This is a genomic window from Paenibacillus sp. FSL L8-0470, assembly GCF_038008625.1.
In the GTDB taxonomy this organism is placed as follows: domain Bacteria; phylum Bacillota; class Bacilli; order Paenibacillales; family Paenibacillaceae; genus Paenibacillus_AQ.
Genome location: NZ_JBBOZM010000001.1, coordinates 2,521,983 through 2,579,653, shown reverse-complemented (window position 1 = coordinate 2,579,653; position 57,671 = coordinate 2,521,983). Strand labels below are relative to the sequence as shown.

General features: G+C 49.1%; 47 protein-coding genes and 1 pseudogene (2 of these 48 cut by a window edge). 10 read left to right on the top strand and 38 right to left on the bottom strand.

The annotated features are described in order from the left end of the window. From NST99_RS11555 to NST99_RS11540, 4 genes are all read right to left on the bottom strand, one after another. Nucleotides 1-39, bottom strand: the 5' portion of a protein-coding gene (locus NST99_RS11555; protein WP_341091734.1) for a nucleoside hydrolase. The gene continues 912 nt to the left of window position 1, outside the view; 39 of the gene's 951 nt are visible here — the first part of the coding sequence; its start codon is at nucleotides 37-39; its stop codon lies beyond the left edge, outside the window. A 266-nt stretch (nucleotides 40-305) separates the two neighbouring features. Next, nucleotides 306-1,484: a MalY/PatB family protein gene (locus NST99_RS11550; RefSeq protein ID WP_341091732.1), complete on the bottom strand. Its 1,179-nt coding sequence runs from the start codon at nucleotides 1,482-1,484 to the stop codon at nucleotides 306-308. A gap of 223 nt (nucleotides 1,485-1,707) precedes the next feature. Further along, a complete protein-coding gene (locus NST99_RS11545; protein WP_038589434.1) occupies nucleotides 1,708-2,361 on the bottom strand; it encodes a deoxynucleoside kinase in 654 nt (217 codons plus the stop codon). Then, nucleotides 2,358-2,981 carry a deoxynucleoside kinase gene (locus NST99_RS11540; RefSeq protein ID WP_341091730.1) on the bottom strand — a complete coding sequence of 208 codons (624 nt, stop codon included), beginning with the start codon at nucleotides 2,979-2,981 and terminating at the stop codon, nucleotides 2,358-2,360. Before NST99_RS11540 ends, NST99_RS11545 begins: the two co-directional genes overlap by 4 nt. A 329-nt stretch (nucleotides 2,982-3,310) precedes the next feature. Here NST99_RS11540 and NST99_RS11535 point away from each other — a divergent pair, with 329 nt between their 5' ends. Further along, complete coding sequence (locus tag NST99_RS11535) at nucleotides 3,311-4,927, top strand: stalk domain-containing protein (RefSeq protein ID WP_341091728.1); 1,617 nt, start codon at nucleotides 3,311-3,313, stop codon at nucleotides 4,925-4,927. 611 nt (nucleotides 4,928-5,538) lie between these two features. Here NST99_RS11535 and NST99_RS11530 read toward each other — a convergent pair. The 11 genes from NST99_RS11530 to NST99_RS11480 form a co-directional block, all read right to left on the bottom strand. After that, on the bottom strand, nucleotides 5,539-6,522 hold the full coding sequence (locus NST99_RS11530) for a phosphotransferase enzyme family protein (RefSeq protein ID WP_341091727.1): 984 nt from the start codon (nucleotides 6,520-6,522) through the stop codon (nucleotides 5,539-5,541). Nucleotides 6,523-6,807: 285 nt separating this feature from the next. Continuing rightward, nucleotides 6,808-7,944: a carboxynorspermidine decarboxylase gene (gene nspC / locus NST99_RS11525; protein ID WP_445745027.1), complete on the bottom strand. Its 1,137-nt coding sequence runs from the start codon at nucleotides 7,942-7,944 to the stop codon at nucleotides 6,808-6,810. A gap of 20 nt (nucleotides 7,945-7,964) precedes the next feature. Continuing rightward, on the bottom strand, nucleotides 7,965-9,164 hold the full coding sequence (locus NST99_RS11520) for a saccharopine dehydrogenase family protein (RefSeq protein WP_341091724.1): 1,200 nt from the start codon (nucleotides 9,162-9,164) through the stop codon (nucleotides 7,965-7,967). A 373-nt stretch (nucleotides 9,165-9,537) separates the two neighbouring features. Continuing rightward, on the bottom strand, nucleotides 9,538-10,041 hold the full coding sequence (locus NST99_RS11515; RefSeq protein WP_341091723.1) for a DUF5808 domain-containing protein: 504 nt from the start codon (nucleotides 10,039-10,041) through the stop codon (nucleotides 9,538-9,540). A gap of 221 nt (nucleotides 10,042-10,262) precedes the next feature. Beyond that, entirely contained in the window at nucleotides 10,263-11,024 is a 762-nt protein-coding gene (locus tag NST99_RS11510; protein ID WP_341091722.1) for an alpha/beta hydrolase, read from the bottom strand. A 24-nt stretch (nucleotides 11,025-11,048) separates the two neighbouring features. Continuing rightward, the gene (locus NST99_RS11505) at nucleotides 11,049-12,029 is read right to left on the bottom strand and encodes a FecCD family ABC transporter permease (RefSeq protein WP_341097621.1); all 981 of its coding nucleotides are present in this window, start codon (nucleotides 12,027-12,029) and stop codon (nucleotides 11,049-11,051) included. Between the two features lie 59 nt (nucleotides 12,030-12,088). Then, a complete protein-coding gene (locus tag NST99_RS11500) occupies nucleotides 12,089-13,096 on the bottom strand; it encodes a FecCD family ABC transporter permease (protein WP_341091720.1) in 1,008 nt (335 codons plus the stop codon). A 29-nt stretch (nucleotides 13,097-13,125) separates the two neighbouring features. Beyond that, nucleotides 13,126-14,151, bottom strand: a complete 1,026-nt coding sequence (locus NST99_RS11495; RefSeq protein ID WP_341091718.1) for an ABC transporter substrate-binding protein — start codon at nucleotides 14,149-14,151, stop codon at nucleotides 13,126-13,128. 123 nt (nucleotides 14,152-14,274) lie between these two features. Beyond that, nucleotides 14,275-15,927 (bottom strand): AraC family transcriptional regulator, encoded by a 1,653-nt coding sequence (locus tag NST99_RS11490; RefSeq protein ID WP_341091717.1) that lies wholly within the window; start codon nucleotides 15,925-15,927, stop codon nucleotides 14,275-14,277. Between the two features lie 195 nt (nucleotides 15,928-16,122). Further along, the gene (locus NST99_RS11485; protein WP_341091715.1) at nucleotides 16,123-16,329 is read right to left on the bottom strand and encodes a hypothetical protein; all 207 of its coding nucleotides are present in this window, start codon (nucleotides 16,327-16,329) and stop codon (nucleotides 16,123-16,125) included. Nucleotides 16,330-16,348: 19 nt separating this feature from the next. Further along, nucleotides 16,349-16,930, bottom strand: coding sequence for an ATP-dependent Clp protease proteolytic subunit (locus tag NST99_RS11480; protein ID WP_038589409.1), 582 nt, complete (start codon nucleotides 16,928-16,930; stop codon nucleotides 16,349-16,351). Nucleotides 16,931-17,115: 185 nt separating this feature from the next. Here NST99_RS11480 and NST99_RS11475 point away from each other — a divergent pair, with 185 nt between their 5' ends. Continuing rightward, complete coding sequence (locus NST99_RS11475; RefSeq protein ID WP_341097620.1) at nucleotides 17,116-17,853, top strand: sigma-70 family RNA polymerase sigma factor; 738 nt, start codon at nucleotides 17,116-17,118, stop codon at nucleotides 17,851-17,853. Nucleotides 17,854-17,902: 49 nt separating this feature from the next. Continuing rightward, nucleotides 17,903-18,796 (top strand): NAD-dependent epimerase/dehydratase family protein, encoded by an 894-nt coding sequence (locus NST99_RS11470; protein ID WP_341091713.1) that lies wholly within the window; start codon nucleotides 17,903-17,905, stop codon nucleotides 18,794-18,796. On the opposite strand, the gene NST99_RS11465 is transcribed toward NST99_RS11470, so the two are convergent. Further along, entirely contained in the window at nucleotides 18,776-20,566 is a 1,791-nt protein-coding gene (locus tag NST99_RS11465) for a methyl-accepting chemotaxis protein (RefSeq protein WP_341091712.1), read from the bottom strand. The two genes, NST99_RS11470 and NST99_RS11465, sit on opposite strands and share 21 nt — an antisense overlap. Nucleotides 20,567-21,073: 507 nt before the next feature. Further along, nucleotides 21,074-21,481: a VOC family protein gene (locus tag NST99_RS11460; protein WP_341091710.1), complete on the bottom strand. Its 408-nt coding sequence runs from the start codon at nucleotides 21,479-21,481 to the stop codon at nucleotides 21,074-21,076. Nucleotides 21,482-21,769: 288 nt separating this feature from the next. Here NST99_RS11460 and NST99_RS11455 point away from each other — a divergent pair, with 288 nt between their 5' ends. Then, entirely contained in the window at nucleotides 21,770-22,750 is a 981-nt protein-coding gene (locus NST99_RS11455) for a zinc dependent phospholipase C family protein (RefSeq protein WP_341091709.1), read from the top strand. Nucleotides 22,751-22,912: 162 nt separating this feature from the next. Here the strand turns inward: NST99_RS11455 and NST99_RS11450 are convergent, their stop codons facing one another. Continuing rightward, entirely contained in the window at nucleotides 22,913-27,028 is a 4,116-nt protein-coding gene (locus NST99_RS11450; RefSeq protein ID WP_341091708.1) for a choice-of-anchor I family protein, read from the bottom strand. 201 nt (nucleotides 27,029-27,229) lie between these two features. Between NST99_RS11450 and NST99_RS11445 the strand changes: the two genes are divergently transcribed. Beyond that, nucleotides 27,230-28,387 (top strand): glycosyltransferase family 4 protein, encoded by a 1,158-nt coding sequence (locus NST99_RS11445; RefSeq protein ID WP_341091706.1) that lies wholly within the window; start codon nucleotides 27,230-27,232, stop codon nucleotides 28,385-28,387. A 235-nt stretch (nucleotides 28,388-28,622) separates the two neighbouring features. On the opposite strand, the gene NST99_RS11440 is transcribed toward NST99_RS11445, so the two are convergent. Then, the gene (locus NST99_RS11440) at nucleotides 28,623-29,561 is read right to left on the bottom strand and encodes a helix-turn-helix transcriptional regulator (protein ID WP_341091705.1); all 939 of its coding nucleotides are present in this window, start codon (nucleotides 29,559-29,561) and stop codon (nucleotides 28,623-28,625) included. 487 nt (nucleotides 29,562-30,048) lie between these two features. On the opposite strand from NST99_RS11440, the gene NST99_RS11435 reads away from it, so the two are divergent. Beyond that, nucleotides 30,049-30,693 carry a phosphotransferase enzyme family protein gene (locus tag NST99_RS11435; protein WP_341091704.1) on the top strand — a complete coding sequence of 215 codons (645 nt, stop codon included), beginning with the start codon at nucleotides 30,049-30,051 and terminating at the stop codon, nucleotides 30,691-30,693. A gap of 178 nt (nucleotides 30,694-30,871) precedes the next feature. Here NST99_RS11435 and NST99_RS11430 read toward each other — a convergent pair whose 3' ends face one another. The 6 genes and pseudogenes from NST99_RS11430 to NST99_RS11410 form a co-directional block, all read right to left on the bottom strand. Beyond that, the gene (locus tag NST99_RS11430; protein ID WP_341091703.1) at nucleotides 30,872-32,254 is read right to left on the bottom strand and encodes an ABC transporter substrate-binding protein; all 1,383 of its coding nucleotides are present in this window, start codon (nucleotides 32,252-32,254) and stop codon (nucleotides 30,872-30,874) included. A 110-nt stretch (nucleotides 32,255-32,364) separates the two neighbouring features. After that, on the bottom strand, nucleotides 32,365-33,189 hold the full coding sequence (locus tag NST99_RS11425) for a carbohydrate ABC transporter permease (RefSeq protein WP_341091701.1): 825 nt from the start codon (nucleotides 33,187-33,189) through the stop codon (nucleotides 32,365-32,367). Continuing rightward, nucleotides 33,186-34,043, bottom strand: a complete 858-nt coding sequence (locus tag NST99_RS11420; protein ID WP_445745026.1) for a carbohydrate ABC transporter permease — start codon at nucleotides 34,041-34,043, stop codon at nucleotides 33,186-33,188. Before NST99_RS11420 ends, NST99_RS11425 begins: the two co-directional genes overlap by 4 nt. Before the next feature lie 307 nt (nucleotides 34,044-34,350). Further along, the gene (locus NST99_RS11415; protein ID WP_341091698.1) at nucleotides 34,351-34,923 is read right to left on the bottom strand and encodes a GNAT family N-acetyltransferase; all 573 of its coding nucleotides are present in this window, start codon (nucleotides 34,921-34,923) and stop codon (nucleotides 34,351-34,353) included. 315 nt (nucleotides 34,924-35,238) lie between these two features. Next, nucleotides 35,239-35,379, bottom strand: coding sequence for a hypothetical protein (locus NST99_RS33705; protein WP_445745025.1), 141 nt, complete (start codon nucleotides 35,377-35,379; stop codon nucleotides 35,239-35,241). Between the two features lie 8 nt (nucleotides 35,380-35,387). After that, a pseudogene (locus tag NST99_RS11410) lies at nucleotides 35,388-35,731 on the bottom strand (transposase). A 322-nt stretch (nucleotides 35,732-36,053) separates the two neighbouring features. Between NST99_RS11410 and NST99_RS11405 the strand changes: the two are divergent. After that, nucleotides 36,054-37,325, top strand: coding sequence for an ABC transporter substrate-binding protein (locus NST99_RS11405; RefSeq protein WP_341091696.1), 1,272 nt, complete (start codon nucleotides 36,054-36,056; stop codon nucleotides 37,323-37,325). A 30-nt stretch (nucleotides 37,326-37,355) separates the two neighbouring features. Next, nucleotides 37,356-39,059: a methyl-accepting chemotaxis protein gene (locus NST99_RS11400; protein ID WP_341091695.1), complete on the top strand. Its 1,704-nt coding sequence runs from the start codon at nucleotides 37,356-37,358 to the stop codon at nucleotides 39,057-39,059. A 327-nt stretch (nucleotides 39,060-39,386) separates the two neighbouring features. Here the strand turns inward: NST99_RS11400 and NST99_RS11395 are convergent, their stop codons facing one another. From NST99_RS11395 to NST99_RS11335, 13 genes are all read right to left on the bottom strand, one after another. Continuing rightward, nucleotides 39,387-39,509: a hypothetical protein gene (locus NST99_RS11395; protein ID WP_269322513.1), complete on the bottom strand. Its 123-nt coding sequence runs from the start codon at nucleotides 39,507-39,509 to the stop codon at nucleotides 39,387-39,389. A gap of 202 nt (nucleotides 39,510-39,711) precedes the next feature. Continuing rightward, nucleotides 39,712-41,142, bottom strand: a complete 1,431-nt coding sequence (locus tag NST99_RS11390) for a helix-turn-helix transcriptional regulator (RefSeq protein ID WP_341091693.1) — start codon at nucleotides 41,140-41,142, stop codon at nucleotides 39,712-39,714. Nucleotides 41,143-41,323: 181 nt separating this feature from the next. Then, nucleotides 41,324-42,685, bottom strand: coding sequence for an MATE family efflux transporter (locus tag NST99_RS11385; protein ID WP_341091691.1), 1,362 nt, complete (start codon nucleotides 42,683-42,685; stop codon nucleotides 41,324-41,326). Between the two features lie 21 nt (nucleotides 42,686-42,706). Continuing rightward, nucleotides 42,707-43,366 carry a RibD family protein gene (locus tag NST99_RS11380; RefSeq protein ID WP_341091690.1) on the bottom strand — a complete coding sequence of 220 codons (660 nt, stop codon included), beginning with the start codon at nucleotides 43,364-43,366 and terminating at the stop codon, nucleotides 42,707-42,709. A gap of 15 nt (nucleotides 43,367-43,381) precedes the next feature. Further along, complete coding sequence (locus NST99_RS11375; protein ID WP_341091689.1) at nucleotides 43,382-44,533, bottom strand: sugar ABC transporter substrate-binding protein; 1,152 nt, start codon at nucleotides 44,531-44,533, stop codon at nucleotides 43,382-43,384. A 19-nt stretch (nucleotides 44,534-44,552) separates the two neighbouring features. Beyond that, nucleotides 44,553-46,490: an alpha-amylase gene (locus tag NST99_RS11370; RefSeq protein ID WP_341091688.1), complete on the bottom strand. Its 1,938-nt coding sequence runs from the start codon at nucleotides 46,488-46,490 to the stop codon at nucleotides 44,553-44,555. 28 nt (nucleotides 46,491-46,518) lie between these two features. Continuing rightward, the gene (locus NST99_RS11365; RefSeq protein WP_341091687.1) at nucleotides 46,519-47,595 is read right to left on the bottom strand and encodes a zinc-dependent alcohol dehydrogenase; all 1,077 of its coding nucleotides are present in this window, start codon (nucleotides 47,593-47,595) and stop codon (nucleotides 46,519-46,521) included. A 685-nt stretch (nucleotides 47,596-48,280) separates the two neighbouring features. Continuing rightward, entirely contained in the window at nucleotides 48,281-50,116 is a 1,836-nt protein-coding gene (locus NST99_RS11360) for a UbiD family decarboxylase (protein WP_341091686.1), read from the bottom strand. Between the two features lie 82 nt (nucleotides 50,117-50,198). Next, a complete protein-coding gene (locus NST99_RS11355; protein WP_341091685.1) occupies nucleotides 50,199-51,605 on the bottom strand; it encodes an NAD(P)/FAD-dependent oxidoreductase in 1,407 nt (468 codons plus the stop codon). 251 nt (nucleotides 51,606-51,856) lie between these two features. Then, entirely contained in the window at nucleotides 51,857-52,594 is a 738-nt protein-coding gene (gene pyrH / locus NST99_RS11350; RefSeq protein WP_341091684.1) for a UMP kinase, read from the bottom strand. Nucleotides 52,595-52,797: 203 nt separating this feature from the next. Continuing rightward, the gene (locus tag NST99_RS11345) at nucleotides 52,798-53,379 is read right to left on the bottom strand and encodes a TetR/AcrR family transcriptional regulator (RefSeq protein ID WP_341091683.1); all 582 of its coding nucleotides are present in this window, start codon (nucleotides 53,377-53,379) and stop codon (nucleotides 52,798-52,800) included. A gap of 508 nt (nucleotides 53,380-53,887) precedes the next feature. Then, the gene (locus NST99_RS11340; protein WP_341091682.1) at nucleotides 53,888-54,910 is read right to left on the bottom strand and encodes a hypothetical protein; all 1,023 of its coding nucleotides are present in this window, start codon (nucleotides 54,908-54,910) and stop codon (nucleotides 53,888-53,890) included. A 134-nt stretch (nucleotides 54,911-55,044) separates the two neighbouring features. Continuing rightward, the gene (locus tag NST99_RS11335) at nucleotides 55,045-55,416 is read right to left on the bottom strand and encodes a hypothetical protein (protein ID WP_341091681.1); all 372 of its coding nucleotides are present in this window, start codon (nucleotides 55,414-55,416) and stop codon (nucleotides 55,045-55,047) included. Nucleotides 55,417-55,582: 166 nt separating this feature from the next. Between NST99_RS11335 and NST99_RS11330 the strand changes: the two genes are divergently transcribed. Both NST99_RS11330 and NST99_RS11325 read left to right on the top strand, forming a co-directional pair. Continuing rightward, nucleotides 55,583-56,848, top strand: a complete 1,266-nt coding sequence (locus NST99_RS11330) for a S8 family peptidase (RefSeq protein WP_341091680.1) — start codon at nucleotides 55,583-55,585, stop codon at nucleotides 56,846-56,848. A gap of 112 nt (nucleotides 56,849-56,960) precedes the next feature. Further along, nucleotides 56,961-57,671, top strand: partial view of a hypothetical protein gene (locus tag NST99_RS11325; RefSeq protein ID WP_341091679.1) — the 5' portion only. Its footprint extends 513 nt past the window's final position; the window shows 711 of its 1,224 coding nt (coding positions 1-711); its start codon is at nucleotides 56,961-56,963; its stop codon lies beyond the right edge, outside the window.

Here is a 57,671-nt window from a genome sequence, read left to right as displayed (position 1 = left end):
GCCGGTATCACAATCAATAATTATGCGGGTTGTACTCATCTCTATTTTTTCCACTCCCATTATGTATCCATATCATAGATTTCATCTTAACACGGGTATCCCAAGGGCTCAATGCCAGGACTGGTCAATAGGATACTGCCTCAGGCTTTAAATTCCTCCATTGGCTGTCTGTTGTGAGCAGGCAAGGAAAGAACGTTGCGCAAAATGAAAGCGTATCAGCAGGCGCAAAAAAGCCCGCCGTATCCTCTGAACATGGCAGTGTTCAAAAGAGATACGGCGGGCTTATCGCTAACGCGTAAATTCCCTTATTTTACATAAGGTGCTGCAGCCTGACTGAAACGCTCCAGTGCTTCGGCCAGAATAGAATGCGGGCAAGCCAGATTAATCCGCAGATGCCCTTGCCCCTCCGTGCCAAAGACTGATCCTTCATTAAATGCCACTTTGGCTTCGCGGTACATCAGATTCTTCAGACCCTCAGTGTCCAGTCCAAGTGCGCGGCAATCGATCCACAGCAGGTAAGTAGCCTCTGGCGTCATTGGTTTCACCTGTGGCAGGTGCTCCGCGAGGTAGCCGATGGCATATTCCGCATTGCCGCTGATATGCTGTATAAGTTCATCCAGCCATTCTCCACCTTCATTGTATGCCGCTTCCACAGCCTCTGGTGTGAAAAAAGCCGACATGTGCAGGCTGAGCGTCTTAAGCTTGTACTCAAATTTCCGCTGCAATTCCGGATTGGAGGTTACGATGTAAGAGGTCTGCAGGCCCGGCAAATTAAACGTCTTGGTAGCGGCCAGCGTGGTCAGTGTAATATTCGACAGCTCCTCCGACAAGGAAGCGAACGGAATATGCTTGTGGCCCGGCATAGCCATATCACAATGGATTTCATCCGAGATCACCGTTACCCCATACTGCAGGCACAGTTCTCCAAGACGCAGCAGTTCTTCCCGCTCCCACACCCGGCCTCCCGGATTATGCGGGCTGCACAGCAGCAGCAGCTTGGCGCCACCGGCCATCAGCTCTTCCAGTTGGACATAATCCATAACATAATGGCCGTCTTCGAGTTTCAGCGGATTAATGGCCACCTTGCGGTCATTCATCCGGATCACATCATAAAAAGGATAGTAGACGGGCGACTGCAGAATCACCTGATCTCCCGGCTTGCTGAACAGCTCTACCGACAGGCTGAGCGAGGTAACGATTCCGGGGGAATCCGTAATCCAGTCCTTTTGAATCTCCCAGTCATGGCGTCTGCGGTACCAGCCGGCAATCGCCTCTTTATAGGAATCTCTCGTCACGCTATAGCCGTATATTCCCTCCTGAACGCGCCGAAGAATCGCTTCTTTCACGGCAGGCGGGCTCTCAAAGTCCATATCCGCTACCCAGAGCGGAAGAATCTCCTTGTCTCCGAACAGCTTCTCGGACTGATCCCATTTGTAGGAGCGGGTATTGCGGCGGTTAACTACTTTGTCAAAGTTATACTTCAAGTGAGGTTCCTCCATCCATTACGGCTTTTCAGATTATTGTATCACAGGGGACATCTTCAGGCACCTCTCGCATTAACTCCTATCCATCAAGTGGAAACGGCTCGCCGTCTTCAAAAGGACGGTATCCGTTCAGCGAGAAATAGAAGGATAATTTATAGCGTGAAGCATATACATTCTATATTTCAAAAAAGGCCAACCGGATTCCTCCGATTGACCTTCAACTTCACTTCTCCACCGGAACCCGCTGGATTGACTTCCCTACCTGCTTCAGAATCTCCGCCATCGAAGCCGCATCATTCACATCATAATCGTCAATATTCAGGCGCAGCACCGGGCAGGCGCTGAACTCGCCAATCCACTGCGAATAACGCCCGTGCATATGCTCCCAGTAGGAGACATCGGTCTGAATTTCCATCTCGCGGCCACGTTCATTGATGCGGGTCAGGATCGACGGCAGGCTGCCTTCAATATAGATCAGCACGTCAGGATGCGGGAAATAGGGCGTCATCACCATAGCCTCGTACAGGCTGGTGTATGTTTCGTAGTCCGTTTTGGACATCGTGCCCTGATCGGCATGCATTTTAGCGAAAATTCCGGTGTCCTCATAAATGGAACGGTCCTGCACAAACCCGCCGCCCAGCTCGAACATTTTCTTCTGCTCCTTGAAGCGTTCGGCCAGGAAGTAGATTTGCAGATGAAAGCTCCATCGTTCAAAATCATGGTAGAACTTCTCCAGATACGGATTGTGGTCTACCTGTTCCAGCGAAGTCTGAAAATTGAGACGTTTCGCCAAAGCTCCGGTCAGTGTGGACTTTCCGACACCTACCGTACCGGCTACTGTAATAATTGCGTTATCAGGGATGTTGTATGGGTTCATTTCATAAGCTCCTTTAGGTGGTCGGCGATTGCGGCAAAGTCTTCTTGGTTTCCCACAAAATCTACCTTAGTTCCGTCGATAGTCACAATAACGGTTGACGGTTCGCTGACGGCCAGAGAAGCCATCGCATCGTCGTAATCCTCTATTAATTGCTGCAGATATGCAGGAGCAATCTCCTCTTCGAACGGGCGGCCGCGCTTGGCGATTCTGGTAAGCAGCGTATCAAGATCCGCTCTGATATAAAGAATGATATCCGGTTTCGGCAGATCATCAGTCAGCACATGATAGATTTCGCGGTATTTGTCACGTTTGGTGCCTTTCAGCGTCCGCTCGCCAAAAATCAGGTTCTTATAAATATGATAATCCGAAATAACCGGCTTGTTCTTAGCGATGTACTCGTTCACGGTATCTTCAAGCTGCTTATACCGGTTGCAGAGAAAGAACATTTCAAGCTGGAAGCTCCAGTCGTCCATGTTTTGATAGAACTTGTCCAGGAACGGATTCTCCTCCACAATTTCTTTGATGACCGGAAGCTGCAATTCACCGGCCAGCATCGTGGCAAGTGTTGTTTTACCGGCTCCGATCGGGCCTTCCACTGCTATAAAGGGTGCATGTTTCATTAACGCTGATTTCCTCCTCAGGTACGGACAATGCCGGGTAAAGCATGCTGTGATTATTCCATTAAAAAACAGACTAAACTATTGTATCACAGGAGGGCTTTCTGTGAACGGATGAATTCGTGATTTTTTTGCAGGCGCGCTCCAGAAAAGGCCGTATCCGCTTCAGACTAAGCGATACGGCCTTTTGATTGATATTGCTCTACTCTTCCCGAACAATCATGAGGTATTAGATCGGTTAGGAAACTTTTTAACCAGTCCTTGCGTCTAACCTTACAGATTGTTTTATTTCCTATATAAGTCAATTACGCAAATTACCGAGGAGGATTTCCGTGAAGAAATGGACGATGACTTTATGCTTGTTGCTGAGCTTAACCGCTTCAATGGCTTCAATACATGCATCTGCTGCCGGGACTGCCGGGACTGCCGAAACTACTGCCACAACAGCCGCAACAACAGTGCAGGCAACTGCCGGCATTAAGTCCTATGGACCAGAATACCTGATTAAAAATGACGGAAGCCTTTGGATATGGGGTGGCACTAAATCGGTGCCTACTCTGCTTCCGGGGCTGAAGGATGTACAAGCCGCCTATGGGTTTGGCCTACAGGCCGGAGGGCTGGCTGTAACAAAGGATAATGCCGTGTGGCGGTGGCAGACCAACCCTAAGACTCTGGCGGTGGAAGTCACTCCTGTGCAGGAACTGACCAGTCTAACAGAACTTTCTACGCTTTGGAACCGCTACATAGCTATAGATGGAAATGGCGCGGTATTCAGCTCTCCCCGAGTATCAGACGAAGACAAATCTCCCCGCTTTACAGCTGTTCCCGGCATAGACAATGTCGCTGCAGTAAATGGTTATAGTGAATGGGATGGAAACAAAAGCTGGGAACGTATCAACTTCCTGAAAAAAGATGGCACTGTATGGACCTCCCGCGATGGGCTGTCCACCTTTGAGCCTATCCAGAATTTGACCGATATCCTCCAGCTGACGCAGCAATATGCGCTTAAAAAAGACGGTACACTCTGGACCTGGCCTATACAGTCCTATGACTCCCCTAATTCCGGAAAGCCGTTTCCGTCTGTTCTATCCGCTTCTCGGATGACAGGATTGACAGATATCCGCTCGATTCATGGCAACTCGCGGACCATGCTCGCCATCGATGGTCAATCACGCCTGTGGTTCTGGGGCTCCACCGTAACGGGCTGGTCCGACGGAACCAATTATCATGAGCAGAAAGTTCCCGTGTGCTTTACAGGCATCAAGAACGTGACCGGTGCCTACTTCATGGAACGCTCAATCGTCGCCCTGACTTCGGATGGCAATGCTTACTCTGCCTCCCTTGAAGGCGACTCCATGCCAGCGGCTGCGAAGTTCACCCTCCTGGCCTCTGATATCACATCTATTCAGGAAGGTGAGCGTCATCTAATTTTGCAAAAAAAAGACGGGTCCCTCTTTGGCTGGGGCGTCAACAAAGACGGACAGCTGGGGTATGGTGAGTATGAGTTCAGCTATAAAATACCCGTTCCCGTGCAGAAGCCGATTGCAGTATCCTTGAACGGCGAACGGGTTGCTCTAACGAACGGTGTAATTACCCGGGGCGGGGAGAATTTTATCCCACTCCGTTCATTGTTTGACAAGATGGGGGCCAATGTCTCTTACAAAGAAGATACGAAGAGTGTCCCTTCAGGCAAAGCAGGAGGAACAACAACCACTGTGGATAAAAAAGTGACGATTACCCGCGCCGCTGGTGATAAACCCGCCATCTCCATCACCATCAATTCTGTTACAGGGGTTACGACCGTGAACAACAAAACGGTAACTCTTGCAAACCCGCCGTTTGTCGTATACGGGACGATTTACCTGCCGCTGCGCTTTATCAGCGAACAGCTTGGCGCAACAGTCAATTGGATGCCGCAGGAAGAGGAGATTGCAATCACCTACAAATAGATCTCCACGGTCTCAACCTTATCTTTTAGCCGATCTAAAGCCAGTCCAAAAGCAGAAAGCGGGCCTCCGCTCCACTTTTCGTGGAAGCAAGGTCCGCTTTTTCCTGGGGTTTATCAATTCAGGATTTCCTCTACTGTAAGCTTCTGTTAAGCTCACCAGTCAGTCTTAGCAACAATAACGGGCAAAGCTCCCGGTATTGTTGTATCCCATCCCTCTGTAAGACCATTGCGGGAATTTCTCCCGCTAATTTGAGCCGTTTCACTGCATCGGGCCATTTGGTTAAATAAGGCGGGAGAAATTCCCGTTAGTTACTCAGATTCCGCTAGTTTCATCTATTTAGCGGGCGCAATTCCCGTTACGAATTTCTGGGTTGTCCGGCGGGACAGCAACAAGTTACTTACCGCTAAATCGGTAGTAGCATTCAGTAGAATTCAGTAGAATTTAATAGAATTCAGTAGCATTCAGTAGCATTCAGTAGCATTCAGTAGCATTCAGTAGCATTCAGTAGCATTTAGTAGCATTCAGTAACATTCATTAGCATCCATCAACATCCGTCATCATCCCTCAATATTCGTCAACATACGTCACACTGCTCACATTGCGCTGCCACCCTAGGTTAACCGCTCTCCAAACCGTGCAGATCTGGTCACCAGGGAATGGTGCAGCCGGCCTCTCAGTCCCGTGAGCCATTCCGGCTCATGCTCCCATTGTTCAGCGGTGGACCTCAAAACTCTGGCATACCCGTACAAATCGGCGAACCGTCTGCACGCCGCCATAGAGGGACCGTCATCGGGAAGACTAAACTGGCTGCGGTACCCTTCCATAAAGCGCTCTTTCTTTAGTCCAAACTCTTCAGGATCAATCTCCCCTACCAGGCTGTCCAGAGACTGCTCGATATCCACAGCATACCAGTGATACATGCAGTCATCAAAATCTATCGCGCTGATGGTATCACTAGCTTCATCATAAAACACATTGTCCAGTTCAAAGTCATAATGGATCAGCCCGTAATTAGCTGTTGTAACCGGGAGCTTGCTGAAATACTCGGCAAGCAGCCGAGCTTCCGCCACAGCCGCCGTTTCCTGCGGAAATACCTTTAACACATCCACGATCCAGTCCAGCACATCGCGGTATGACCCTCTCTTGGTTTGTACAGGGCTATAAGTGCTGGACAGCTGATGCAGCTTGCCCAAGGCCTCGCCATACTTGAACATGACATGATCGCTTAAGCCGGCATACTGCAGCTGAACTCCGGGTACACGTTCGAAGACAGAAGCATAATACTCTCCCCAGGGAGTCTCCGCTTCTGCCAGCTCCTTTCCTTCCAAGGAGGGAACGGCCTCCAGCACGCCATATCCGCAGTCCTTCAAGTAGGAGATGAACTCCAGCTCCGCCCGCAAGTTCTCCATTAGCTTCTCCGACCGCGGGGCAAACCGCAGGAATTGCCCGTTCCCGGCACTTCTGAACGGATATATCGCATTGGAGGAGATTCGATAGTACTGGAACAAATGCAGCGACTCCGGATCATATGTCCAGTTCCCCAGCAGCATCTCCGCCAAACTTTCATTCGAGAATAAATATTTTAACTTCAGCATGCGTTGCAGCAGCTCCTTTTCAGTTCACAATTGGATTAAGTAATCAATTCCTCTTCACCGTCAATGGAATAGTATGGATTAGCCCGGCGTTTCATGCCGATCACTCCTTTCACGTTCAAGCTGGCTGGCTTCATTCCTCGATGTTACGCGAGTACTATGCTTAAGAACAATGGAAAAAACAGCTTTAACCATTCCGTGCTGCCGCTTCCCCGTTAACTGCAACCAAAAAAAGGCGCCCCATCACCCATGAACACATGGTGGCGGAACGCCTCGGTATTATAATTATTAAGACAATCTGTTGCTGAAGTCGCTATATTCAAACTCTCTGATCACCTTAAGGCCCTCTTCTTCGTTATACGAAGCAATGGCCGGCAGGTTCACACCGTTGAACATATGATTCTTCACCATGGAATAATGCGCCATGTCGAGGAAGACAAGCTTGTCGCCGTATTTGAGCGGCTCCGGGAATGAATAGTCCCCGATCACATCTCCTGCCAGGCAGGTCATGCCTCCGAGTCTGTACGTATAGGCATGTTCGCCCGGCTCTCCGGCGCCGATAATGTTCGGACGGTACGGCATCGCCAGCACATCCGGCATATGGCATTCGGCCGAAGTATCCAGAATGGCAATATCCATTCCGTTATGCATCGTGTCCAGAACGGTAGCCACCAGGTATCCGGTATTGAGGGCAACCGCCTCACCGGGCTCCAGATAGATCTCGACATTATAGGTTTCCTTCATATGAAGGATGCAGCTGATCAGCTTCTCCAGATCATAATCGGGACGGGTAATATGATGGCCGCCGCCGAAATTCAGCCATTTCATGCCATGCAGGTACTGTCCGAATTTCTCTTCCACGACCTTAAGCGTACGCTCCAGCGTATCGGAGTTCTGCTCGCACATCGTATGGAAATGCAGGCCATCAATACCCTCAAGCTCATCGGGCCGGAAGTTCGGCAAAGTTACGCCCATCCGGGAAAAGCTGTAGCACGGATCATAGAGCGGCACTTCAATCTCGGAATATTCCGGATTAACACGGATGCCGCAGCTGATTCTCTTCGGAGCATTCTGCACCCGATCCTTGAACCGGCTCCACTGATCAAATGAGTTGAACACAATGTGGTCGGTATAGCCGAGCAGCTCATCGAACTCGCGGTCCATATAAGCAGGCGCGTAGACATGCACCTCTTTGCCCATTTCCTCGAAGCCCAGCCGGGCTTCGAACAAGGAGCTGGAGGTCACGCCATGCAGGTACTGTCCGACAAGCGGGTACAGGGCATGCATGGAGAAGCCTTTTTGCGCGAGCAGAATTTTCGCACCACTACGCTCTTGCACATAGTTCAGAGTCTCGAGGTTCTTCTTCAGCAGCCGTTCATCCACAAGATAAGCAGGTGACGGCAGTGAGCTGATATCGATATCTATATCCTTCATTACGTTACGTCCTAATCCAGCAGCGTTGGCGAGAAATCTTCTTGCCAAGGCAGCCCGTGTTTGTTCAGTGCATCCATGAATGGATCCGGATCGAATTCTTCTACGTTGTAGACGCCCGGTTTCTTCCAGATGCCTTTTATAATCAGCATAGCCCCGATCATTGCTGGAACGCCGGTGGTGTAGGAAATGGCTTGGGAGCCAACCTCTCTGTAGCATTCCTCATGATCGCAGACATTGTACACATAGTAAGTTTTTGGCTGGCCGTCTTTAGTGCCTTGAATGATGCAGCCAATGTTGGTTTTGCCTTTGGTTCTTGGTCCCAGGGATGCCGGGTCAGGCAGAATCGCCTTCAGGAACTGCAAAGGAATAATTTCTTTGCCTTCATAAAGGATCGGCTCAATGGAAGTCATGCCCACATTCTCAAGCACCTTCAGGTGAGTGAGATAGTTCTGCGAGAAGGTCATCCAGAAACGGATTTTCTTCACGCCCTTGATGTTGGCAGCCAGGGATTCCAGTTCTTCATGATACAGCAGGTAAATATCCTTCGGACCGATCTCCGGGAGATCGTAGACTTTTTTCTCGGACAGCGGTGCAGTTTCAATCCACTCGCCATTCTCAAAGTAACGCCCGTTGGCTGTAATTTCGCGGATATTGATTTCAGGATTGAAGTTGGTGGCAAACGGATAACCATGGTCGCCCGCGTTGGCATCAACAATATCAATCGTATGGATTTCGTCAAAATAATGCTTCTGCGCATAAGCCGTGAACACACCGGTTACACCAGGGTCAAAGCCACTGCCGAGCAGCGCGGTAATTCCGGCTTTCTCGAATCTTTCTTTGTAAGCCCACTGCCAGGAATACTCGAATTTAGCAGTATCCTGTGGTTCATAGTTGGCAGTATCCACATAATGCACTCCCGTTGCCAGACAAGCATCCATAATGGTCAGGTCCTGATATGGGAGAGCGACATTAATAACGACATCCGGCTGGAAGCTCTTGATCAATTGGATGACCTCGTCCGTGTTATCTGCATCGAGCTGAGCAGTAGAAATCTTCGTCTGGCCTCCGGCCAATTTATCTTTCAGAGCATCACATTTCGCAAGGGTTCTGCTCGCGATACAGATCTCTTCAAATACATCCGGGTTCTGACAGCATTTATGCACAACAACACTTGCTACGCCGCCAGCGCCAATAATTAACGCTTTTCCCAAAATTAACAACCTCCCAAAAAAAGTTTTGTCAGCGTTGCTTCAGAAGAATAGCTTTATACAAAACTTGCTTCAGAAGCATGGGCTATTCCATATGAAAAATCAACAAGGCTGATTATACAGAATACATTTGAATAAATCAATAAAAAACGACAAAAACTGATGCCTTTTCTGTAAAATCTACGGGTTTCCTTATTAATACTCTGTAATTCATAGCAATACATGAGAATGCTCTGTTTTTCTCGGCTTCTTCTGTTCATTGCACTAAAGAAGCAGAAGCTATATTGAACGGATCGCCGTATACAAGGCCAACCGGACTATTGTATCACAGCAGGGGTCTGCTTCATACGATTTATTTTAAAATCAATGAATTTCCTCACCTCCCTTGCAGCTCCGCAAAAATCTGCCGGGTCTCGGATGCCTCCTTATGGTTATACACCACATAGAGGTCAGGCAATCTGATTACAATGTACGGAGGAGATTGTTTATAGAGGTATAGCTTGCTTTTGCCAAATTGATCCAGCTTAAAGTTTCCTATAACCACTTTGTCCGTTCCAATGCCGTTAGTCCTTCTGCCGCCTTCCGGCAATTGATCCACCAGCTTCAGTTCAAGAACATCCTCTAGTGCAAAGCTGTAATTGTACATCGGAAATTGAATCTTAACAGTTCCGCTGTCGCCGATCTTCATTACAGGTGTAGAGAACTCTGCCTGGACACTGATCCATCCGGTCCCGATGATTACTTCCGCCACAAACACAAAAAGGCCGTAATAAATATATTTACCCGTTTTTGTCCCTATATTAATCGTAGTGCCAATTCCAATCCGCTTCGGTACCATAATGGAACGGTCATTAGGGTTATTATAGGTTGTCCCGTTCATCCAATACTCATCATCATCCGTGTATAAAATCTCCTGTTCCCCCGCAAGCGCCACCGCCTCAAGTTTCTTTAACCTATTATGTACATTTACAATGCCCAGTATCGGTACAATTTCATCCTCTCTTCAGATCCTCGTAAAAAAAGAGTCTTCTTCTAGCCGCCACGCGGTTTTCAGAAGACTCCCTTATATGATTGCCCGCCATTGATTCACTCACCACAGGATCAGACTCTGCTGCCCCCGGCATGCTCTGCTCCAAACAGCCAGTGCAGGGCATGCGGAAGCTGCTGGCTGAAAAACACACTGTCATGTGTTCCTATGGGGTTGGTCTCAAAGCGCAATGCCTCCTCGCTGAAGCCCTGCTCCAGCAGCAGCTTATGCGCGAGGCGCGACTGTGGGACCATTTGCTTTTGCAAGTTTGTCTTGTACAGTCCCTCCAGCTCTCCAACATACATGTAGATCCGCTGTTCCGGCATCGTCCTGCTCTGTCCCTGTATGTAATTCACGATACCTTCATACCAGAATGATGCGGAAATCAGCCCGATCCTGCCAAACACATCGGGATAAAGGTAAGATCCATAAAGCGAGATCAGTCCGCCGAAGGAGCAGCCAAGCAGCCCCGTATGCTCTGGTCCTGGCAAAGTATGATAGCTGTTGTCTACATACGGCTTGATCCTCCCGACAAGTTCCTCCAAATACTCTCCACCGCCACCGCCAAAATCCGGTCTGCCCGGCATCAGGGCCGGTGACGGCCATGGTGTATATTCATGATTCCGGTCACGCGGGGTAATACCGACAAAAATCAGTTCCGGCAGTTCTTTGGTTATAAACAAATGCTCCAGGTAATTCAGCGAATGCTCCATCACTTCGCCATTATCCTGCAGATAGACAACCGGAAACCGTCTGCCCTCTTCCCCATAGGACATCGGAGTATAGAGGGTCAGCCTGCGGCCGCCAATCTCTTCCTGTCTATAGGTTCCTTCCATGATATTAACCTCCTACAAGCGCACCTATTTCGTGCGTGTCTTGAACAAAAGAAAAATGAAATACGGCACACCGATGATAGAGATGACAATACCTACCGGCAGCTGAGCCGGAGCGAACACCGTTTTGCCGATAAAATCGCCAATAACCACCATCAGCATCCCAATCATGCCGCATAACGGGACGATGTACTTATAGCTGTTGCCGATCAGTCTTCTGGCGATATGCGGTGCGATCAGGCCAACAAACCCAATGCTGCCGGACACGGAGACACAGGCGCTGACCAGACCGACACAGCAGAGCAGCAGGATCTGCCGTTCTCTGCCTACAGCGACACCTAATCCCTTTACACTCACTTCATGCAGCTGCATTAAATCAAGAACAGCTGCGCGTCTCCAGATCACTGGAATTAATATGACCAGCCAGGGCAGGGTCGAAAGCACCTGTCTCCAATTCGCGCTGTACACACTGCCAGCCAGCCAGACGGCGGCCATCTCAAAGTTTTGCGGGTCCATTTTGAGTGAGACAAACAGGGTAATTGCCCCAAAGCCGGATGCAAGCGCGATGCCCACAAGAATCAGCTGCTGCGGATTAAACTCACCGTTCTGCCTGGCGAAGATATAGAGCAGAACGACGGCAACCAGCCCGCCCACAAAGCCGAACATCGGCATGGACAGGACCGCAAACCAGTCCGGGGTCTTCATCGTCCCTGCCGCAAAGAACATGTACAATACGACAAAAGCTCCTGCAGCAGCATGAATGCCGAGAATTCCGGGATCCGCAAGAGAGTTGCGGGTAATGCCCTGCAGTACGGCCCCGGCGATTCCCAGCCCGAATCCGACAAGTGCGCCAAGCACAATGCGCGGCAGACGAAAATCAAAGATAACGAGGTCATGATCTTTGGCGGGATTAATCCGCAGTAAAGTACGGAACACATCCTTCGCTGAAAGGTCGAAGGTCCCGTTGGTTAGGCTGATGTACATGAAGCACAACGTGAGTGCACACATGATCAGAAACAACGACCAGAAAGCACGCCGCTTTGGTTTCGGTGAAAGAGAGGACTTGCTCAAGTCTGGCCGCCCCCTCTCGTCTTGATTAAATAGAGGAAAAAGGGAACCCCGAACAAAGCGGTGACTACACCGATCGGCGTTTCAAACGGAAAATTCACGAACCTGCTGATAAGATCGCATACAGCCAGGAACAGCGCGCCCAAAAAAGCGGAAAAAGGAATGATCTTGCGGTAGTCCTGACCGATCAGATAACGCGTGATATGCGGGATTATGAGGCCGACAAAGGCTATTTTCCCGGCAATGGCTACTGAGATCCCCGTCAAAATGACGACACTCAGCATCGTCAAGCCTTTTACCACTGTGACCTTAAGGCCGAGGCCTGCAGCGGTCTCATCCCCAAGCGAGAGCATTGTCACGGAGCGGGCCATCATCAGACCCAGAGCCAAGCCGGCCACGGCAAACGGAATTGCCAGCTTGATTAACGCCGGGTCCATCATATGCAGCCGGGCGTTGTACCAGAAGCTGATATTTTGCGAAATTTGAAAATAGGTAGCGAGCGCCTGCGACACCCCTCCAAGAAAGGTACCGATAATAGTACCCAGGACGGCCAGTGACAAGGGCGAGGCCCCGCCGGGCAGCAGCTTGGCTGTACCGAAGACCAAAGCCGCTCCCAGCATCGAGCCTGCCAGTGAATAGAGAATCATCGTCATGGATGAAGCCCCGGGCAGGAACACCATACACAGCGTAATGGCAAATACAGATCCGTCGCTAATCCCCATTATTGAAGGGGAGGCCAGATAATTCCGCGTCATCCCCTGCATTAAGGCCCCGGATACGGCCAGGAACGCGCCGATCAGCAGCGCCCCGGCCACCCGCGGAATCCGCGAGGTACGGATAATCAGATGATCGATATTGTCCACGTCCAGATGAAACAGCGCATTCCATACCGTGCCATAGCTGATGGATTTAGTACCATAGAGCACCGACAAGACACCGACGAGTATAATGAGGACGACCCCCAGCACCAGCAGGGAGGTCGTCTTTAGTCCGGCAGATAATTTCATATCATCCCACTCTTTTGTACAATCTCAGATTACTTGTTCAGCTGCTCCACTGCAGCCTCCAGGAAGTGTATGCGGCTCCATGCCGGTCCGCCTTCGGACAACGGATCAATTACATTGACGAAGGTCTTGTTATTTTTCATCGCATTGATTTTTTGGATAATCGGATTGCTCTGCAGGTCTTCCAGCGCTGTTGCAGTCTCGGCATTCTCATCGGCAGCAAATTGGATAAACAGGATATCCGGATTCATTGACGCCAGCTGCTCGACCGAAATGCCTTCCTGTGCTTTCGCCGCTGCTACCTCAGCCGGAACACTCAGGCCAAGATCGTTATACAGGATAGGGTTAACAAATACCGCCGCAGGGAAAATAAACATTTGTCCCGCACGGATACGTACAGCCACTATCTTCTGATCCTTCAGCTTCTCACCAAGCTCTGCTTTTGCACTTTCCAGCGCTGCCTGATATTTGGCGATTTCCGCTGCAGCCTGCTCCTGCTTGCCGGTCAGCTCTGCCATCAGATTCAGGTTGGCTTCCCAGTTGCTGGCGATATGCGAGACTTGAATGAGCGGAGCGATTTTCTTCAATTGCTCTACTACTTCAGGCTTGAACTTCGTAGTCCCGAGGATCACATCCGGCTTCAGCTTCAGGATGGTCTCGAAGTTCGGCTCGGTTTTCTCCCCGATCGATTCAGCCTTGTCCGTAATGGCAGCGAAGCGTTCCGGAAATTCACCGCTGAACGTAATCGCGCCGACTGGATGCACATCCAGCACCAGCGCATCCTCCATGGCTTCCATAGCTCCGGTAATAACAATCCGTTCTGCTGATGCGGGTACCGTATATTCCTCCCCTAAATATTCAATCGTGCGCGTGCCTGCTTCAGCTGCTGCCGGTGAGGCTGCTGCTGTTGCCTCTGCCGTTGCAGCCGGAGCTGTTGTTGCGGTTTCCGCAGCATTTGCGGCCCCATTTGCCGGCGTATTGTTGCCGTTGCCTCCGCACGCTGTAAGTACGAGTACAAATAATGCTATTAGTCCTGCTATCCCAAATGATCTTTTCATCTTTCTATAAATCCCCTTCCACTCTGTAAAATGTCCAATCTATATCACAACAAGTGATAATGATTATCATTTTCGATTATAACGAAGGGTTCACTGCCGTACCATGGACAAAAGGCGGAATATTTATGGACGATTGGATGCAAGCAGCTGCAGCGTCTGCCGGAGCATCCGCAGCTGCGCATAAGCGGAATGCTCACGCCAGGGATCGGAGCTCATATGATGCACCCGGTGTCTCTGAACCGCAGAAAGCTTTAACCACAACGGATGATTCTGCAACTTCTGCCACTCGCCTAGTGTATCGTTCTCTCTGCGGATCAGCATGAACAAATGATCTGCCGGCAGAGCCGCAAGCTCTTCCAATGTAATTGGCACGTTATAAATATCCTCGCCGGACTTATAGGCCGGCTTTAATTCCAGCTCCCGGTAGAGCATATCCAGCATGCCGTAATTGCAGTGCAAATACAGCTTGCTGCCAAGCATCCGGATCACAGCAACAGATTCATCGCCCATCGCTTTGTGCAGAAGTTCTTTGGCGTTGCGCACCTCACGGTCATACGCTGACAGCCACTGCTCTCCTTGCCAGCTCTCGCCCAGAACCTGCGCCAGTTGCTGAAACTGTCCACGCCAATCACTGCTGCCGCCATGACTATAATAGACTGGAGCTATCTTCTCCAGCGCGGTTTTCTCCTGCTCCTTCAGCTCATCCCGGGCGATGATCAGGTCAGCCGGATGCTGGCTCAGCAGGTCAATGTTAGCCTGCCATTCCTGGTTGTTACGGTATGCGCTGATATGCACGGGAATATCCCCGCGGTAATTCAGATAATAATATTCCGTCCATTTCGGATGCAGCGCCGCCGCGTAGGGTGTAAGGTTCAGCGGCAGCAATTGTCCCAGCACGGCCGGAGAATAAGCAACCAGCTTCCGGTGACGGCTTTTCATATAGACTGCAGGCGGCACGCCGATCATCTTTTTAAATTTCCTGCTAAAATAGAACTCATCGGCATACCCCACCCGGTGGGCGATATCCCTCAGCTTCAGTCCACTCTCCGCCATCAGTCGTTTCGCCTGCTGCAGCCGCAGTTCGGCGGCGTATTCCACTGCACTTTTGCCGTATTTCCGCTTAAACAGGTCCACAAAATACTTGGGGCTGAGCCCGGCGGCTTGCGCCAGCTCCTGGGTCGTCAGCGGCCCCGTAAAGTGATGCTCTATGTATTGCTTGGCCTGCTCCAATGCCCTTCCCGTATCTCTGGGTTTCTGCCGGCAGCTTATACGAATCACATATAGCAGCTCCTGAAAATCTATCTGCGCGCGAAAGCTAATGTTCTGTTGTCCTGACCCGGATAACCGGAAAACTTCACTATAGACCGAAGAGATATGCTTAGCTGGAAAGTGCTGCAGTACGATATCCGGCGGAAACAGAAGTGCGTCATGGATTGCATGGCCACGAACGTTCTCCGGCTTGCCGTAATGATAGACTTCAAAATAAAAAATATACATATCCAGGCTGGCGGCCGGTTTGGCCGTTCCGACCGTTTGCTCCGGCAGGCATAGACAGACTGAACCTGCTGACAGCTCCACCTGGCGGTGATCCACATGAATCCGGACTGCTCCGCCTGTCACCAGAATCAGCGCATAACAGAAATTCAGCTGCTGGGGCAGCCGGACCTCCCCGTCTCCCCTCAGTGCCTGAACCGACAACAGTCTGAAGGACAGCTGATCCCAGTCCGGCAGAGTCTCAGCATCCTTTTCAGCGGGAGAAGTTACTTCTGGTTCCATTACTTTTAGGTCCATTGTTACAGAACACCACCATTACAGAACATTTTATATTCCTCTATTACAAACAAGTATAATTGATAATCGTTCTCAATGCCAATGACGAGAATACTTTATTAGATGCAAAAGATACAAAAAAATCCCCGAACCCCTTGTTAGGGGCTTGGGGGATTCCAGTTACAGCGGAACATTCCGGTCTTACTGCCCGAATCCGACGCGGGGACGCTCCCGCTCCTTCGTTTCCACGGCTACGGCACGGATAGAGCTGATCGGAATGTACAGTACCTGATATTCCGTACGGTATTTCACGAACCTCTCGTCGATCTCTTCCAGAACACCGCCTCTGACAGTGGAACCATCCAGAAAATTAACCGTGACCTCTTGCCCTTGCAATGCTACCAGCATACCCATCCGCTCCATTCGCTTAAAGTTTGGTAATGATTTTGTCAATAATCCCGTATTCCAGCGCCTCTTCGGACGACAGGAAATAATCCCGGTCCATATCCTTTTCTACCTTCTCCACCGGTTGTCCGGTGCGCTCCGCAGTGATCCGCACAACCTTCTCCCGGATCTGCAGAATACGCTTGGCACTGATTGCGATATCACTAGCCTGCCCTTGTGCGCCGCCATGCGGCTGGTGGATCATAATCTCGCTGTTCGGCAGGGCGAACCGTTTGCCTGTAGCCCCGGAGAGCAGCAGCAGCGAAGCGAAAGAAGCTGCAAAACCGGTACAAATCGTATTTATCTGCGGTTTGATTACCTGCATCGTATCATAAATTCCGAACCCTGCAGTAGTTGAGCCGCCCGGGCTGTTAATAAACATCTGAATATCCTTATCCGGCTCATCCGCCGCCAGAAACAGCAGCTGGGCAATGATGCTGTTAGCCAGCTGGTCGTCAATGGCCGCACCCACGAATACAATCCGGTCTTTCAGCAGCCGGGAATAAATGTCGTAAGATCGCTCGCCCCTGCTCGTTTGTTCAATTACATAGGGAATAATACTCATTCTTATATACCTCCTGTAATGTGCCTTAACTTTATACCCTGTAAACGGATCATGACGGGCAAAGGATACGGGACATACAGAATTTTAAATTTACGGAAGATGCGTATCTTTTATGATGAGCTATTCGTTTATATAATAGAGGGAACAAATTAAATGGGATAGCCAGAAGGAGATGCGTAAGCGTGATGACCCTTGAAGAGTACAATACCGTTAACCATACCGGTGAGAAAAGTCTGCAGTCGCTTGGAGCAGTCCTGAACCGCTATTGCCTGACACTTACCCGGTCCAGCATTGAAGCCGAGGATTTGGCTCAGGAGACCTGGGCCAAGGCGCTGGGATACGGAAAATTTCCGGCCAATCCGAATCCCGAAGCCCTGCTGCTGCGGATCGCCAAAAATACATGGATTGATGCTGCCCGGCGGCGGGCTTCTCTGAGCCGAGCACTGGAGCGCGGGCATTCACAGGCAGAACCATTAACCGGCGGAACGATTTCCGAAATTGAAATGGCTTTTCAGGCCCTAATGAAACATCTGTCTCCGCTGCAGCGGACGGCCTTTCTGATGCGGGATGTGCTGGGCTATTCTGCGGGTGAAACGGCGGAACAATTGGAAACAACCGAAGGCGCGGTGAAATCGGCGCTGCACCGGGCACGGCAGGCACTCGCAGCCGTTAGAGAGGATCTGTCGGCGGACGGCGGGCCTGCGGTTCCGCTGGACGCCGATTACCGGCAGCTCTTGTCGGCACTGGCCGATGCTTATGAGCAGGGTCAAATCCCTGTCATGCTGGAGCTTCTCCGCCATGAACAATCAGCGGAACTTACGATGGCTGTAAGCACAGGTACCGTGCAGGCGCTGCACTTTGCCAGCAGCAGCCGTTCAACTGCTAGCAGCAGCACTCATCCCGGGCTGCGGATGGCCGCCTAACCCAAAGCCTCAGGCGGATCAGCTATTTCAATTTAAAGGAGTGTATTGAATGAGGAACATACTTGTGCTTGGGGGAACCCGGTTTTTTGGCAAGCGGCTGGTGGAACGGCTGCTCCGGGAGGGAGACAGCAAGGTAACGATTCTAACCAGAGGCCGGGCGGAAGACAGCTTCGGGGAACAGGTCTCCAGGCTGAATGTGGACCGTACGGACGCCAAAGCGCTTGCCGTAGCCGTCGGGGATACCCCTTGGGATGTGGTCTATGATAATATCTGCTTTTCACCGGATGAGGCTGATGCTGCAGGCCGTATTTTTGCCGGCACCGCTAAACGGTACATCCTTACCTCAAGCTTGTCGGTCTATGATCCAAGGCCGGAAGCTTTGACCGAAGCTGACTTCGACCCTGAAGTATACCCCTTGCGATTAGGTGCGAAGGAGGACTTCAACTATCAGGAGGGCAAAAGACTGGCCGAAACGGTTTTGCTGAAGCAGGACGCATTCCCCGTGGCTGCCGTGCGCATTCCCATGGTTCTGGGCACGGATGATTATACGCGGAGGCTGCATTTTCACATCGAGCATGTCAGCGAAGGCCGGCCGATGGGTATCCCGAACACCCAGGCTGCCATCTCCTTCATCCGTTCGGATGAGGCTGCGGACTTCTTGTATTGGCTTGGCTTCTCCCAACTGACCGGACCGGTAAATGCATGCTCGGACGGTACTCTTACCATTGGGGAGATTCTCTCCATCATTGAAGCAGCCACGGGTAAGCAGGCGGTGATTGAGGCCGAAACTGCAGATGAGGATATGTCTCCCTTCGGCATTACTGAGTCCTGGCATATGGATACAACAAAAGCCCGCTCGGCGGGCTTTTCATTCCTTGCACTCAGTGACTGGTTTCCGGAGCTGGTGACCCAGCTTAATGCTTCATTCGGCAATCGCGAGTAATTTTTCTGTTGGTTCGTTGAGTTCATTCCAGTGTTCTTCCAATACCAGCAGCTGACCGGATGGCGGGACATTCCCGGTCTCCTCTTCTATTTTGAAAATATTAATTTCCGTGAACAGCTGCTGCGAAATTTCATTAATTTCCACCGCCTGCCGGGCAATATCGCGGATCGCCTTGTCCTGCTGCGTGCTGGAAGCATTGACCTCCTGAACACCCGCAGCTGTCTGCTCGGCTACGGATGCTACAGAGTGAATGGATACGGCAAGCCGGGAATTAATCTTCCGGGTCAGCTCCACCTTATGATGAATTTGTCCAATTTGTCTGCTGATTCCGGTAATCGATCCGTCAATCGCCTCGAAAGATGCAAGGGTTTCCGCTACCTGGTGCTCCTGCTGCTCGAGGCTTTTTTTTGTCTCCAGCATGTAGCCCTGAAAGTCGGTCATACTGTTCTGAAGCTCATGAATGATCTCGCTGATATGTATGGAGGAATCTTTGGTCTGGACCGATAAATGCCGGACTTCGTCCGCAATAACGGCAAACCCCTTGCCGGAAGCTCCGGCCCGCGCAGCCTCAATCGCAGCATTCAGCGAGAGGATATTTGTCTGCTTGGAAATTTCGGTAATGGAATTCGTGATCCGGGTAATATCCTGAGATTGCTCCACCAGCTTCTCCAGCGCTTGATACACTCTGCCGATGGAATCACGGGAATGCCGGGAAATCTGCTGCAGTGCGGTAACCGTCTCAGACCCTCTGCGGGTATTGTGATTGGCCGTTTCACTTGTCGTGAGCATGGCATCGGTATGATCCGTAATCTCATCCACTTCCCGTTCCAGCTCTTGCAGCAAGACTGCACTTTGCTCGGACTGAACGGCTTGCTGATCCGCGCCCACGGAAATTTCCTGTATCGTTCTGACAATATCCTGATTGGTATCCGCGGTAATGGATGAGGATTGCTGGAAGGAATGCGAATAATCCGCCAGGGAAGAAGCAACGGACAGGGTCTGCCGCAGCATTTCCCGGACCCGGGTAACCATATGATCAAAATGATAGCTCAAACGTCCCAGTTCATCGTTATAAGGAGAGTTGATCTGCTGCCGTAAATCGCCATCGGCAATTTGCCGCAACGCATCCTGGAGCCTGCGCACCGGTCCCAAGAATGAGCGTATCAGCAGCCAGGCCAGCACCAGTGTGAACAGGAAAACTCCACCTGCGGCGTAAAGCACAATGGATACCGTTTGATCCAGCAGGGCAAAAGAATGATCCTGTGCCCTCTCGGCGTTCCCCGCAGCAGCGTCATACAGTTTCCCGTTGGTCTCCAGCATGGATTGATTGACAGCCAGTGCCTTCATATGCAGGGCGTCGATTTGTTCCAGCACCGTCAGCGGGTCAAGGCTCTCATCCTCCATCGTCTTAACCAGTTCCCCGAATAACCCGGCATATTCCCCGGCCTGGGTCCGGAGCAGCTGCAGTTCTGCTGACGCCGGCGTCTCCTGTTCAAAATCCATATTGGCAATCTCATCGGTGAGCTGCTGCTGCTTGTCCTTAAAAGACCCGGCAAGCTCCACATCACTGGACTCGGCCAGCGATTTTTCCAGACCGTCCAATTCCTGCAATAGCTGCGTGATCGTTTGAACGGTGATTCGTTTTTCCATCTCCGTCTTCTGCCGTTCCATGGAGAGCTCCACCTGATTAATCTTGTGTCCCTGGTACAGAGCCACCCCCAGGAAGATGAAAGTTATCGCAGAGAATACCAGAATCAACTTCCATTTCATAGATAGGTGCAGCAAGCTTCTTTTCAAGCGTATCATCCCTTCGTATCACGCCTACTATAGGTATATTTTACTAATACACTCATTGTAGGAGCTGGATATTAATTACTCTCCACAGTTTTGTATGCGGATCGTAAAGAATCTGTTGCGAAAATGTTAACAAAACCTGCACCGTGCCCAAAAACCCCCATATCCCATATCCGCTGAACATCCGCCATCGTCCCAGCTATTAAAACTGCTTACGGACCTCATAGGCGTTATCTCTTCCCAAAGAGCCGCCAAAGTTTCTATCCGGACCTGAATGACCCTATTTAGCTAAATCATCCTAGTTGAGAGTTTTTTTGGGCAAATAAGGTCTCTGGAGTCCGCAACGTCAGATATAAAGCTTTTTTTGACAAAATAAAGGCGCTGGGGTCCGAGTACTGCTGTTCAAACCCATAAAAGCAAAACAAGCCCCCGGAATTCTCCGGAAGCTTGTTCTTGATCCATTACATATTCTGATTCGCCCGCTTACCCGGCGTTTTCTTCCATATACATGACTTCCCACAGATGCCCGTCAATATCCTGAAAGCTCCAGTTGTACATAAAGCCGTGATCAACCGGATTGTTAAAAGGCTTCCCGCCTGCGGCCAGCGCCTTCTGCACCAGCTCGTCCACCTCGGTTTTGCTGGAGGCAGAGATGGCCAGGATTACCTCTGTCTGACCGGATGTGTCGATGATTTTTTTGGAGGTGAAGGTGTTGAAAAACTCCTTGACCAGCAGCATCGCAAAGGTGTTGCCGTTGATGATCATACAGGTTGCGTTCTCATCGGTATACTGGGGGTTGAACTCAAAACCTAAAGCGGTAAAAAAGTTAATCGAATTCTGCAGATTGTCCACCGGCAAATTAACAAAAAGCTGGCCTGCCTGAAATCCCATTCTTCTCATCACCTCGGTAATTAATTGAGTGTAGTCCGTTCGATTATAACATGAATTACCGGAGGATGCCTCTAGTTGCGATATCCCCGGACTCCAGCGCGTTTGCACAATTGCCACACTTTGCAGAGTTGATATTAGCGCTATACAAGAGTACCTTAGAATTAAGCGCAAGTTTAAACGCATCTGCAAAGGCTACCCCAAGGATTACAATCCAAAGAAGCAGAATGCAATCTCTGTTAACATGAAGAGTTTAAGATGGAGCTATCTAAGCGTAAAAGGGGTGGAGCGATGCCTAATATTTGGATGCATTTAGAGTATGGGCAGGTGCTGGCGGAACAATTTGCGGATCAGTTTCCTTTTCTGGGCGGGCTGAAGGAGCGGCCTGAATTGTACCAGCTTGGCTGCCAAGGACCTGATTTGCTTCTATACCACAGCTTTCTGCCGTGGAAAAAAGATACCGGAGCCCTCCGGCTGGGCGACCTTATGCACTCTGTACACTGCGGTCCGGTGCTGCTGGAGCTCTGGCAAAAAATCCGGAGCCTCCCTCCTCCTGACCTTGCAGAAACACAGCAATACTTCCTTGGATTTCTGACACATCATCTGCTGGACCGCAATCTTCATCCCTACATTAACTGGAAAGCGGGCTACAAGCACCGCAACCATCAGCGGTTTGAGATCGTCCTCGATACCGTATTCATGCAACGGCTGAAGCAAATCGATACCTGGCGGATTGCAGCTTGGAAAAAAATTCACGTCGGCTCGCGGCTCCCCCATACCGTTCACACTCTCCTTCATGAAACCGCAGCGGCCTGGTATCCCGAAACAAAGGGCCTCCCGGATGAGATCTGGCAGGAGGCGTACCTGGACATGATTCTGGCCCATAAATGCTTATATGATCCCAAAGGCTGGAAGAAGTCGCTGCTAAGAGGAAAAGCGCGCCATCATTTCTACCAGCCGCTTTCCCCAAGAGACGAGCAGCTGGATTATTTAAATGAAAAGCATGCCGAATGGCGGCATTCCGCGCTGTACTCCGAGGTCCGGACGGAAAGTGTCTGGGAGCTCTGGGAACAGGCGCTGGCGGAAGGGCGGAGTGTGCTGCAGGCCTTGGCCGACTGGCTGAACAGCAAGGTGCCTGCAGAAGCAGCCCGCGCGCTGGAACAGTTCAAGCGGGTGCTCGGCAACCGGTCTTATGATACCGGCAAGGATTGCAGCAGCAATCTCAAGAATCAGTTCGCCGAGCCGATCTGGGATTCCGGCATTAGCTCGTAAAGACATTTGTATTAATTCAAGGGTGGAGCTCCGAAAGTGGCTCATTTCGTATTATTTAGGTCAGCCAGAAACTTCGGGTTGGCCTATTTTTCTTGGCCTGCACACGAAAAACCCCTGACGCTCAGGAGGCGCCAGGGGTGTCAAAGAAATCCGTTGCCGATTTCAGTCGGCAAGCTTGAGCAGGGCAGCCAGCATCTGCGCGGTTTCCTCACGCGTAGCTGCAGCCTGCGGCGCAAAGTTAACACTGCCATCCGGGGCAGTTTTGCCCGAGATGATCCCCGCCTGCTGGACAGCTGCAGCAGCTTCCAGCGCAAAAGAACTAATGGACTGCCGGTCTGCGAATACGGCAGTGCCGCCGCTCACGGGCAGAGTCCAGTTCCGCTCATCCGCCAGACGGATAATCATAACTGCGAGCTGTTCGCGTGTAACCTTCGCCTTGGGTGCAAACTTCCCGTCTCCGGTGCCGTTTACGATTCCGCTAACGTTCGCCCAAGCGATTGCCGCTGCATAATAATCATCCGGCTTCACATCTGTGAAGCTGCCGGACACTGCCGTGTTCAGCTCCGCCCCGGCCAGACGGGCCAATAGCAGGGCTGCGTCTCCACGGCTCAGGTTGCTCTTCAACCCAAACTGGCTTTCATTGATTCCGGAAATAATGCCGCGTGCCGCCAGATACGTGATAGAGTCTTTGGCAAAGCTGGCAGCAGTATCGGTAAAGCCCGGGTTGCTGTAACCAACCGCATAAGCAGAGAAATGAGCGGTACGGAAGGTCAACTGGCCGGTCACCGCATTATAGCGGCTGCCAGGAAGCACAACCAGCTTACCTGCAGGTGTAACATTGTAGGCTACTACCGCATTGGCATCCTCCGCAGATGACAGTGAATACGGGATGCTCACCAACGCTTTCCCTTCCCCAAAGCTGGAAAGGGTACGGCTACCGGTTTGCACTGTTAGGTTGATAACCGGACGGCTGCCGATTGTGCTCCGCGCGGCTTCGCTTATACCTCCAGCGGGATTGCCCATGACACTGCCAAGATCTGTTCCTGTAATAGATAGTTTCACCGGTTCACCGTTTGCCGCAGTGTTCACTGCTATTAGCGAAGTGCGGTCAAGCGAGACGGTTCCCCGACCGGCTGCAAATGTCACACTCTGCACAGCACTGCCGGAAATCGCAGCCCAGACTGCGGCAGGAACCTCCAAGGTTACGGCTTTGGCCGCACTGCTTGTTGCAGCAACGCGGAAGACCAGCTCTTTGCCGGCAGAAGTTTTCAAGGATTCCAGCGCTGCTGCCACGGCTTCGGCAGTAACGGACAGAGTTGCCGCTCCATCCGCACCTGCTGCGGCCTTGAGTTCAAGAACAACCTTGGAGCCTTCAACAGTTACCGCCGGGGGGTGAGCTGCAACTGCCGGGGTCTGCCCCACAGAGCCACCTGTACCCGGATTCGTAATGACCGGATCAGCCGCCGCTACAGTCACCAGCGATTCGGCTGTGCCATATCCATCCGCACTGTATACGGAAACGGTCACCGTTCCCGCTGCCAGCGGAGTTACCGTCCCCTTCTGATCCACTGCGGCCACTGCAGGATTAGAGGAGCTCCAGCTAAGCGGTGATTTCTCCGGCGTTCCAGCCGCAGGCTTAACCTCAGCTTTGAGCGTTGCCGCTGTCCCTCCGGCTTTTAGAGAGAGTGACTTCTGGTCCAGCGTAATCTTTGTAACGTTGAATTGATATACCGCTACAGTGCCTCCTACCTCATTGGCTACCAGCACCAGCGGAAGTCCGGTCGGACTGTCCGTTGCCGGAATGAACTCGATGCCTTCCGGCCCGGTGTCCGTAGCGATATTATTTTTCGGTGTGAATTCACGGGAATTAATATAATTGAGAAACTGCGGCTGTTCGGGATTGCTGACATCGTAAGTCATCAGGCCGCCAATGCGCTCCAGGCCGATGAAGGCCAGCGCTTTTTGCCCCACCTTGCTTACCTTAACATATTCAGGCTCCGGCCCTTTTTTGGTGCTGCGGCTGTCCAGCGTTGTATTGCTGTTGCTTGCATTGAAGTAATCAGGCAGCCGCTCTGCTGTAATCCGCTCAAAATCACTGCCGCTGTCATACACCTGCCTCAGCGTACCAGCGTCCCATACCGAGAAGGAACGGCCCCCGTACAAGTACATGCCGTCATGACCCATATCCGACATGACCTCTACACCGTCATATTTCGTATTTCCGTTCAGGAACAGTGCAGCCGCAGAGTCAGGTTCAAGTGCCCCCTTCATTTTGCCGATCGTGCTGGCATTTTCCTTGCTGTCCCATTCCGTGGCATCGCCCTCATTGGCCGTGAACAAGTAGGTTTTGCCGTTAACTGTATACTGGCTGATCCCATCTGGCATATAAACGCCGTAGAACGGTACATTTTCCAGCCTGCTCTTGCTGTCCTTCACGAGGTCAAGTCCATTTAGCGGATCGCTCAAATCCTTAAACCCAAGCCCCTTGACCCACAGCAGCTTGCGGGAAGCAATATCGACTGCAGCTACAGCATTGTTCTCCTGAAGGGAAATATAAGCGGTCTTCTGATCTTCGGACAGCTCGATAAATTCCGGCTCCAGATCACGGACTGCCTCTTCCTTTGTACCCTTCCCTGTAATCAGCTTCGTTGCCGGATCAACCGCCCCGCGGATATGCACGAGATCGTCGATCCGCTCAGGGTTGTCGAACTTGACGTAATCCGCTGATTTCGCAGTCGTGTCAATGATCGTCACACTGCCTTCGGGATCCCCCTCCAGTGTGCGGGGCTCGGCCTCGTCAGCCGTAAGAATAAAGCGGCCATCCCCGGTGAATTTGATCATATCGGGCTGGACTCCAGCCTCATAGGTATCCAGCAGCTTACCGTCATAATCCAGCACAAGAATTTTGCCGTTCTTCATGGCATCCGCTTCCTGTATGGCTACAGCAATCCGCTTCGTTGCCGGGTTAATATCCACACTGGTCAGATCGCCATAGCTGAAGCCTCCGGTTTCCGCCAGCTGCTCCACGTTGATGCTTTTTTCCTTTTCCGGATGGATGCCGTCCTTCAGATTTACAATATCTACTGTCGCAGGATGCGTCGAACCGTTGACCAGATAGCACTTTCCGTTGTCACGGTTATACTTGACAATCTCCGCCACACCGCCGTCTTCATTGGTAACCCCGACGGAATATCCGCCAAGCTTTGTAATGCTGATAACATCCGCGGTTGGCTCTCCCGCAGGTTTATCCACCGTCAGCGGAAGGCTCCCTTCCGCCTTCATCGCAGGAACACTGCTGTCATACACAGAGACGCTGACCGTTGCCGCACCTGCCGTCACCGGAGTTCCGCTGATTTTGCCGGATGTAACGTCCAGGCTTAGACCTTCGGGCAGCCCCGCCGCCTCAAAGGTATAAGGCAACGTCCCGCCATATACGGACAGTGTCACCGAATACGGGGACCCAGCCGTGGCGGCAGGCAGAGACGGGCCCGCCAGGCCAAGAGGCTGAATAGCCACGCCCCATGCTCCGTCAGCACCGCTATGCGGCTTCATCCGATTCAGCGTTCCCGCATCCAGTGAATCGAAGCTGATCTGCTTAAGATCCGTTTTATTGTTGTCCGTATCGGCAAAATCGCTGCGCCGCACCGACTTCTGCTTCGAGGTGCCGCCGGTTTTGCCGGTTGGATAGTCACTTTCATAGCCGTCGATGGTTGAGCCGTTGTCATTGCCGGCCGTGCCGATCATATCCACATAGGAATCCGGTTTATTCAGGAACGGATTTGCCGTTTCCAGCAGCGTAGTATTGTTCAGCAGCACCACCTTCATTCCTTTATTGTAAAAGAGGATATCACTCCATACCTGATCGCCTTTGCCGCTGATATCGCTTTTATAGTCGGGGTTCACTTTGCCGTCCGTAATCAGATAAGAAGAATGTGCGTGGATCGTGCCGGTCAGCTCCAGCTTGCTCCAGGCTCCGTTCATGGTTGGATCTGAATATTGCACGGACCAGCCGCTCAAATCCACAGCGGAATCCGTAGGATTATAAAGTTCGATATAGCCCTTGGAGAAGTACCCTCCCGTTGTTTCGGCATCCCCGCCGCCATAGATCTGGTTCACGACAATATGGGGAACGGTTACATCATAAACGCCGCCAGCGGTATACGGAGTGCCGGACCCGGGTGCTGCTGCAGCTGTTGCCGGACCAGCGTTCCACGCCGGGCCCACTGCCAGTTCTGCGGCAATCAGCAGAGAAAGGATTGTTTTGCCTGTTGAATTCAAGTGATTGTCACTCCAATACTCTATAGATTTTTTTCTACTATAGAGGACGAGTATGTTCTAATTTGCCGATTTGCATAAACGGAGTGTAAACCCCAGAATAAGTCGCTACATGAAGGCGGAAATGAGTTGATCCCCCGATAACCTCACTGAAATATTCGCCTGTTATGATCAAGACAACAAGAGTACCGGGAGGGATTATCCATGCGTATTGCCTTGTTTACGGACACCTATCTTCCTCAAACCAACGGAGTCGCACGCACGCTTCACCGGCTTGCCGGCCATTTACACCGCCGCGGCATCGAGCATCTGCTCTTCACCCCTAAATCCGCCCCTGAAGAACGTTCCGCCGATCCAATCCGCCCGATTGCCAGCATCCCCTTTTTTCTGTATCCCGAGTGCCGGCTGGCGCTGCCCGGCATGTCCTCCATCCAGCACGAGCTGCGGTCCTTCCGGCCTGATCTGCTGCATATGGCCACCCCGTTCAACATCGGCCTGTACGGTCTCCGCTATGCCCAGAAGCAGAACCTCCCTCATGTTGCCTCCTACCACACCCACTTCGACCGTTATCTTCAATACTACCGGATGAGCAGAATCATTCCGCTCTACTGGAAATACATGAAATGGTTTCACCGCTCCTGCGATGCCATCCTGGCCCCTTCACGGGAGACAGAAGCTACGCTCCGTTCCCATGGCTTCACCCGGCTGCGGTTATGGTCGAGGGGAATTGACTGCGGTCTGTTCACACCGGAGAAACGCAGCAGACAGGTACGGGAGCGTTACGGAATTGCGGCACCGGTAGTATTGCTTTATGTTGGACGGATTGCTCCGGAAAAAGACATCCCCACCCTCTTAACCGCCATGCGGCAGCTGCCGGAATCCGCGGCTGCGGCGGTTCATCTGCTGGTAGTGGGAGACGGCCCGCTGCTGCCTGAGCTGCGGGCGCAGGCGCCGCGCAATGTCACCTTCACCGGGGGCAAGCACGGGGAGGAGCTGGCAGAGCTGTATGCCTCGGCAGATGTATTCGTGTTCCCCTCCAGCACGGAAACCTTCGGGAACGTTGTTCTGGAAGCGATGGCCTCGGGCCTGCCTGTCATCGCTGCCGGGGCAGGCGGCACAACGGATCTGGTCTTGTCCGGTGTGACCGGGTCATTGTTTGAACCGCATCATCCGGGAGAACTGGTGAAGGAAATTTGCATTATGGCGGATCAGCCGGAGCAACGGATGGCTATGGGCCGGGAGGGACGGCGGCTCGCGCTCGGCCGCTCCTGGGAGCATATTTTTGACGGCCTGATCCGGGATTACGAAGAGGTGATTGAAAACCGGCGCTTGAAGAACCGAACGGGGATATTTACAGCCTAACGTTAAGAAGAGAAGTAGAGCTGCTGCCGGAGTTTCCGGTGTGCAGTTTAAAGGATGAAGCCCGAATGACGCCAGGTCCTACCGGGAACGTCGGTCAGTATAACCACCATTGAGGGATTTCCCCGCTGGTGCAGGGAGGGATCGCATAATTCTGCCCGCAAAAAAAAGCGCGTTTCCTCCCCCTCCGGAAGGGGTGGAGAAACGCGCTGCAATCCCTACGCTGCACAATCAATAATTACAACATTCTAGTCGTACATTCGGCATATTTATTCAGCAGATTACTGGCATGGTCCGCCATTCGCTGGCGCAGTGACAGAGGTTCAAGCACTGTAAGCTGATGGCCGTACAGCAGCAGTGTTCCGAACCAGCCATTCTCCTCTTCCGGGACGGTGAAGCCCATGACCAGTTCCTGATCCCGGACTTCTATCAGCACCGCATTGGGGAGCAGCTCCTCCATTAGCACCCGGAGACCTGCCGGACATGCAAGCTTAACGGTTATGTACGGCCGGTGATCCTGCGCCTCCGCCAGCAGACTTTCCGCATCCCGATGTATTATTGAAAAGGTCCCGTCCGTGGCCCTAAGCTCCCGGATTCGGGAAAGACGGAACAGCCGGTATCCGCAATTGTCACAGCAATAGGCGAATAAATACCATGCATACCACTTATAGGTTAAGAGCAATGGCTCGACATTTCTGTCTGCCACCTCATTCCTTGCATTGGTGTATTGAAAGTGAAGCACCTTTTTCCGGCGGATGGCATGCTCTATAACTTGAATTGCCTCTGCCGTGCCCGCTCCTTCCCGGAGAACCCCCAAATCAAGCTGAATGGGCTGCGGCACTGCCTCCTTCTCCGGTGTTAAGGACATGATCTTCTCCATGGTATCCTCTGCGCGTCTGCTGCTGTAGCCCGATACCAGCCCTTTCAGGGCGGCCAAAATATAAGCGTAATCCTCGGACTGAAGCAGCTGTCTGTGCATTTTGAAGCTGTCGAGTATGTAATAACCTCCGTTAGTGCCTTGCAGTGATCCCACCGGAATCCCGGCGAGCCCAATAGATTCGATGTCACGTTGAATCGTACGCGGCGATACCTCGAATTTATCGGCCAGTGCACGGGCACTGACCACCTCCCGATTGAGCAGATAGACTACGATTCCCAGCAAACGGTTAATTTTCATCTGATTCACCTGTTTCTTCTCAAGCTGATTCTATCATCCGATGCATCCGGGAGGTTTGTAAAGTCGAATGTGCTGTTAAAAGATAACAATGTCATAGTCTGACGAAACTTCTGAAGAGAAGAACTATTAAAAAAGACTCCTTGAAAAGGAGTCTTGTCTAATTATAGTATGTGTCCGAAACTTCATGAACAGTACGAAAATAAAATGATTTGTACTTGATTATTAGTTTATTTGATAGAGAACTATAAGTCTATATTTTATTTGAAAATACGGTTAGTCTGAGGTTATACCCGGCCGGGAATTGCTGAAGAGATGAGGTTCAATATGGTAAGTAAAGAACTGTTAGGCAGAGCTGCAGAATCCTTTGGGTTTGAAGTTGATACATTGGTTTTCCTTAGCAATTCTTGTAATGAGGTGTACCGGTTTTCCAAAAACAATCAACTCTGCATCTTACGATTGACGTTTTTTTGATAAAAACAATCTGCAATTGTGGGGCCCCCCGATATTCAATAAATGGGGAGAAACCATGGGAAGAATGCATCTGCTCACAAAATCCTATACGGCTGCAGATGCTGCTGTACAAAGAGATGACTGGGGAACATGGAACATGGATAACCCTTATTTACAACAAGGCCGATATCATATCCTGCTTAAAAAGTTGAAATCTCTGGAGAATACGATCGCCTCTCTGCCTAAAGATGCTCAATCGTATGGATTGATCCACAACCATTTTCATCCCTATAATTTTCATATCAACAATGATGACATTACGGTTTTTGATTTTGATGACAGTATATACGGCTGGTTTGCGCTGGATATTGCAATTGCGGCAACTCATGCCGTGTGGTGGGGAGCTCCGGCCGGGGACCGAAAATCTAAAAATGAATTTGCAAAACGATTCTTGGATGAATTTTTAACAGGCTACTTCAAGAATAATGACTTAGATACCTATTGGGTTAGGCAGATTCCTATGTTCATGGACTATAGAAATATATGCTCATACTTCTGGTGGCTACATAGCTGGGACGGTGATGAGAGTCGCCTGTCTGCATTTCAGCAAACTGCAATTACCCAAGCCATACATCTTATTCAATCTGGTCAGAGATTTGATGGTTGCGATATACAATTATAGGCCACCCTTTGTTCATCCATAGTCGCCGCTATTACTATTGTTGGGCCGTTTAATCCTTTATTTAAGAATCATTACCGCAGCGGACATCTAATCCTTATATAACAAAAAAAGAAGCCGGGCGTCTGCCCGGCTTCCACTTCAGCTGTCGAATGCAGCCCCATTCATTAACTGCGGATTTCTATTTCACCGTAGCATTGTACTGGCCGATTTTCTCGGTAATCTGTTTGCCGGCATCCTCCAGCGCCTGTTTAGGCTCTTTTTGTCCGTTCAGCGCTTCTTCAATCGCTCCTTCAACAATCTGGCGTGCTTCGGGGAATACGCCCATTACCGCACCCGAGGTCGCCGTTGAAGCACTCGAAGCATGAAGCTGGTCAACAGCAGTCTGGAACTGCGGATATTTCACCATATTATCCTTGAGCACCTGCTGCTCATAAGCAGCCTTGTTAATCGGGAAGTACCCGGTGCTTACACTCCATTTTGCCTGAACCTCCGGCGAGGCCACATATTTGATAAATTCCCATGCCGCCTTCTGCTGCGCTTCCGGTTTGTTGTTCATAATATACAGGCTGGCTCCTCCGACAATCACTCCGCCGTCCTTCGCTGAGGCAGGTTTCGGCAGGAAACCTGTGCCGACTTCGAATTTGCCGCCAGCCGCCTCTACCATATTGCGCAGTGAAGCCGTAGAGTTCAGTGTCATCGCTACCTGACCTGCCGCGAATGCGCTATCCGTATCATCTGTGTCCCGGCCCAGATTGGCGACTATTTTATCGTCAACCATCTTTTTCCACCATTCCAGTGTGCTTACACCGGCATCCGAAGCCAGCAGCGATTCTGTGGCAGCGGCGTCGCGCCCATTACCGTTATTAACATAATCAGCGTTCTGATTGGCAAACAGCTGCTCCATGAACCAGCCGTAGATGGCAATTGTTGCTCCGGCTTTACCGTCTTTGCTTAATGCTTTGGCAGCGGCTTCGAATTCCTCAAACGTCTTAGGCGGGTTCTCTGGATCAAGTCCGGCTGCTTTGAAAGCATCTTTATTATAATAAAGAATCGGATTGGACGTATTGAACGGCATCGCATTTAACTTATCGTCAATCGTATAGTATCGGATAATGTTGGGTTCCAGACCTGACAGATCAAAACTGTCCTGGTCGATAAACTGCTGCACTGGTGTGATCATCTTCGAATCAATCATAAACTTGCTGCCGATTTCATAGACCTGGATCAGATCCGGTCCGCTGTTCGAGCCGATGGAGGCTTTCAGCTTGTTCAAGCTTTCATCATATTTACCCTGGTACACCGCTTCCACCTCGATGCCGGTCTGGCTGGCATTGAAGTCGGAGACAATCTGATTAATCGCTTTTTCACCCGCACCGGACATAGAATGCCACCAGCTGAGTTTTACCGGAGCAGCAGCGGCACTGACTTCCCCATCACTGCCTGAGGAGGTGCTGCCGGCTGCATTATTGTTCTCATCTGCATTTGAATTGTTGCCGCAGGCAGCAAGAACCAGCATCAGGCTCGCAAGCAATGGAACCATACCCTGTTTGAATTGTTTCATTCTAAGTATCTCTCCCTTTTCCCCTATAATTTGGATTGAAGAAGCTATATACGTATTCATCATCTGCAATAAGCAGCTGACTAGCTTTTAGCTCTGCGCATCCCGGGCACTTATCCCTTCAGTGCGCCGGCCGCCATGCCCCGGACAAGCTGCTTCAATCCGAATACCAGCAGCAGCAGCGAAGGCAGAATGGCCAGTGTGATTCCGGCAAATACCAGATTCCATGAGGTCGATTCCTGAAATTCAAGCATGGAGATTCCGATCTGCACCGTCCGCATCGGTTTGCTGTTCGTAACAAGCAGCGGCCAGAGATAGGAATTGTACATATTCAGAAAAGAGTAGACAGCCAAGGTGCCCAGTGCCGGTCTGGAGAGCGGCAGCATATGAAACAGAAAGTAGCGAATATGTCCGCAGCCGTCGATTTTGGCTGCCTCAAATAGCTCTTTGGGCAGCTGCATAAAGAACTGCCGCAGCAGGAAGGTGCCGAAGGCCGTCGCCAGAAAAGGTATGGTCAGACCCTGATAAGTATCCAGCCAATCCAGGCTGCGTACAGTCAAATAATTGGGAATCATCGTCACTTCCCAGGGAACCATCATCGTGGCCACGAACAGGCTGAACATCAGTGATTTCCCTTTGAAATTCATCTGGGCAAAGGCATAAGCTGCCAGACTGGCGGTGATCAATTGGCCGATCATGACAATGCCGGATACCAGAAAGGTATTGCCAATGAAGGTGGCGATCGGAATAATATCGAACACTTCGCTAAAGTTCTCCGGATGAAAGGAATGCGGAACGATGGACGGCGGATAAGCGCTGGCCTCTTCCGGGGCCATAACGGCCATGAAGAAGCTGTAGAATACGGGATACAATACCAGTGCCGCCACCACAGTGAGCACACAGTAGCTAAGTAGTTGTCCTGCTTTTGGCTTTTTCATTGATAGTGCACTTTCCTTTCCACCCATTTGAACTGGATCAACGTCAGCAGCATAATAACCAGAAACAGCATCAGTGCCTGGGCGCTGCCCGTTCCGAAGCGGAAGTTGACAAAGGCTTCACGGTAGATGGAGTATACAAACACGTTGGTACTGTTCATCGGTCCTCCGGCGGTTAATATATTGATCTGGCCAAACGCCTGGAAGGCACTAATGATCGAAACCACGAGTACGAAGAACAAGGTCGGGGACAGCAGAGGCAGGGTGATCTTGCGAAATACCGTAACTGCTCCCGCTCCGTCAATTCTGGCACTCTCATAGATTTCGTCCGAAATACCCTGCATTCCGCTCGACAGAATGATGTAATTGAACCCGAGATTCATCCATACCGTCATTAATGAGATAGACAGCAGCGCAGTGTCCGGATTGACCAGCCATGCCACCGGCCTCATCCCGGCAAGCTCCAGCAAATAATTCAGCATACCCAGCGTGGGATGAAACAGGAATTTCCAGATCACTGCCGCCGATCCAACAGACAGCACCATTGGCAAAGAGAAGGTGAACTGGAACAACCGTTTGCCGCGCAGCTGCTGGTTGTGGGTAAGCGCCGCGAGCACAAGTGCAAGCAGCAGGCCGGTCGGGACCGTCAAGAGGGCAAACAGCGCCGTCACCCGGATACCGTCCAGAAATAGTCCTGAAGTGAAAAGGGCATTGAAATTGTCAAAGCCGACATACGCTGCGATTCGTCCCGCCGGGTCCGTACTGTGCAGACTTAAATATACGGATTTCAGCAACGGATAGAATAAAAACACACCGAACAGCAGCAACGAAGGAGCCAGGAACAGGTAGGCAAGCATATTCTCCTGAACCTTCAGCTTGCTTAAATATGCCGGTCGTAAGGGAACTCCAGCCGATGCCGCTTTTTCTCTTGCAGGCAGGGTTAATGAATTCTCCAGTTCACTCAAAATGGAAGCCTCCTAATGACCTAACAGTCCGCTTTTATCTTCTTACTACCTCTGCAAGTGTAAGGCTTGGATGTCAACGCAGCATCAGGAGGATGGCAAGCCAGCGTTAAAATTATATAAATTTTGTAAACGGAGAGATAAATTATCTCAACTATTTATACAAAAAAAGACCTCCCCGATTTCTCAAGAAGGTCTTTGCTTACACTTGTTGTTCTGCCGCTTTCTCCTGGTTCAGATTCAGCCATTCCTTACCAAGCACACCATAGGCAAAAGTATCATGCCATTTCGGCATACCTTGTTCATCGGTTTTAAAATAGCCCGTCTGGAGAAAATGCCCCTCCCGCCGCAGCTTCAGCCTTTCGAGCAGCCGCCAGGATGGTGAATTCCGCGGATTACAATGGGCGGTTACCCGTCTAATTCCTAGAGTATTGAAGCCGTACTCCAGCAATGTACGGCAGGCTTCAGCCGCATAGCCGCAGCCCTGATACTCACGGTTGAACACATAGCCAATCTCCCAAGTCTGAAACTCCTGCGGATGCTGCTCCTGAAAGTATAGGTTGCCGATTACTTTGCCTGAATCCTTCAGGCACACGGCCCAAAATGCCTGATCCGTGGAACGTCTCACCGCCTCAGCATGGCTTTCTTCTTCATTGTAAACACCATAAGGTTCATATTCTACAACCTCTTCGCAGGAGAGATATTCGTGCAAATCCTGCCCATCATCCGCTCTGAATCTCCGAAGCACTAAACGCAACGTTTCCAATACTTCCATTAACCCTCATCCTTTTGCATCTTTGATTATGAAGAGACCTTCATCTGCAATTGCTGCTCTATAATACCTCTGATGTTAGCCGACTCGCCTACATTCGTGAAACTAAATTTTAACTGCTTCTTTTACGAGGCAAGAATAAACCATAGTGAGTCGCCAATCGGCGGTAATGCTTCACTTTGCTGAAAAAAGTATTCGATCAGATGACGCTCTTTATAGAGTTTTTTGTCCCATTCTCTTTGTTCCCGACGATTCCTTTTACTTGGAATGACCGAAGTTGCAGACTGCTCCTTCAGAAGGTAAAAAAACTGAATGGTGTCATAAGCTGTCAGCCAGCACTTGCGTTCTTATTAAGTCCATCTGTTTTAGGATCTCGTAGCCGGTTATCGAGTCATGGGGCTGTCCTCCGGTCAGCACAAAACGCAGCGGGTTGCCCAAAGCATCGACAACGGCGTGGATTTTGGTCGTTAAGCCTCCTCGTGATCGGCCAATTGCCTGCTGAAGCCCACCCCATTTTGATGGACACGCACAATCGTTGCATCAATCATGATGCTTTCATAGTCGGGTTCAATCGAGAGATGCTCTAAAATCCGGTCCCAAATGCCGGCAATTTGCCAGCGCCGAAACCGGCTGTACACTGTGGACCAGGAGCCGTAGTATTCCGGTAAATCCCGCCAGGGTGCACCCACAGCATGGCATTCAGCATCTGACAATGGTCTTTCGGGGGTCTCCCTCCTTGTGGTTTTCGTTCCGGCGGCAGCAGGTCCTTGATCTTTTCCCATTGATTGTCACGGATTTCGTATCGTCTCATTATACTTACTATTTACCAAACTCTTACAAAACCCTAGTTTGCATAAACACCCTAGTCAGGAAAGTATAAAGAAAACGTCTTGATTCCATAGTCATATATTACCAAAGTAAATCCCTAATTCACCTAGGTAAATATGCCGATAAGTTAAAAGTGCTAGATTTTCGAAAAAACATCAGAAGGGATAGGGTTATTCGTCTTTGAATCCTATTATATTACAATTAGCTCGAACAACTTTCCTATAGTTTAAGCAAATAAATATTTATAGGACTCAGGATAATAGAAAATCCGTTAGAAATGTATTCATAATATGGAGGGAAACTTAATGAGAAAACAGCTGGGAATTTCACTCTCCCTGGCATGTCTATTAATGTTAATGGGGTGTTCAGCTTCCCCAACATCACTGAAGACAACCAAGATCACACTTCTAAATTCCAAAACTGAGATAAAAACTCAATTAGAGGAAGTAGCGAAACAATACAATCAAGAGCATCCTGGAGTAACTTTAGAGATAATATCCGCTCCGGAGGGTACGTCTGGTTATCAAAAGTTAATGTCAATGTACGGCTCAGGGAGCCCGGCAACTATGTCGATGCTTGATTCAGGGGACACACAGCAGTTTCTGGATAAAGCTGTTGATTTAAGTAAAGAAAAATGGGTAGCTGAAACGATAGACAATGGACTTGATGCTGTTAAGAAAAACGAAACTGTACTCGGCTTTCCATTTGCAGTTGAAGGCTACGGGTTAATATACAATAAGAAGGTACTCGACAAGGCGGTTGGGGGCTCTTTCGATGCTTCATCGGTAAAAAGTAGAAGCAGCCTCAACTTATTAATGACTAAGATCAAGAAGACGGGTGTAGAACCAGTCATGCTTTCTACGATGGATTGGTCACTTGGCTCTCATCTTTTAACTGTATCTTATTCTGTTCAACCCGGAGGTTTTTCAAAGTTTGTTAAGGGTATGCAGAATAATTCCATAGATATGTCTAAAAATGATGCGATGTCTGGGTGGGTACAAACCTTAGATTTGCTCAAAGATAACAACATTAATAAGAATTCGCCTATGGAAAATACTTATGACGGAGCAAAGGCCCTTGGAGAGGGAAAAGTAGGGCTTTGGTTTATGGGCAACTGGGCTTGGGGGGAAATTAAGAGCAATGATACAGCAAATGGGGAATACGGCTTCTTGCCTCTACCGTTAAACAATAATTCGGATGATCCTGTTAATTCTAAAATTACAGTTGGTGTAACAAAATATATAATCATCGACTCAAAAACCACCACTCCTAAACAGCAAGAGGAAGCAAAAAGGTTTCTTAATTGGCTCGTATTTGAAAAGCCCGGACAAGAGTTCCTAGTCAACAAGGCCAATACTATTCCTGCGTTCAAGAACATTTCCTTAGAGCCTGTCGATCCTTTGGGGAAATCGATCAAGGCGTATATCTCGGAAGGAAAGACATTACCGTTTATTACAACTCTTCCTCCTGATCATTGGGCCATCACTGGTGCATCTATTCAAAGCTACATCAGTGGGAAAATAGATTCGGCTGAGCTGTTGCGGCAAATACGTATTTACTGGAAAGCCCAACGGTGACATCGAGACCAGACATAGGAGGAAGAAACGATGTTTAGATTGACTTTAAAGAAAAAATTAATAAGTGCGGCGCTCGTATTAGTTATCGTTTTGTCACTTTCGAGTATTGTAGGTATCATAAAGATGTCGGATATGGGGGTGGCAGCAGATAAAGTTAATAAGCGCTCTTTACCTGCCGTTATTCTGCTTCAGGGTATGGACAAGCAGATAACAGAAGTTGACAGACTCACCGTTAGGATGATAATCGAAGATGATCCGGCAGCCCGAAAAAAAGATCAAGTTGACCTAGCAAAAGCGATAGGTTTAATGGAAGAGAGCGTAAACAAATACCAGAGTATTGCCTCCACAGTAGAGGAAAAAGAGCTGTTCACCAACTTTTATGGTCAGTGGGCAATGTATCTTCGGTATCTAAAAGTGGTTTCCACTGCGATGGAAGAAAATAATAAAGTGATGTCATACATGATCATACATGGAAATTCTGCTATTTATAATGCCGCATTAGACGACGTTAATAAACTTAGGCTACTCAATGAGCAATACGCTATGGATGCAGCTAATCTATCGAGTCGTTCTTACCAATCAGGTAAAATATTAATGATTTCCCTGACTGCCATAAGCACTATCCTTGGAATCATCGGTTCGCTTTTACTGGCTGCATCGTTCACTAAACCTATATTAAAGATCGCGGAACAAATGAAGTTGGTAACCAGGGGGAACCTGCAAGTCGAACCCCTTAGGGTCCGATCAAAAGACGAGGTCGGCGAGCTGGCGTCCGACTTTAATGTCATGTGCGAGTCACTGAGTAACCTTTTAAAAGAAGTGGTAGAAAACTCGTTACTGGTTGCCTCTACAGCAGAGCAGTTAACAGCTAGTGCAGAGCAGACAAGTATAGCCAGCGAGCAAATAGCCGTAAGTGTTACTTTAGTCGCAGAGGGATCGCAAACTCAGCTTGCAGATATAGCTGAAACGTTGAATATTACAGTAGACGTTTCTAATAGCGTCGAGAAAATAACTAATCGGTTTGCTAATGTGTCCGATCTCACAATCCAAGCACAGGAGAAGGCTAATAATGGTCAAGCCATAATTTCTTCCACTGTCTCTCAAATAAGAGATGTTCATAGCAAGGTAACTCAATCTGCGGAAGTAGTTAATATTTTGGGGGAAAAGTCTGCCGAGATTAGTCAAATTTCAACTATGATCAGTGACATAGCAGCCAGTACCAACTTACTTTCACTAAATGCGGCCATAGAAGCTGCAAGAGCAGGGGAGCATGGAAAAGGGTTCGCGGTCGTTGCCTTTGAAGTACGCAAACTGGCAGCACAGGCCAGTGAAGCAACGGGCAAAATCTCTTCTCTGGTCAACGAAATCACATTGAGAACCGACGAAGTTGTGATCTCAATGAATGAAGGGGTTCATTCACTAAATGAAGGTATGGTGCTCGTCGAAGGTGTGGGTACCGTATTCTCTGATATTGTTGTTGCTGTTGAAGAGGTCAGCGGTGAGGTGGACAATGCCGCTATTGAAGCAAGATCTGTAAGTGGAGGGACCGTTTCTATGCTGGAATCTATGAGAAAAATAGCTGAAATCTCTGAACGTGCAGCAGATTCTACTCAAATGGTAGCATCCGTTGTCGAGGAAACTACGGCAGCCATGGAGGAAGTTTCTGCCGGGGCCAACATGCTTGCCAAAAGGGCGGAAGAAATGAATCAAACAGTATCCGTTTTTAAGATTTAAAATAACTATTCAATAGTCGAGAGACTGACTGTAAAATATATTGTGTAAGCAACTCCTTCACAGCATTTCCACATCTAAAGGTATTCGAAATCGTTGTCTCCTACTTCTTCTGGCAGACCAAAGCCAGGGAGTGATTCCCACTCACTCGGAAATTGCCAGGCGTGCTGGAGTCAGCCATTACAATCAAAAACTGTCCCTCCCTGCAAAGGAAGGACAGTTCTCATACAATCTGCCGGATACTCAGAGGTTATGTAGGCTCAAATAATTGAAGAGATATTTAAAGACGGGTACTCGAATTCAACAGTTCCAAGGGAGGTGACAGCCTGATTATGCTCCTCCAACCTGATCATTAAGGATTACAATATGAGACGGATTTGAAGGCAATACCGGCAAAAATAAAATGGCTAAAAAACTGGTAGCTACTAACAACAAAGTCAGCTTCTTTTTCATTTTCCCACACCCTTTTTAATAAATTTGTGATACTGTGTCAGTAATTCAAACAACGCATACTCTTTAAATCTCTCAGATAAGCCTACACAAATGATTATATCACAATCTTTTCTTTTTGTTGTATATTTTCCCAAATAAAAACTGAGCATTTGACATGAATAGACAGTTCTCTGTATCAATTAGGCACTAGGATCTTGCAGTGCTAGATACTGCTAATAACGAGGTCAGCTTCTTTTTCATTTTTTTCCCACACCTTTTGAATAAATCTTTGATATTGTATCAATGTTTCAGGCCGCGCATATTCTTTAAAACTCTCAAATAAGCCTACACATTTGATAATAGCATTACTATTGTTTTTCGCACTGTATGATTCCATACTTTCCAATAAATACTTAAACCCTTCTGCATACATTGCTTTTTTAAGGTAATATTTTGACAACTCGTAACTAAACCGTGCTGTTTGTTCAGGAATGACCTGACGGGTATACACATCCGAAGCGAGATCTCGTTCATAAAAGACAATTTGAGACTCAAATTCATCTAATATGTAATCGATATCAAAAGAATACTGATTTGCAGCTTCAATAATATTAAGGAGCTCAGTAAAGATTTCTTTTTTTCCTTTAGTAATTTTAACAAGGTCAGAGATTACACTTTGATCTCCGCCTCGAAGCTTATTTATATAGGTATTGACTTGTGCCCAATGCTGGAATAATTCAACCCAATGTAACGTCTCAGGGTCTGTCTCTTTGACCCAACTAAGATCGGCATAAGCATAGGTGCATTCCAAGGCTTGCTGAAAATCCCCTCTGGCGTCCCATACACTTGCAAGAAGCAGGTTCGAATAGGCTATGTAAACAAAGAGCGGCAGGCTTGTCGCCAAGCTCTCTTGCACTCTTCCTTCTTTCCGGTGTTTGCTGTAATACTGTATCCGGGCCTTCCGGCCCATCTCTCTGGCAAGCTCCTCAACCTTGTCCCACCGCCGCAAAGAACGGTAAATATTCGCTAAATCTTTAAGTGCATCCAGCTGATCCTTCTCGTCTAACCGTTCGACAAACGGTTCAAACTGACAGGCCGCCTCAAAATTCTGAATTTGGTCATCTCCAATGCTAAGCGTGAAGAGACGGTATTGGCAAAAGGCCAAACGTTCGGAATGCTGGCGGATTTCACATCTGGCCACATTATTATACAGAATCGCAGCAGAATCATTCCATTTTCTCTTGAAAAAATCATTGGCAACATCAAAGAGCAAGGGTGCGTAGGTCAATTCCTCTAGAAGAATAGTAACCGTCTTCAGAACACAATCCAGTTTATTCAGTTCTGCGCAGCGGTAAAGAAACGGGCCGATTCTTCGCCAATTAGGCGTCGCTTCTATCATACTTTCCTGAATATAATTTTCGTAAAAATAACCCGCAGGCAACGAAAGCACCGCGGTCACCCTGTCAACCTGATCCACGCTCATTACCTTATTGCCTTTTAAAATGGAGCTTATAGATCCTACATTTATACCGATGGTTCTACCCAGATTACTCATATTCCAGCCTTTTTGTTTCATGAGGTTATCCAACTCGCTGCGGATCGTGGTTGTAGCTATCAAGTAAACCACTCCTTCAGAATCAACTCGTTGCAACATATGAGAGAAATTTTATTATATTACAAATATAACCATAGTTTTACCGTTGGTCAATTGAAATATATAATTCGTAGTTTTGGCATCATCGTGTATAATAGTAATCTATTTTTTTTGGCAATTCGGTTTCCATTGTATTGTAATAAAGCAAGACGGGGGATTTCTCCCCCGAATCCATTTCTTCTTATGCAGATATGTCAGCGACCAAATTTTTCATCCATTTTCTGGAGTATATTCGTATTAGTCCTATGCTAAGCCTAACCACTTCTTCCATAGACAATATCATATATACCAGAAATACAGGCTGTTTCCAGACAAACGACATTAATAATCCGGAAGGGACACCAATCAGCCATGTCGCAGTGGATTCCATCGCGAATACAAACTTACTGTCACCGCCGCTGTTGAGAATGCCGCCCGCCAAAATCATGTTGGCAACCTTTACCCACAGGAATGCAGCGAATACCCAAACCAGCCGGGTTCCCATGAGACGCGCTTCATCTGACACCTGAAAGATAGATACATACAAAGGCGCAAATACGGCAATCAATACGCCGATTCCAAGGGATACCAGAATACCCAGTTTGATAAACCGCTTTGAAAAGTCCAATGCCACATCCTGCTCGTCGGCCCCCAGCTTATTCCCAATCATGATGCCGGCCGCGCTAGAGAGCCCGGATAATAAACCGATACTTAAGCTCTGAAGCGGATAGGTTATCGTCATCGCGGTTATTTCAGAAGTTCCCATCCGGCTGTAAATAATGGCGTACACAGTTTCACCCAGCACCCAAATCAGCTCGGTCAATACGATCGGATACGTAGTGCGAAGGAACTTCCCCAGAAGCGTCCCGGATGCCCCGAACCAGTCGCGGATACGGGTTGCTCCGGGAAGACGAAGCTTATAGGCAGCTGCAATGATAAAGCAGCATTCAAACAACCGGGCGGTAAGTGTAGCAATCGCTGCTCCTTTTAACCCCCATTCCGGAAAGCCGAATTTCCCGAAGATTAGCAGATAGTTAAGTACAATATTAATACACACTGCAGCTATGCTGGTTATCATAGGGAGCTTCACATGTCCTGTAGCACGCAAAATAGCGGAATAGATCATTGTCAGCATAACCGGAATATAACTCAGAGAGATCACTTTCAGAAAACCGGACCCCTCTGTGATCAGCCGCTGGTCCTTAGTAAATAAGCTGAGACTGAATTCCGGGAAGAAATGAATGGGCAACGTAAAAATAATGGAGATGCCCATCCCTAGAAGCAGTCCTAATCCCAGCAGCTGCGCTGTGCTTCTCTCATCCTTCTTCCCCCAGAACTGCGCGGCATAAATGGACACCCCTGTCGCTAGTCCGGCCAATACTACAGTTATAATCCCGTATATTTTTATGGATATGCCTACAGAAGCAACGGCCACATCGCCGAGTTGTCCGACCATAAGCTGATCGGTTAAGGTTAGCAGAGCCATAATCAGGCTTTGCAGAGTTACAGGAATTGCTATTTTATAGATATTGCTATAAAAATCCGCCTTTGAATCTTTTAACATTACCGGGCCCTCCCATCGTCGTCACACAGCCTTCTGATAACGAAGCAGTGTATAGTTTTTTTGCGGGAGAACTTCCACAACCTTGAACTTCTTTGCAAAGCTCAGGTCATTATATCCCTTGCCGTCAACAAGCGTTATATTAGTCCCGCCTCCGATAATAATCGGCAGCTGCATTAAGATGATTTCATCTACTAAATCCTGGTCAAAAACATTCCAGTTTAGAAACCCGCCGCCTTCTATCATAATGCTGTGCACGTTGTAGCTAGCCTCCAGTTCACGGAACAAATCCACAAAATCCACTTTGTCCTCTCCGCAGATTAACACCTCTTTGTTCCTGTCCTTCAAAATACTTATCTTCTCAGGATCCTGACCATTTTCAGTGGTAACGATCAGCGTTCTGCCGTTGTCGGCAAAAACATGGCTGTCCAGTGAAATATCCATATGTGAGGTGGGGATAATCCTCAGCGGGTTATTATTCTCCTCATACCGGTTTGTCAGCATCGGATCATCATATTGTATTGTATTTTTCCCTACCATAATAGCGTCAACTAAGCCCCTGAATTTATGAATATATTCAATATCAGGTTCCTCGAACATACTGAACAATTGTTTGCTGGACTGCCCCGCACCTAAAGTAAGCTTTCCGTCGATTGACACTTGGCTAAAAATGGTCGTTTTCATGGTTTTCCCTCTTCTCTATAGAGTTTGCTGTTTGCTGCGGCTGCTCACATGCTCTTCCATTAACACCAATAATCTCGCGGCGTCTTCTTGTGATAAATGTTTTAAGCCTGCGGAGATGGCATCCCAGACTTCCCTCATAATCGGCTCAATTGGCATGTTACGCGCACTTTCAAGGCAGGAAATCAGTGTAGCCCTGACCGGTGAGGCGGTAACCCTGATGTCCTCCAACACCCCGGTATGCACTGGAATCCGCTGTACCCGTTCCGCCCATTCCCGTTGGCTGCTTTCACTCAGCAGATAAGCGGCGAATGATAGTAGCTCGTCCGATTGCTCCGATTCCAACGAATTCTGCGGAAATACCAGACCGATGGATGAAGCCATTGAGACTGCCGGGTTGCCAATAATAGTCGGCAGCGCACCTACGAGCAATCTGTCTCGCATATGAAGGTCTAAATAATTGTAAATCCATTCCCCGCAAATGATGGCACCAATCTCTCCGGCGATAAAACGGTCCAGGAGTTCAGTGGAACCGTGAAAACTGCCAAGCACCCCTTGGGCCGTTTGCCGCTGAACGAACCGCAGAGCCGCTTCCATTTCCGGAGTTGACAGATCGGGTTTTCCTTCCTTCAGCGGCCAGCCTCCAAATGCAGTCAGGAATGGGATAAAGCAATAAGGGTCCGCCAGATCAGTGGCGGCTGGAACAATACCTTTAGCCATGAGCTCCTCCGCCTGCTGCTCAATCGCTTCCCACGAAGCTGGAGCCTCCGGATAGATTTCCGAGTTGCAATAAAGCACCAGATGATTGCCTTTTAGAATAGGAATACCATACTGTTTGTCATTCGACCGCATGGAGTAACGGATATCCTTATCAGAGAAGCCGGACATAGACCAGAATTTCTCCGGAATCTCCGAATACACGGCTCCTTCCCCGTATCCAGCCATGTCTGCCGGAACCAGCGCCATTTGTGGACCAGCTCCGGCAGTTTTTATCTGCTGCAAGCCAGCGGTCAGTTTAGAGATATTCATGACTTTCGGAATAACGGGAACACCGAATTTAGAGCTATACTCACGGCAGAGCTGCTCCAACACCTCTATGGAGGTATCTCCCTTCCCATCGAATTCATGCCAGATATTCAGTTGCTGTTGCTGTACGGTTTGTTTATCCATTGCAATCCTTCCTCCTTGGTCATTTGATCAGTTCCATTAATAGTACCAGCGCCTGATAAGGCTGCATCTCATAGGTTTCTTCGCTGCCAGGCTTGTTCCATCCGCCCTGTTCGCTTTCTATCAGCAGATTTGTCTTTTTAGACCCCGGATAGATAAGCTCAGTCTTTAATGTCTGCTCTTTTTCCGGGTTCAAATTAAAACAAACGCTGAACAGCTCATCTTTCAAATAGTAAGAGTAGATCATAATATCGCCTTGTGAATCAGAAAGATAAAAGTTCGTTGGCTTCAGCAGATTAGAGTATTGTCTCTTTATCTGCTTTAATTGCTCCAGGAGCGGCAGCAGTGTGGATTCATTGGTCCAATTGATCGTCATGGTATTGAAAAAAGCTTTTGGAATATCTGCACCGCCGGTATTATCCCCGAGACCGCAATTAAGCGGCTGCTCCTCATATACTTCCATTCCTGTAGTCAGATAAGGGATTCCGTTCGGTAGGAAATAATTAAACACCGTCATGAGACGGGCCAGCTCCATCCCGCCCCGGCTTGTAATTCTTGGAGTATCCGCTGTTTCCGAGCAGGCAAATACGTGGATCTGCAACTCCGGAAGTTCCCGCAGGTACTCCTCCAAGCGTTCGACACGGATATCAGTCATGATGTTCCACCCGCTGCCTAACATCACATTGTAACCGGTTCTTGCCGCTTCACGGTGGTTGCGATTGAATAAATCCTCACTGATCAGAATCGCTGTTGGCTTAATATCTTTAATCACCTTGAACATAGATTCCTGTAAGGGAACCGGGAGCGTGTGTCCAATATCCATCCGGAAACCATCAATGTTATAGGTGTTCAGTTGGAAACAAGCTGCCTCTATCAGTGTGTTCCACAATTCCCGGTTCGGCTCCTCTCCAGGGTATACATTGCACTTGATCGTATCAAAAAGTACGTATGGCGGTTGCCCTTCAGGTAAATAAGACCGGACCAACGGAGAGGGATCATTGTATAGACGAAAGAAAGCTACATCTGTCCAGATTGGCTGAACATCATTAATCCAATCCGAATGTGCAGGGGCCGGGGTAATCCCCATCTCACGTTCGATCATCGGTAATATGGATTCGCCTGACTCAAGGGCGCGCCGTTTGAGGTCACTCCAAAGGACTGCATCCAGTTCATTCGGCGGCAGACGGAATTGGTTCAGAAAAACCCGGGTTTCATCACTGCGGTAAATGGTTTCCAGCTTATCCGGTGTACATTCGGCGAAGAACTCCAATTCGGCAATTTTCGGAGGCTGGAATCCCGGCAGCACGTTAAGATCAATCCAGTAAAACCAATCCGGGTGTTCTGCCAAAAAAATATTATCTCTTGCACTCACCCGCGGGATTAAATCAAGTACTACTTTGATATCCAGCAAATGGCAGGCTTCAACCAAGGTCGCCAGCTCATCATGGATGGTCAGCTTCTCCATACCGTCCAGCAACGGATCATGTAAATTCTCATCTAAATCAAATAGGCTGTACACGGCATACGGCGAACCAATATCCCCCTTGAGATTCAAATGGCTGTACTGGGTTACAGGCAGCAAGTACAGGATATTGACATTCATTTTTTTTAGCATTGGCAACAGAATCATAAATTTCAGAAACGTTCCGGATTGGATATTCCCGGTATGGCTATAATCCCAGGCTGAAGTATAACGGAGCAAGGAGCAATAGATGACACTATTATCTAAATCTGTCTGCTCGATATTGACATAGCCCGAAGACAACTCAAGCAAGTATTGCAGATGCTTAACCATAAATCCTGCCGGATCAACGAGAATTTCGCCATCCTTGTTATCCAAGACCGACAAATAGCCGCACTCGTTCCACAAATCGGGTATCCAGATGGGTTCCACTTTTTTAAATTGGCAGCCGGCAAAATATTCAAGCATCCGGTTTATTCTTTCATCCTGTCTGATCATTGAGCGCATCTCCCTATGAAAGTTCTTTTCAGAAAACAAACACCGTTTTTAGAAGCGGCTTGTCCGAAGAAGCTGCATGATCCGGCATATGTCCCAGCAACTCCTGAATGGCTGTCCCGGATTGGTTCAAGCTGTACTTACGTGTAATCAGGGAGGCTACCTCCGGTACATCCTTCGCAAACTGAAATGCATCCTCAAAGGTGTTCAGATATTCACCGGCTCCCAGGAGCCTTACTGCGTTCTGGGTGTAAAAGGTCGGTGAGATTGTATACTGATATTTCCCATTGATGCCGAAGGGGATTATCGTACCGCCGCGCTCCACCCACTGTTCCGCCAGCTCCATCTGTGTGCCCACTGTATCTATTACGATGTTAAATTTCTTCTCTCCCAGTATGCTTGACACCAGCTCCGGGGTCAGCTCCTCCGGCGGGCAGGCATAGTCAGAGATTTGCTTCGCCTTTGCCAGCCGGCCTGTATTGATTTCCGTAGCAATAGTGGTGCATCCCATACGTTTAGCAACTATTTGACCTAAAAGTCCCATCGGGCCGGAACCAAGAATTAACACCGAGTCATCTGCGCTGATCCTGGCCTCACGGAAGTTATGCAGAACACAGGCGAGTGGTTCAACGGCCAGTGCAGCTTCCCAACTCATTTGTTCAGGTAGTTTATACAAGTACTTTTCATCAGTAACGAACCAGGGAGCAAAAGTGCCATTTTTGTTCAATCCGGCAATCGGCATGCCCTTCCCATCCGTTCCTATGCAGAGATGTTCTTTGCCTTGACGGCAAAATCTGCACTCGCCGCAGCTTTGATTGGGATCAATGACTACTCTGTCGCCTATGTTCAGGCCTGTCACATTCGCCCCGGTTTCGATAACAGTTCCTACAGCTTCATGACCGCGTATCACTCCAGAAATACCAGGTTCTTTTCCTGTGATGACAGCCAGATCGGTTCCGCAGATCCCCGTCATTTGAATTTTTATTTTGACATCAGTTAATAGTGTGACCGCAGGGATGTCCAGTTCAGACAGATTCAGTCCCTCGGAACACCATACCAGTGCTGGCATCTTCTCCGATACTGCATATTCAGCTTGTTCTGATTTCATTGCCTAATCCCCTTTCCACTTTCTTACATTTATTTTCTTTTCTTTTCACATAATTTCATATATTTTCACATCAACTCAGTACGCCCCCTTTATCTCTCGAAAAGCAACAACCAGAAGTTGTGCAAACGTTTGTACGATTTCATTTTTTATCCTATCATATATTTTTTGAAATGTAAGGAATTTATTGTCGAATATTACATCATTATTATTTTTTTCTATTTCATATCGTTAATAATCTCCAAAATATGACTGCATTCGTTTATTGTGTCCTACAATCTCAGCTCAGGAGATCGGGAATAAAATCCGGTCCAACAGGCTCGCTCAGCGATTAGAAGCCAGGCTAGGCCTGGCCTTCTTGGATTAATTCACTTGAAAGCAATTTCTCTCCGATGCATTATTTTCACTCTTAGAGTCTCTTAACTCTCTATCCTTTGGCAATTTGTCCTACCTGCATATTGCATTTTATTTTTTTCTGAAGAGTACTCCCAGCCACGCAAGTTACGACTTTGCTCCAGCAATGTTACCTATTTTCGTACGAAATTTCGCGAAAATATGACAAAATACCGATTTTCGAATAGGTACAACTTTGAGACGCACATAAAAAACCGCAGCGACATCAGCTGCGGTTTTCCGTTCGAATATACTGTTTTCTCCCAACTCCCCGCCAAGAGAATAACCTGCAGTTTTATTTACGCAGGCTTCCCAGGATGGCTCCCTTTGCAAAAAGCCGCTCAATATGGCGCTCCACCTCAGGATCCGGGATTAATGGCGGGGCCTGATGCGGTTTCGTACGGGCGTCTATAATGACATTGTCGCAGGACCAGTGCTTATTCTCCACTACACTGTTCACGCCATATATATCATGCGAAGGGTTGCTGCGCGTGAAGGTCGCCCATAGGAAATTGTTCAGGGTCCCGCTCATAAACTCGCTATCATCACACAGAATAATCATCGGCAAGGTAGGGAGCGGACCTTGTTCCTCAATGGCGTCGCACAAAGACCTTAACTGCTGCTGCGCTTCCTTATAATTAATGAATGCCGGCCCTTGCAGGGCAACGATGCCCGGCATCACCATTCTGGCCTCACCGAAGCCCTGCAGCCGGGACAGAACCTCCGGCACTTCTGTGCACAAGCTCCGCTTCTGCTCTCCCACTGCCGCAAAAATCACCTTGCTGCCGCTGTTCATTCCTGTGCCGGAATAATCAAGCGTATCAATCGTAGTATTGGTCTGAAAATGAATGTCACGGTGAAAATCAATCCGCTCCAGAATATAGGTCAGAAAATCAACCACATTATGAGTGCTAATGGCCCGGTCCTCCTCGGCCGTAATGAACAGATACTTAGCCAGGCTAAGCTGGCCGGTTCCCAGGATCCGGTTGGCGATGGTAAGAATCTCCGCCGGCTGCTTCAACTGCTGATAAGGCGTGTACCGTTCGCTGCCAATGGCAAACAGCAGGGGATGCACTCCTGAAGCATCAACCGCGTGTACTTCTTTCACTCCCGGGATCTCCTGCTTCACAGCGCCTCCGGTCAGTTCATGAATCAATTCCCCAAAGGCGGTATCCTCCTGCGGCGGCCGTCCCACTACGGTGAACGGGAAGATTGCCCCTTTCTTGGCATACACCTTATGTACTTTCATGACCGGGAAAGGATGCACCAGGCTGTAGTACCCCAAGTGGTCGCCAAAGGGACCTTCCGGTTTGGTCTCACCGGGATGTATTTCCCCGGTAATTACAAAATCCGCATCCGCGCTGATGCAGAAGCCGTCTACATAGCTGTAGCGGAAATGGCGTCCGGCCAGCAGACCGGCAAAGGTCATTTCGCTTAAGCCCTCCGGCAGCGGCATGACAGCAGACAATGTGTGTGCGGGAGGACCGCCGATGAAGCAGCTCACTTTAAGCGGTTCGCCCCGCTTGTTCGCTTGGGACTGGTGGATTCCGATGCCTCGGTGGATCTGGTAATGAACCCCCACTTCCTTATTCACTTCATACTCATTGCCGCTGAGCTGAATACGGTACATGCCCAGGTTGGAATTCATTATGCCCGGCTTGTCCGGGTCCTCCGAATACACCTGCGGTAAGGTGACAAAAGCCCCCCCGTCTCCCTGCCAGTGCTTAATCTGCGGAAGGTCGGAGATTTGAATTTCCTCGAAGCCTGCCGGGACACCGCCGAGTGTCTTAAGCGGCAGAGCCTTTCTCGCGGCAAGCCCTGTACCTATATATTTAAAGGGTTGCTTGAGCGCCTTCATCGGATCATTGCGCAGCGCGATGACATTCTGTGAAGAATCCCAGGTATCCCGGAATATAAACTTGCTGCGCTCAATGGTCCCGAAGAGGTTCGACACCGCACGGTACTTCGAGCCTTTAACATTTTCAAATAATAATGCAGGGCCGCCGGCCTCATAAACCTTTAAATGGATCGCTGCCATCTCCAGCAGGGGGTCCACTTCCTCATGAATACGGATCAAATGTCCGTGCTTCTCCAAATCTATAATGCACTCTTCCAAATTGCGATAGGTCATGGTCTTACTCCAATCTGCAGAAGAAATATGAACCTCTCTATTATAGCAAAAAGCCCTCTTGATTTCTCAAGAGAGCTTTTCCTTACAAATCTCCGGTAAATTCAATTTCATTATAGGAGTAAAAGGATTGCAGAATCCTCTCACGGTCATCCCCGAAGAGCTGATCGGCCACCCCGGCTACAAGCTTGGGTATGGCGTTCCGGATACCTGAAATCGCCGAAGCGGACAACCCGCAGCTGGCCAAAGCGGAATAGTTAAATACAAACAAACCATGCAGCAGCTTCTTCCCGTCTTCCCCACGGCTTTGCAGCGCAAACCCCGGGCTGAGATAAGGATGCGCATCAAGCAGCGGATTCACCTTATCTTCCGGGGCTTGATAGCGGTCGCTCCAGCGGGCGACATAACGCTCAACCAGCCGCAGCTCGGGACGCAGGCCGGGATCACTGAGAAGACCAGTGCTGACCACAATATAATCAAAGGCGAACTCTCCCTTGGGAGTTGTTACTACCGCCCCTCCCGGAGTAGCCTGCACATCAAGCCACGGGGAGCCGAGATGCAGTGTGAAGCCGGGCCAAGCCGCGGCACGGGCAAAGGTATCATTGGTCGGCGGCTGATTGTACTTGAAGAAATGGGAGATCACCGCATATTTATCGTCATCCGCCAGCGTATGGAACCTTTCAATCATCCCCGATATTTCCATCTGGCGAATCGGGTTGACACTCGGCAGCTTCTCCCGCCGTACAAAGACATGGGCTTCGGCTGCACCTTCGGAGAGCATGTAATTAGCATTGTCGAAGGCTGAGGCTCCGCCGCCCAGAATGGCGATTTTTTTGCCCTTCAGTGCGCTGAAATCAATAGCCTCCGAAGTATGCGAGTACAGATGCTCCGGCAGATTTCCGGCAATAAGCGGCGGCACATGCCATTGACCGCCACCCTGAATGCCGGTAGCCAGCACCACCTTCCGGGCCAGCAGCAACCCGGAGGGTGCTCCCGGGCCAGCAATGTGCAGGCGGTGGAGCCCCTCTTCTCCAGGCTCAATCAGCTTCAGCTTCACCTCATTGATGACAGGAAGTCTGAGCACCTGGCGGTACCAGCGCAGATAGTTCATCCATTCACCGCGCGGGATTTTGTCCATGGCCTCCCAGCCCTCGGGACCAGCCTGCGCTTCCCACCAGGAGCGGAAGGTCAGGGATGGAATCCCTAAATCAATGGAGGTCAAATGCTTTGGCGTCCGCAGTGTAACCATCCGGGCATAGGTCTCCCAAGGCCCCTCTGACCCTTCACTGTTCTCGTCAATGACCAGAATGTTAGATATCCGTTCACGCAGCAGTCCAAAAGCCGCTCCCAAACCGCTTTGACCGCCTCCGACAATAACAACATCGTAGACATGCCCTTCCAGATGCTCCAGAGGACGTACCCAGTCCGTACCGCCATAGGCCAAATAGGAAAGGTCCGTTTGTACTCGTTCATTTAAAGTTTCCAGGCTCATCAACCCTCAGACCTTTCGATGGCATCTTTTAGAAATCAAAATACATGACTCTCCGCCAACCTTCACGCTGATACTGATGGCCACATTATATCTTGAATGCTGTGCCTTTTAAATATATATGTTAGGTTTATTGTCATTATAGCTAAATTATTGCCAACCGATTGTACATAATCACTAATATTCAAGCTTATTAGCTAGCTGTATATTGACAAACTAAGCTATTATACTCTCAATAGAATAAAACATGCCACTTATTCCAATTCCAGAAGAGATTCTCCGCTAATGATTGTTCCGTGATTGATCCCTTCACAAATGTCTTTCATGGAACCCGGCTGGTCAAAGTTGAACACATGCATCGGGAGATGATAATCCCTGGCCAGAATGAACGCTGACTGATCCATGACCTTCAAGTTATGCTGGAGCACATCGTTGTAATGCAGGGATTTGAACTTTCTGGCCGCCCTGTCATGTTTAGGATCTGCACTAAGTACACCATCCACCCCTTGTTTGGCAACCAGCAGGGCATCACAATTCACCTCGATCGCTCGTTGAACCGAAGGATAGTCTGTTGTCACATAGGGCTGACCGTTGCCTCCGGCGAAAATCACGATATACCCTTTTTCCAAATGATGAATTGCCCTTAGACGGATATACGGTTCAGCAACGGATGTAGTCGGTATTGCTGTCATTACGCGCACTTCTCTGTCAGATTTGGCTTTGAGTACTCCACGCAGCATCAAGCTGTTGATGACGGTCGCGAGCGTGCCGATATTGTCAGCCTCCGCTCTTTCTATGCCCCAGCTCTCCGCCATGTTGCCACGGAATATGTTGCCTCCTCCGATCACGAGTGAAACCTCAACGCCCAGTTTCACCACGGACATAATTTCACTCGCGATATGCTCCATTTTTTCCGGTTCAAAACCAAATTCTGTCTTTCCTGCCACTGCCCCGCCGCTTAGTTTAATGAGAACTCTTTTGTACCTTACCAATCTCTACACCTCCGCATAATAAAAAAACACTAAAGCATAAAATGCCTTAGTGTTTCAATGAAATGAAAATATGAAGATTTAAAAATGAATTCATATTTCCACCTCTTCCAGTATTTTAATTCAATCTATTGTATACTCATCAAGAAGAAAATAGCAACGGCTAATATCTTAATCTGCTTTCTTGCAGAAATAACGCCAGACCGCTATTCACAGCTCATTCCCTCTTTTTCTCTCAGGAGCAAAGTTTCATACATCTCCCTGACCATGATTATCGCCTCATCAATCTCCAGCTTCTTTGTACTTGAGTGGATCAGGGTTCCCAGCCCGATTAAATAGATGGCGAGATTCAGAAAAACCCGCTTAAGTCTGTGTTCTGAGGCTGAATTGAGCCGTTTGCTATGACGCATGTAGGCCATACTTATGGCTTCGCCTATAAATTCTTCTTGATCCAGATCATAGCTCTTATAACCTGAAAGATACACAGATCTGAACAAATGCTGTTCTTTCTTGGCAAAATGCAAAAATCCGATAGCCAAATTGAGAGCAGGTGAGTAGTACCCCTCCTCATAACTTGTCATGCTGTAACGCACATGATCTACAACCCTCTGATACGCCAGACTTTTGATCTCCTCCATATTTCCGTACAAGCTGTAAATCGGCTGGGTGGAGCAATTCAGCTTCTGCGCGATATTTCGGGCTGACAACATTTCAAGCCCCTGCTCCTGCACAATGGCAAATGCCGCCTGTATAATTTGCTCTTTCGTAATATCTGATTTCGGCGGCACGATCTGCACCTCCTGATTTTTTTAGGACTCATTTTTAATGCTATCGTTGATTACAAGGTCAGATATCCCAGCTTGAGTTTTCTGACTATATTACTAGGAGCAATAATAAGTGTTATTGGTCTTCTCAGTAAGGATTAAGTTCTACCGATTTCTGCAATTCAGCTTTTCTGCATAGATTGAACTTAAGATATTAGAGTACAGGATCAGTCGCTACTACGGTGAATATTTGGACTTCCGGCCGCTGTTGTCTTCAAATTTCTTGATTTTAACCGCTATTAGCGGTAGAAATCCGAAGACTGCTTATGCTTTCGATGCTAGCTTTCCTTCGGAAAGCTTTCAGTCGGACACTACCGCTCCTCCAGTTCCAAAATCCCCCTCCGTTGCTCCTTTCCCTTATCTCAAGATTTAAGTTCAATATATAGCCCTATTTTTCCGGGCCGGAAATCCATATACACCACATAAGGACCATCCGTTTCTGGCAAAGCTGCAAACCCCCTGATAGACTTCATCATTTTCCTCCCAAGAAATTCAGCAATTCCCGGTTAACCGCCTCAACCATTGCTTTCGTGAAATCCGAATCAAAAAAAAGGCCTATGCCCTCAGGAATCGGCGCTGCGGTCTCATGATCAAAATCTGCAAAGTCACTGTCCTCCGGCAAATAATACCCCTGTTTCTCCCGGAGACCTTTCCAATCCTCCACCGGTAGCTGCCCGGCTAAATCAACCGCAAAGACCAATCCAATGCCCATATCCAGGTATAAATAATTATTGTGTCTGCGCGGCGGCTGCGGTTTAGCTGAATTCAATTTAAGCGTATGTGAACATTCATTTTCGCTCATCCGCAGCACTACAACTTCGTTGCTGTCTGCATCCACGAGCATCGTAACATAGGGGACAAATCCGGCAAGAAACCGCAGCAGGGCAGAATCCCGTAAGGAATCTTCAAATATCCAGCCGACCGGCATCAGACTGGATTCCCCCCCGGATTTGAAATAGAACTTTCTCAGCAGCGTTTGCAGTTCTTGCACATCTGGCGCATCATAAGGCGTAAGCAGCTCCAAATTCACAGGATAATGAATCAATTGTCTCTTGCCCTCATGGTAATGGCTGCTCATATCCTTGTGACGGTACAAATCCTGTATAACGGGCAATATCCCGGTCTTCGTCTCCTCGAACAATATCTTCGATTCCGGTCTGAGCTGCTCCAGAAAAAACGATTCTATTACACCTTCATGTCCGGCTTCCCTTACTACCGTAAAATGTGGCGCCACCTGCTCCATCAATATGGCTCTAATCGCTTCATCTTGTACCGGGATTACCTGGGCGAAGGATTGGTCGTCCAACACACTAGAAGCAATAAAATACTGCCCAAGCGCCGTCATCCCGGAAGGTGGCTTGTCCATCGTCAGTCTGTTCACATGAAAATCAGTTAACCTATCCAGTTCAAATCGCTCCTGCTTGGCGCTATATTCCAGCAAGCTACGGTCTTTGATCCACTCGTATATAGGACACCCCTCCAATCTGAATACCAAGCTGATGAGGATACAGGAAAAACATTACAATTCCAGTTTACTCTAATTTGTTTTCATATCATAACAAACAGCGCACACCGTCTTGCATCGGCGCACGCTGTTTAGACTATGTCACATCCATGGATCACCCCAGATTAGAATCTGGCGATGAAAAATTCACGGTCTGCAGGGACATTTCGGCTGACTACCGAATTTCCGTTGGCATCTCTTATTCTCAAAAGATACGGTACCGTTGTTAACGTGGTGATTGTGGGGAATCTGGCCACACCAAAATCATCAAAATCGGCTGTTGTTGTTACGCCTGCGTTGGTTAAGCTAGCTGTCCATCCACTTGTATCTCTTGGTGCATTAGACAGATTCGTAGCAATTACGATAAATCTGTCGAGGCTTTGTCTGATTCTGCGTTTCTTTTTCACTGCGGATGCCTTTGCCTTGCGGGCCATAAGCGCCTTTTTTGCCATAAGTGCCCGTTTTGCCATAAGAGTCTTCTTGTCCACTGGCTTCATTTACTTCACCACTTTCTTATAGGATACACTATTAGATTCATTTCCCGTGCTCTCTGAAACTACAATGGCCTATTTGAATTAAAATGTGGTAGTGTCCTAGGTTCATAGATACGTACCCACCGTCTCTTACTGTGCATACACTGACTGAAGAGGTGATCACTGAGCAATGAACGCACAGTTATGGCTGCAGCAGCATGCCACCAAATTAAATCGGCCCCTGAAACACAAAGTCCGGAAAACCTATGCCTCTGTCAATAAAGCGGTCGCCGTTCCGGTTATTATTCAGTTTAAACGCCCTGTCACATCCTCCCGTCTTCTTGCTCTACACAGACATATCGGCCCGCAGCCATTTATCGTAAGCCGCCGTCTGCCTCTGCTCAATGCGGTATCCTCACAGGTATCATTGAAATGTCTGGAACGCATATGCTGCTGGAATGGAGTTCACAAGGTCTATTTGGACGCAATCAAAACGACTTCATTAAATATAGCCACCCCGTCAATCGGAGCTGCAACCGTTCGGCAAGCGGATGGGCTTACGGGCAAAGGAATCCATATCGCCATTCTCGATACCGGAGTATTCCCGCATCCGGATCTGACCCGGCCGGTAAACCGGATTATAGCCTTCAAGGATTTTATCAATCACCGGAAACAGCCCTATGACGACAATGGTCATGGTACGCATATCGCCGGCGATGCTGCAGGCAACGGCTGGGCAAGCCGGGGGAAATACAGAGGCCCGGCACCGGAAGCGGGAATTGTGGGCATTAAAGTATTGGATAAGAATGGCGATGGCTATGATTCCACGATTATTAAGGGGATTGAATGGTGTATTAAGCACCGGAAGCGGTTGAAGCTGCGCATTCTTTCACTGTCCTTCGGCGGACCGGTGAATACTTCATGTGAGGACGACCTGCTCTGCCAAGCTGTAGAAAAAGCAGTCAAAGCCGGGCTCACCGTCGTGATTGCCGCCGGGAACAGCGGTCCAGGCCGCAGAACGATTGAGTCACCGGGCGTTAGCCCTTCGTCTATAACAGTTGGGGCTGTGGATGACCGCCGGACAGTGCCGCAGGGCGATGACCGAATCACCGATTTCTCCAGCCGCGGGCCGGCACCGGGAGGAAGGAAGAAGCCTGACATTGTAGCTCCTGGCGAAACGATCATCTCTCTGCGGTCACCCGGCTCACAGTTAGCCCGCCAATATCCGTATTTGAGGATAGATAAACAATATTTTGTCTTGTCCGGCACCAGCGTCTCGACGCCTATCGTCTCCGGCGCAGCCGCGTTGCTGCTGCAGCGTTCTCCTTCCCTTTCCCCCTCGCAGGTCAAAACGGCACTGAAACGGAATGCTTTCTGTCTGGGTCTCCGTCCAAATACAGCAGGTAGCGGAGAAGTAAATGTCAGATTTCTGCGGTACGCAAAGGGCACGAGCTGAGCTCGTGCCCTTTCAATGCCTAGTTTTTCTTTTTCCACAGTAGCCTTAACCTTTTTTTCGTAATTTATGGTATATTCTGTTTTATTACAGTGTAGGGGAGTTGTGCCCGGTAATGACTGAAATGCTGCATCTGCACGGCTTTGAAAATCAATTTGTAGCTTACTCCGGGGTTACCCTCGATGAGCGCTACGCTGTCTTTTATGTCAGTGACGCTATTTATGAAGAAGAGCTTACGGAATCCGGCCCCTTTGCCGGAGTGCTTCGCTATGATCTGGTCAACCATACCACGGAGTTCGTCAGCTATGGGCATAGGTCTTATATTCTTAATCATTCAGACGCCGGGCGCTGGATTTATTATGCCTATTTGAGCTGGGAAGGCCGGACAGCCGTCTTGGCGATTCATCAACTGGATTGCCGCAGCATGCATGCGAAGGAGGTCTATATTCTTCGTTTGACAGATGATCTGGCAGAAAACATAGAGGTATCGGCTTTAAAATACACAGAATTGTATGGGCTGAACCAGCGCTATCTATTGGTGGCTGTCCGTGATCTGGACCCCTTCTCCAAAAAACGAAACTCCGGATTTACCGGATATCTGCTGATCGACGTCGAGCTTGGGCAGAGCTTCCCCGTTCCCGAGAGGATCGGGCCGAATGACCGGATCGTACACTTATCATACACCTCAGTCTTTGAGCAGGATCATATCGAACAGCTTATGCTTGTAACGGGCCGGATTGGAGTCTCTGAGAAAAGGGCGGAATGGGATTACAGCCAATACGATATGCCCGAAGGTACAGCCATACAAAGTGTGGTCATGATTCCG

Excerpts from the sequence above, each read along its gene's own strand:
- NST99_RS11430 (WP_341091703.1), bottom strand. The coding sequence starts at position 32,254 with ATGAAACAATTCAAACAGGGTATGGTTCCATTGCTTGCGAGCCTGATG.
- NST99_RS11355 (WP_341091685.1), bottom strand. The coding sequence starts at position 51,605 with ATGAGCCTGGAAACTTTAAATGAACGAGTACAAACGGACCTTTCCTAT.
- NST99_RS11375 (WP_341091689.1), bottom strand. The coding sequence starts at position 44,533 with ATGGATAAACAAACCGTACAGCAACAGCAACTGAATATCTGGCATGAA.
- NST99_RS11360 (WP_341091686.1), bottom strand. The coding sequence starts at position 50,116 with ATGACCTATCGCAATTTGGAAGAGTGCATTATAGATTTGGAGAAGCAC.
- NST99_RS11400 (WP_341091695.1), top strand. The coding sequence starts at position 37,356 with ATGTTTAGATTGACTTTAAAGAAAAAATTAATAAGTGCGGCGCTCGTA.
- NST99_RS11490 (WP_341091717.1), bottom strand. The coding sequence starts at position 15,927 with ATGGAACCAGAAGTAACTTCTCCCGCTGAAAAGGATGCTGAGACTCTG.
- NST99_RS11480 (WP_038589409.1), bottom strand. The coding sequence starts at position 16,930 with ATGAGTATTATTCCCTATGTAATTGAACAAACGAGCAGGGGCGAGCGA.
- NST99_RS11545 (WP_038589434.1), bottom strand. The coding sequence starts at position 2,361 with ATGAACCCATACAACATCCCTGATAACGCAATTATTACAGTAGCCGGT.
- NST99_RS11470 (WP_341091713.1), top strand. The coding sequence starts at position 17,903 with ATGAGGAACATACTTGTGCTTGGGGGAACCCGGTTTTTTGGCAAGCGG.
- NST99_RS11530 (WP_341091727.1), bottom strand. The coding sequence starts at position 6,522 with ATGCTGAAGTTAAAATATTTATTCTCGAATGAAAGTTTGGCGGAGATG.
- NST99_RS11405 (WP_341091696.1), top strand. The coding sequence starts at position 36,054 with ATGAGAAAACAGCTGGGAATTTCACTCTCCCTGGCATGTCTATTAATG.
- NST99_RS11510 (WP_341091722.1), bottom strand. The coding sequence starts at position 11,024 with ATGGAAGGAACCTATAGACAGGAAGAGATTGGCGGCCGCAGGCTGACC.
- NST99_RS11460 (WP_341091710.1), bottom strand. The coding sequence starts at position 21,481 with ATGGGATTTCAGGCAGGCCAGCTTTTTGTTAATTTGCCGGTGGACAAT.
- NST99_RS11335 (WP_341091681.1), bottom strand. The coding sequence starts at position 55,416 with ATGAAGCCAGTGGACAAGAAGACTCTTATGGCAAAACGGGCACTTATG.
- NST99_RS11505 (WP_341097621.1), bottom strand. The coding sequence starts at position 12,029 with ATGTGTGCACTCACGTTGTGCTTCATGTACATCAGCCTAACCAACGGG.
- NST99_RS11365 (WP_341091687.1), bottom strand. The coding sequence starts at position 47,595 with ATGAAATCAGAACAAGCTGAATATGCAGTATCGGAGAAGATGCCAGCA.
- NST99_RS11370 (WP_341091688.1), bottom strand. The coding sequence starts at position 46,490 with ATGATCAGACAGGATGAAAGAATAAACCGGATGCTTGAATATTTTGCC.
- NST99_RS11390 (WP_341091693.1), bottom strand. The coding sequence starts at position 41,142 with ATGTTGCAACGAGTTGATTCTGAAGGAGTGGTTTACTTGATAGCTACA.
- NST99_RS11425 (WP_341091701.1), bottom strand. The coding sequence starts at position 33,189 with ATGAAAAAGCCAAAAGCAGGACAACTACTTAGCTACTGTGTGCTCACT.
- NST99_RS11485 (WP_341091715.1), bottom strand. The coding sequence starts at position 16,329 with ATGCTGGTAGCATTGCAAGGGCAAGAGGTCACGGTTAATTTTCTGGAT.
- NST99_RS11540 (WP_341091730.1), bottom strand. The coding sequence starts at position 2,981 with ATGAAACATGCACCCTTTATAGCAGTGGAAGGCCCGATCGGAGCCGGT.
- NST99_RS11420 (WP_445745026.1), bottom strand. The coding sequence starts at position 34,043 with ATGCTTGCCTACCTGTTCCTGGCTCCTTCGTTGCTGCTGTTCGGTGTG.
- NST99_RS11495 (WP_341091718.1), bottom strand. The coding sequence starts at position 14,151 with ATGAAAAGATCATTTGGGATAGCAGGACTAATAGCATTATTTGTACTC.
- NST99_RS11395 (WP_269322513.1), bottom strand. The coding sequence starts at position 39,509 with ATGAAAAAGAAGCTGACTTTGTTGTTAGTAGCTACCAGTTTTTTAGCC.
- NST99_RS11330 (WP_341091680.1), top strand. The coding sequence starts at position 55,583 with ATGAACGCACAGTTATGGCTGCAGCAGCATGCCACCAAATTAAATCGG.
- NST99_RS11440 (WP_341091705.1), bottom strand. The coding sequence starts at position 29,561 with ATGAAAATTAACCGTTTGCTGGGAATCGTAGTCTATCTGCTCAATCGG.
- NST99_RS11515 (WP_341091723.1), bottom strand. The coding sequence starts at position 10,041 with ATGAACGGGACAACCTATAATAACCCTAATGACCGTTCCATTATGGTA.
- NST99_RS11380 (WP_341091690.1), bottom strand. The coding sequence starts at position 43,366 with ATGAAAACGACCATTTTTAGCCAAGTGTCAATCGACGGAAAGCTTACT.
- NST99_RS11475 (WP_341097620.1), top strand. The coding sequence starts at position 17,116 with ATGACCCTTGAAGAGTACAATACCGTTAACCATACCGGTGAGAAAAGT.
- NST99_RS11445 (WP_341091706.1), top strand. The coding sequence starts at position 27,230 with ATGCGTATTGCCTTGTTTACGGACACCTATCTTCCTCAAACCAACGGA.
- NST99_RS11455 (WP_341091709.1), top strand. The coding sequence starts at position 21,770 with ATGCCTAATATTTGGATGCATTTAGAGTATGGGCAGGTGCTGGCGGAA.
- NST99_RS11465 (WP_341091712.1), bottom strand. The coding sequence starts at position 20,566 with ATGAAATGGAAGTTGATTCTGGTATTCTCTGCGATAACTTTCATCTTC.
- NST99_RS11415 (WP_341091698.1), bottom strand. The coding sequence starts at position 34,923 with ATGGAAGTATTGGAAACGTTGCGTTTAGTGCTTCGGAGATTCAGAGCG.
- NST99_RS11385 (WP_341091691.1), bottom strand. The coding sequence starts at position 42,685 with ATGTTAAAAGATTCAAAGGCGGATTTTTATAGCAATATCTATAAAATA.
- NST99_RS11500 (WP_341091720.1), bottom strand. The coding sequence starts at position 13,096 with ATGAAATTATCTGCCGGACTAAAGACGACCTCCCTGCTGGTGCTGGGG.